Here is a 57,671-nt window from a genome sequence, read left to right as displayed (position 1 = left end):
CACCAAGCTCTCCTGCAATTGCTGCCGCCTGTTTTTGCGTCCACTCGAGCAGCGGCGACCGGCCGCCAATTACGCGGTAATTAGCCTCGACCTTTTTCGCTCTAAAATGGGAAATCAACCTGGCAAACGGCTTCTGCAGAAGGGCCCCGGCCGGCAGCTGGATCAGGTCGCGGTCGGCGAACAGGTTATAGAGAAACGGCTCGATCGCATCGAGGCTATCAGGACCGCCCATGTTCAACAGAACAAGCGCTTTTTTGTCGGATTTGCTCATTGTCGGACTCATTTAAAAGGGGACAGAATTTAATTCTGTCCCCAGTAAAAAGCTAATTAACGGAGAGGTGGAGAGAGACAAGAGGTGCGGAGAGAAATCTCACTCCCCGGCATAACCCAAAAAGCATTCTCTCCGTTCTCTCCAACTCTGCATCTCTCCGTTAAAAAATAATCTCGGCTACTTCTTGCCGGACAGACGATGGACACACTCAACCATGTGAATCGCATTCTCCGGCGGTACCGTCGGCAGGATACCGTGACCGAGGTTAAAAATGAAGCCCGGCCGGCCGGCATTCTCGTCGAGAATCCGCTGCACCTCGCGCTCGATATGATCCTTCGGCGCGTAGAGGACGGTCGGATCGAGGTTGCCCTGAACGGCAATGTCGGGTCCGAGGATGTCGCGCGCCTTGCCGAGGTTGACATGCCAGTCGAGACCAACCACGTCGGAACCGGCTTCCTTGACCAGTTCGAGCATGGTACCACTACCCTTGACGAAGTAGATGATCGGAATTCCGTCGCGGTTCAGACCATCAATCAGCTCTTTAACGTACGGCAGGATGTAACGTTCGAAATCGTGCGGCGCCAAAAGGCCGCCCCAGGTATCGAAAATCTGGATCGCCTGAGCCCCTGCTTCGATCTGCATGTTGAGATAACGCCGGTCCATCTCGGTGACCTTCTTCATCAGGGCATCGTAGAGCGGGAAGTCGGAGTACATCATCTGCTTGAGTGAAGCGAAGTCTTTACTCCCCTTCCCCTCAACCATGTAGCAGGCCAGGGTAAAAGGTGCGCCGCCAAAGCCGATCAGCGGCACCCGGTTTTCAAAGGCAACGCGGAGGCGCTTGATGATTTCGGGAACATAGGAAACCGCTTGCGCCATATCGTCCGGAACGACCAGGGCATCGACATCGGCCGCAGTCCGAACCGGATTTTCGAAGACCGGCCCCGGCACGAAATCGAGTTTCAACCCCATCGGCTCGACTGGGGTCAGGATATCGGAGAAAAGAATCGCCGCGTCGGCATCGAGGATATCAATCGGCTGGATGGTTACTTCGGCGGCCCGCGCCGGATCCTTGCAGAGATCAAGGAAAGTGCCGCCCCCCTTGGCGCGAACATCCTTGTAGCACTGCAGGTAACGGCCGGCCTGACGCATCAGCCAGACGGGGACATAATCGGTCGGCTGACACCAGCACGCCTTGAGAAAAGTGTAATCTTTAGACATTGGAATCTCCTTGAATTCAAATCTGTTTCACGCCCGTTCGCTTCCGCTCACTCAAGACGCCAAGGCGCAAAGAGAAGAAACATTATGACGTAAAATTAGGCAAAGTATAGAAATTTGGTTCCACGCTTTCGCGGAAGTAACAACCTTATAAACAAAAAGGATGAAGACTTTTTAGTTTACGTGTCTCGGATTTATCGCTAAATCTGCCTTTGGTTTTCTTGGCGTCTTTACGCCTTTGCGTGAGGCAGGTTCTCCGGTTTATTTCGGAGCGAGTTCCTTCGCCTCCTCTTCCATCCGCTTACGGGTGCGGTTCGGAATATAGTTACAGAACGGCTCTTCCGCCATGTAATCACCATAGACTGCGTCGGCCCGGGCCCGACAACCGCCGCAGACATTCATGAATTCGCACTCGCCGCACTTGCCGCCGTACTTTTTGAAGTCCCGCAGATCATTGAAGGTCTTGGAATTATACCAGAGCTCCTTGAACGGAATTTGCTTGACGTTGCCAACCGAGGAGTGGAAGTAGGAACAGGGTTTGAGATTGCCGAAGCAGTCGATCAGACAGATCGTCTGAGCGGCGATGCAACCCTTGCCGCCGCCGGTCGAGAAGGTCAGGCTGCGGCGTTTGAAGTCAACTCCCTCGGCTTTGGCCATCTGCGGCACAATGCGGTAGTAATGCGGCGCACAGGTCGGCCGCATCAGGATGTCGTCTTCGTTTTTCTCCTGTTCATAATGCCAGGAAAGTATCTCCTCGTAGTCATCGGCCGAGATTAATTCGCTCATGATCTCTTCGCCACGACCGGTTGGAACAATCATGAACATGTACCAGGCGGTGGCGCCGAGTTCCTTGGCCCGCTTGAAAGTCGCACCGATATCGTGTTGATTCCGCTTGGTGAAGGATGAATTAATCAAAAATTTGATGCCGTTTCGGGTCAGCGTTTCGGCGGCCCGAACCACGCCTTCATAGGCGCCCGGGCAGGCCCGGAAATCGTCGTGGGTTTCAGCGGTCGAGCCATCCAGCGAAAGTGAGACCATCTTGATATCGGCCTTTTTCATCTGCTGGCAGACTTCGTCGGTGACCAGGGTTCCGTTGGTCGCCATGCACATGCGCAGACCCTTGCTGGTACCATATTCGGCGATTTCGAAAATATCATCGCGCAACAGCGGTTCACCACCGGAGAGGACCATAACCGGCTGCGAGACTTCGCAGATATCATCAATCAGCTTCTTGGCTTCCTCGGTTGTAAAATCACCCTTGGCTGCGTCCATGTCGGATGAGCAGCGGCAATGAACACACTGCAGATTGCAGCGCTGGGTCGATTCCCAGGCCAGCCACTTCGGGATAAATTCTGCTTCCTGTTTTGCCATTACAACTCCTTATTTTAAAAATGTTGCATAAGTTTTAAATTGTACAACAGGCGGGCTTGCCAAAACAAGAGTTGAGACGCCTCTGCTCATTATTTCAATTCAAGCCGAGGAAAGACTGCTCGCATTTTTTTCATCCTTAACAAACCGGTAGCCGCGGCCGCGAATGGTCTGGAAGTGCTTCGGTGAAGATGGATCTTTTTCGAAGTATTTGCGCAAACGCACGATGAAATTATCAAGGGTCCGGGTTTCGGTTTTCGGATCCATCCCCCACGCGGCTTCAAGCAGATCGCTTCGGCTGATGATCTCCCCCTCTCTGCGGAAAAAGGCCCGGAGCAGCTTGACTTCGTGCTCGGTCAGGGATATTTCACCTTCGGCCGTCATCGCTCTGCCTTCGTGAAGGTTGACTTCGTTGCATCCAAAAACGTAGTGCTGCTCCGGCGCCGCCTGCGGCCGGTACCAGGCCGAGCGACGTAGCATCCCTTTGACCCGGAGAAGGAATTCATCGAGATTGAAAGGCTTGGTCAGGTAGTCATCAGCTCCGGCCGACAACCCCTCGATACGGTCCTTGTCCTCCGAACGGGCGGTCAACATCAGTATCGGTAGCTTTGGATCGAGCTTTCGAATCTGGCGACAAACCTCGTGGCCATCGATGCCCGGGAGCATGATATCGAGGATAACCAGGGCAAACGGCTGCTGCCAGAGCTGTTCGAGAGCCACCTCCCCTTTTTCCGCGTGGGTCACCTGGTAGCCCTCGGCTTCAAGATTGTAAATCAGGCCGCTGGCGATATGTGGTTCATCTTCAACCAGCAGAAGATGTGCCTGGCTCATCATTTTTCCTCATCTCTGGCGTCCAGGGGAAGCTGGATATGAACCGCCGTGCCCCGGTTCGGGCCGGGGCTCTCAAGCCAGGTTTTGCCTTTATGCAGACGGACGATCGCCTTGGTAATAAAAAGTCCGAGCCCGGTCCCCTTGATCGTTTCGCTCCCTTTCATCCCCCGGTAAAACATCCGGAATACCTTTTTCTGCTCATTCTCGACAATTCCACGACCCTGATCGGAAATAACAAAATGAGCATATCGACCATCTTTTTTCAATTCAACTTTCAGCTCAGGGGAATCGGGAGAATAAAGAATCGCATTTTCGAGCAGGTTCCGAAAAACGATTTCGATCGATTCGCCTTCAATCCGGGCATAGAGACCCGGCTCGATGTCGATTTCCATGGTTCCGGCCCTCGGCAGTGAATATTGCAGAGGACGAAAATACCCCAACACAAACTCTGAAAAATCAACATTTTTCAAAGAAAGTTTGATGCCGCGCTGTTCAAGGCGATTGGCCGACAAAAGATTATTGATCAAGGCGCTCAGACGATCTGTGTCGGACAACATGTTATCGAGAAAGGTTTCAAGCTTCAGCGGCGGTGGCGGATTACGCCGGATTGTTTCTATATGCAGCTGCAATGATGCGAGCGGCGATTTAAGCTCGTGGGTCACCTGGGAGATGAAATCGCGCTTGGCCTTCAGTAGCGCCGACTGCCGCCGCCAGTAGAGATAAATGACATAGACACCGACCAGGATGGCTGCAAGCAGAACCAGCCCCTCGACCAGAATAAACCAGTCGGTTCCTTCCGGCATCACATGGCTGTATTTTTCAGCCAGCTCACGGACCTGCCAGTGTCGCTCCATGAACCAGCGGATCCAGAAAAAAACGACAACCAGCCAGACCAGTTGAATCCCGATAAAAGCTATTACCGGATTAAAAAGACGCTTGATAAATTTCATGACTCATTCTTTAACATTCAAGCCCGTCGATCGACAAGGGAAAAGGTTTTACAGAATTATTACATTTGCAAACCGGCAGTCCTGATAAAATCACGGTAGCAAGGAGCAGTAAGGAGGAAATAGCATGAGTTTAACTATCGGAAAATATACAGTCCCGTATCCGCTGATCCAGGGCGGTATGGGGGTTCGCGTCTCCGGAGCCCGGCTGGCCAGCGCCGTCGCCCGGGCCGGTGGGATCGGCCTTGTTGCCAGCGCCGGCCTGGCTGTCAACAGCCCGCATTACAATGGTCGCAACTATTTCGCGGCCGAGCCGCTCGCCCTCAAGGACGAGCTGGAAAAAGCCCGCGAGCTCGCCCCCGACGGTGTTATCGGCGTTAACTGCATGGTCGCCACAACCAATTATGACGACATGATCAAGGCGGCCTGTAAGTATGGTGCGCAGCTGATCGTCTCGGGTGCCGGTCTGCCGCTCAATCTTCCCGGACTGACTGCCGACTATCCGGACGTAGCCCTGGTGCCGATCGTCTCTTCAGTCAAGGCAGCACAACTGATCGCCCGCAAATGGAAAAAAGGATTTGACCGCCTGCCCGATGCGGTTGTCGTTGAAGATCCGGATACCGCCGGTGGCCATCTCGGTGAAAAACCGGAAAACATCGGAACCGGCCAATACGATCAATATGAAACAGTGCGGCGGGTCAAGGCCTACTTCCGCGATGAATGGGATCTTGATATACCGATAATAGCTGCCGGTGGGGTCTGGAGTCGCGAAGACTTTCAATACGCGCTCGATCAGGGTGCCGATGGCGTTCAGATGGCGACCCGGTTCGTTACCACCGAAGAGTGCGACGCCGCCGACGCATTCAAGCAATTCTACCTCAACTGCAAAAAGGATGATATTGGCCTGATCATGAGCCCCGCCGGGCTCCCGGGAAGAGCTATTATCAAGAATTTTGAAAAGGTTCGTCAACGGGATGTCGATCTCAACGTATCCTGCCCATCGAATTGCCTGCGTAAGTGCACCTACAAGGAGAACCGGGAACGCTTCTGTATTGTTCACGCTCTTGACCGGGCCCAGCGCGGCGATGTCGAAACAGGGATTGTCTTTTGCGGCACCAATGCGTGGAAAGCAAACAAGATTGAGACAGTCCAGGAAATTTTCGACGATCTTTTTCCGGTGGAAACTGATGAGGCAGTCAACCATTAAGTGATAGCAACCATAGTTGTTCAATTATTTAAAAGGCGAGCTGAAAAGCTCGCCTTTTTTCTTCAGGCCAGAGGACACTTCCCTGAACTTCTGGTAGTGTCCCATCTAACCTGGGGACGCCACAAAAAAACCAATCAAGGTCGCCGGTATCGCCCGGCTTGCTCCTTTCTTTTCTTACCTGTCCTGAGCCAGTCGAAGGGCTTGTCCAAGAAAAGAAAGCAAAAGAATGACACCCCAGCTCACCCGCCTGATGATCAGGTTCCCTCACTGCGCAGATTTCAATCCGTCAGTCACTGGCGTTACCTGAACGCCGGATTGAAATCTGCTCGCTCGGCGGTCTTACATATAAGAAAGCTGTAAGTTTTAAGCTGTCAGCTGTCAGAAAAAACCAGGAAAAGTCTCAAAACCTTAAAAGCAAAGCCTTTGACTCACCCGTGGAGCTCTTGAGGTCGCCTCCGGTAGCGCGATCATTGAACCTCAGCCCGACCGCAACCGCCACAGCGACGAACTGCGTTTGCCTCAAGGCAAACTCCCTGGCAGCAAAGTTGAACAGAAGCAATTCAGATCAAAAAAAGCCCCCTGCAAGGGAGCGGTTTCTTTGGTTCGTTTCTTTATCGCTCAATAAAGAAATGAACCCGGCTGCCGGGCCGGGACCCGGCGGTTCTTCTGTATTCAGTGTTCTATGTCCTGGCTACTGTCTTCAGGTCAGGGGCCACTTCCCTGTAATTCGGGTAGTGTCCCCGTCAGCTTTTCGACTCCGATCACCTGTCCTGAGCTATCTTGTACTGAGCTCGCCGAAGTAGACGAAGGGGGAATCCATAGATGATTTTGACTCACCCATGGAGCTCTTGAGGTCGCCCCTTGGCACCGCGTTCACTGAACCGAAGCCCGACCGCAACCGCCACGAAGACATGCCGTGTTTGCTTCAAGGCAAACTCTCCAGTAACACAGTTGAACAGAAGAAATCAGAAAAAAATAAAAAAGCCCCTGCAAGGGAGCCGTTTTCTGCATACTCTTCTATAACTCAATAAAAGAGTATGGCGGAGTGCGCGGCCGCGACCGCGCGGTTCTTCCTGTCTTCAGTATCTATGGACACTCCCCTGAACTGCGGGGAGTGTCCCTATCCAACAATGTCCCCTTGGACGACAGAGGGCACGCCCGCGCAACTTAGTACCTTTAGGCACGTGGAGGACCTAATCAACACGGAGCCAACCCTCCCTTAATTCCTGTCAATCAACGCCCGCATCAGCTTTGCCCCGTAATGTCCGAGCAACGTCACGCAGCCAAGCATCAACAGGATCAGAACGAGATAGAGAACCATCATGCCGCCACCTTCCTGCATAAGTTCCGGTTGCCGGGTGCGGATCGCCACCGTCACAATCGTGAGAACGACAAGAGTTGATGCGAGTACGATCTTCTTCTTGAAGATCGCCGCCATCTGCCCATCGAATTTTCTTTTCCAGTCACGCAGCCCGGTCGCAAAGGTGATCGGGACGGTACAGAGGACAACCACAAGGAGATAGAATGCCGCGGTGTCAAAGGAACCGATGTCGGACACCAGGGCAATAAAAACAAAAAGAGCCAGGGTCGGCAGCAGGGCGTTCGGAAAATGGACCGTCACCGGATGTGGCTCAAAAAGCTCAACCATCTCGCGCAGCAGACTGACCTTCGGTTCTTCGAGCGCGACAAATTTATCCGATTCCGCTCCGCAGATCGGACAGTTCTCTGGAGGCTCCTCGCCCTCATGAATGTAACCGCAAACCGTACAACGCCACTTTGTCACCATAAAGATCTCCTTCATGAAATTATTCCAAGCATTATAACCGATAAGCGGAACAAAAAAACAATGGGTTGAATCATTCGGCGATTATCCTATAATCTTGGTTCACTTTTAGCTATGAAATTGTTTCCGATGAGAGAGGAGTTTTACCAATGAAAGCTGTGTTGATAGACGAATTCGGCGGCGTCGATGTCCTGAAAGTCGGCGAAGCCGAAAAGCCGCGCCCGAAAGAAGGTGAAGTTCTGGTCAAGGTTGTCGCCACCTCGATCAACCGACCCGACCTGGTTCAACGCCAGGGCAATTATCCACCACCACCGGGCGACTCGGAGATTCTCGGCCTTGAAGTCGCCGGTACCATTGAAGCGCTGGGCGAGGGTGTGACCGGCTGGAAGGCCGGCGACCGGGTGATCTCGCTGGTTGGCGGCGGCGGTTACGCCGAGTACGCAGTGGCATATGCCGACCACCTGATGCCGATTCCCGAATCGATGACATTTGAAGAAGCAGCCTGTGTCTGTGAATCGTATATCACGGCCTTCCTCAATGTCTTCATGATCGGCGACCTGCAGGATGGGCAAACAGCGATCCTGCACGGCGGCGGTGGCGGCGTTAATACCGCGGCGATTCAGTTGGCCAAGGCCCTGACCCCGAACGCCAAATTGATCGTCACGGCGCATCCGGACAAGATGGAGCGGGTCAGGAAGCTCGGCGCCGACCTGGTCATTGATTACACCGAAAACCCTGACTTCACCGATATTATCAAGGAGTACACCGGTAAGAAAGGTGTCGATGTCATCCTTGATCATGTCGGAGCCAAGTACCTCAAGCCGAACATGAACTCGCTAGCCTACAAAGGCAAACTGGTGGTGATCGGCGTTATTTCCGGTATCAAGGCCGAACTGAATCTCGCCCTGATGATGGTCAAACGTCAGCAGATCATCGGTTCGGTCCTGCGCTCCCGCCCGGTTTCGGAAAAGGCCGAGATTGTCTCCGAGTTTACCCGGCGGGCGCTGCCGAAATTTGCCGACCGGAGCATCGTACCGATCATTGAAAAGGTCTTCAGCATCGACGAAATCGTTGAAGCACACCGGATGATGGAAGAGGACAAGCATTTCGGAAAAATCGTCCTGAAAATCAGCGAAGGCTGACTGCAAAGAGACATCGAAGCAAGAAGGGCTGGCAATTGCCGGCCCTTTTCTTTACTGCCCCATCGACCGGGACTCCTTGGCACCCAATCTCCTGAAGAAAAATGAGCATACCATAACATTCCTGTCAACCTCCGACCTGTTGAGGCGTCTATAGAGCAGAACCTACACTTTACGAAACAGAATACCAAAAAGGAGGTAATCATGGCAAAATGTACAATCTTTACACTGGCAGCCGTATTTGTTTTCGTCAGCGGCAGCTACGTTATGGCCGCCTATGGCGGCAGCGGTCATACGGGGACATCGTCATCGTATCGATCTCAATCCGGGACAGCCTACAAACAGAAAAACACCTACCAAAACAGTTACCAGCATCGCTATCAGGAACAACAGGACTCTGAACTGCAACAGCAGCAACGGTCGCAGTTCAGGGAGCAAAAGGTCGAGGATTCACCGGCCGGGGAGGTTGCTCACCGTGCCGACCAGGATCGTTTCCAATTAAAAACCCAAGAGCACATGCCGGAAACGGCCGATTGATCGCACTAACACGCAAAGCGTTCCGGAATCATCATTTCCAGCCCAGCAGGGAACGACGGCCAAAAATCCGTCGTTCCCTGCAATCTGCTTGACCTGCTGAACAAGACTGGCCAATGGTGCAGGAACCGGAACCTTTATTTGTCATAACGTCCGCACATTTCACCACACGGAGCAAGGGTCCCCGTAGATGAAGTCAATCCAGACCGACACTATGATCTACCTTGTCGCGCTCGTCCTCAGTTCGTTACTGGTCGCCGCAAATGCGCGAGCAAATACCCTGTTCTCTGCGGAATTGACCGGCAACTACACCGCAGGCGATTTCGGTAGTACGGACACGACCAGGACGTTCAAATCGACCCTGTTTCTTGGATATTATCCGAACGACACGATCGATTTCGGCCTGGCGCTATCACACCTTTATCTCTCCAACAGCTCGGCCGCATGGTCAGGAAATCTCTTTGTCGACCGGCGCGGATCGGGCGTTCCGGCTTCCGGCAGCACATCGAATTCGAACGAATCGGTAAACGGCCCTGGCGATATCGAATTATCAGCCAACCTGGGTCTGTGCAAAGAAACGGCTCAACGACCGGCATTTCGCTTTTTTGGAAAAGTAAAATTGCCTACGGCAGATGAAGACAAGGGACTCGGCACAGGCGAAACCGACTATACAGCCGGGATCGGCTTGAGCAAGTGGCTCGGTTCCTGGCTGATCAAGTCGGAAGGGTCCTACGTATTGCAGGGGAATAACGACCAGCTGAAGCTCGACGACTACACGACCTATGAAATCAGCCTCGGATATCTGTTCAGGCAAGAACTTCTCGGTGAAATTCGCTATTGGGGTGCAACCGAACCAGCTGGAGGAATCGGTTCCCTGGGAGAACTTCATCTGGAATTAACCAGCTGGCTTAACAGTTCTTCCGGCATTTCCCTTAACGCTGTTGCCGGGCTCACCACGGGAAGTCTTGATTATGGTTTCGGAGGGTCTGTTTTCGTCAACTTCTGAAACAGTCAGTAGCAGATGCAAGCGGCTTGTTCATTTTGTTTCTCAATTTCCCGGAGAGCCGCTATAATTGCTCGATGAATCATTCGAATATCATCCTCATCGGCATGCCGGGAGCAGGAAAAAGCACGATCGGTGTCATCCTGGCCAAGCGCATCGGCTTCGATTTCATCGATACGGATCTCCTGATCCAGCGCCTTTCCGGAAAATCCCTGCAGACGATCATTAACGAGGATGGCCTCGATCATTTCCGTCGGGTCGAAGAGGAGGTGCTCCTTGGCCTCGAGACAGACAGAACCGTGATCGCTACCGGCGGTTCGGCAGTCTATAGCCCGGAGGCTATGCAGCATCTCAAGAAAAACGGCCTCGCGGTGTTCATCAACACACCCCTGCAAACCCTGCAGACACGCATTGCCGACATGTCGACCCGTGGCATGGTCATCTCACCCGGAGAAAGCTTTACCGAGCTCTTCATAGAACGTAATCCGCTCTATCACAAGTATGCCGATAGAACCGTTAATAGCCATTCCAAGACGATAGAAATCATTGCCGATGAAATTGCAACGATGCTTGCTGGCAGGTAAACCCCTGTGAATTACGCCAAATATCTCGACAAAAACAATCGGGTGACCCTGAAAACGGCCGTTGAAGACCCCGGAGCAAAGAAACTTTTCGCCACAGTCTTCGCCTACATTGTTTCGTGCCGGGGATCAAAACTTGAACTGATTTTCTTGAATTCCGACAACAATAATACTGACTACCCGTTTCAGCCCCGGCAACGGATAGAGCTTCTGGCGGAGCACAACGAAACGGGAATCAGTTGTCGCGCACTGTTTGTCAAAAGACTTTCTGACCAAAGACTGATTGTTGAGCTCTCGGGAGATCTGAACTTTTTCAATCAGCGCCGGAGCGCCAGAATCAGCTCTGAATTATGGATCGCGGTCGAAGAAAGTCACGTTTCGAAAGCGATTATCCGGGAACGCTGGGAGAGAGCAACGAGCAAGAATAAACGAACGGCAGGTGCGCCTCTAAGTGCGAATTTTTCCAGAAAAGAGATATCTTTGAGTTCAAGTGGTCTCGGAATGGAATATCCGAAACCGGTCCAACCGGGCACCTATTTTCTTATCTACCTTGCGTTTGAGAATAATGAAGAACTGATTCCGATTGCCGGTGAAGTTGTCAGATCGGAGCCGGGCCAGGACAATTCTTTTTATCTTGGCATCCACTTTGATTTCATCGAAGAAGATGATCGTCTCAGGATCCAGCAATTCGCCAAACTTTCCACCAAATAACAGCTGAATGGCGGAACATTAGTCCGCCCTGAAATAATGGTAAATCGTTTCGGCAACCTTATCCGGCAATCCGGGCATTGCCCGTAATTCCTCAAGGGATGCGGCCTTGACCTTTTTCAAACTACCGAAGTATTTCAACAGTTTTTTCCTCCGGCCCGGCCCGACCCCCGGGATTTCGTCGAGTGACGACTTCAGGGTCGCCTTTTTTCTTAACTTGCGATGATGGGTAATGGCAAAGCGGTGCGCCTCGTTCCGCAATCGTTCGAGCAGAAAAAGCTCGGGAGCGCCCGGTCGCAAGATCACCGGGTTTTTTCGGCCCGGCAGGAAAAACCTCTCCTCGGTCTTTTCAACCATCTTCCCTCTAACATTGGCCTTGACCCGACTTTTGGCAATAGCAACCAAATCAACCTGATCGGCCACGCCAAGCTCCTCGATGATCGACAGCGCCGATGATAATTGGCCTTTGCCGCCATCGAGCAACAGCATTTCCGGCAGATTGTCGTCTTCGACCCCACGCCTGAGCCGCCGTTGCAAAACTTCCGCCAGAGATGCAAAGTCGTCACTACCAACAACTGTTCGAATCAGGTAGTGCCGATATTCCCTGGTAGCCGGTTCGCCGTCCAGCAGTACCGCCATACTGCCAACGGCCTGCGCCCCCTGGATATTCGAGATATCAAAACACTCGATACGATGCGGAAACCGCTGCAAATGGAACTGGCGTCGGATCTCTTCGAGCAGCTTGAACCGCGCTTCTTTCTGACTGCCCCGCTGGCGGAAGGCTTCGGAAGCGTTTCTCCCGGCAAGAGAAACAAGCCGGGCCTTGCCGCCGCGCTGCGGAACATGCAGCGACACTTTTTTGCCCCGTCTTTCCGACAACCATTCGGCAATAACCGGGCTGTCATCAACTGCGATCGGCAGGAGAATCTCGTCTGGAAGAATAATTTCACGGGCATAAAACTGCTGCAGGAAGTTGGTCAGCAATGCCTCCTGGTCAAGTTGCCACTCGAGCGCGAAGGTCCTTTTGCCGGTCAGTTTTCCCCGTCGGATAAAGAGAACAGCGATCTCGACTTCTCCACCTTCACGATGCAGAGCGAAGACATCCTGATCAAGATCTCCCTCTTCCGAAACCTTTTGCCGCTCAACACTCTTCTCCAGTGCAACCATCTGATCCCGCAGGCGAGCCGCCTCCTCGAAGCGCAATTCCGCCGAAGCCTTGACCATCTTCTGCTCAAGCAGCGCCTTGACCTCACCTTCCCGGCCATCGAGCAGGGCAATAACGCCGTCGACATGCCGACGATAATCTTCCACGGAAATCAGGCCGTGACATGGGCCGCTGCACTGGCCAATCTGGTAATAAAGACATGGTCGGCGGCGCGCCCGGCAGGTCGACAGCGGATGATGCCGCAGCGGAAAAATCCGGTAGATATCCTTCAGGGTATTACGGATTGCACTGGCCGAAGCGTAGGGTCCGAAATAACGGGCGCCATCCTTTTTGACCTGCCGCACAATCTGCAGAGCCGGAAACTCTTGCTGCGGATCGAGGCGAACCGAAACGTAAGTTTTGTCATCGCGCAAATCGATATTGTACCGGGGACGGTGCTTCTTGATCAGGGTATTCTCGAGTAGCAGCGCTTCTTTCTCCGTATCGGTGACAATCGTTTCAACCGTCTCCGTCTTCTCCATCAGAAAACGGATATGGGCCCGCCCGTCTCCTTTGCCGGAGAAATAGGAACGCAGCCGACTCCGGAGGTTTTTCGCCTTGCCGACATAAAGGACTTTGCCGATCTTGTCCTGCATCAGGTAAACACCGGGCGCCGTCGGGAATTTTTTCGCATCGAATGTTTTCATTTATTCCTGTCCGGAATGATCCTTTAAAATTGATTCTAACAGATGCGGAGTTCGGTCGGAAATCCTTTCCCCTTTCCGCATCCGGAAACCTGCGTTATAATGAACGTGATCAACAAGCAATGACATTAACAGTATCGGGGGAATCGACCATGCGTTTTTTCATTATATTCTGCCTTCTCGCTACACTGCTCGTTCCAACCGCAGCTTGCTCCAGAACCGAACTAATTGAAGCGGTTTCAAAGCATTATGCCTCCCAGCATCCAGGCCTTGATTCCTACCGGGTTGATCTGAAAACCAATAAACTTGACGAAATGCTGGCGCGGATGACCGGGAACATGCCAAAAGATATCCCGCGACCGGAAGCACCTGATTTGATGAAGTTCTGGAACCGAAAATCCGGAATCTATATCCGCTCAAAAACAGTTACCGCATTCCCGTATATGGAACAGATGATCAACCGCTTCTCACAACGATTTGCCATCGAGCTCGGTTCCCTCTTTCTGCCAATCGACAAAACCGAAATCCGGCAGGCGCTTTTGAAAAAAGCATCCGTGAAAAGTGCTGAAGCACAGATCGCCGACTCCACCATCTATCACTTCGATATTGAATTCGATGAACCGACCGACCTCGACGGGGCTTTCTACGGAGCAGACCTCGACCTGCCGCAAAGAGAGATCGAAAAACTGGCGTTAGACATTGATCCGGATCAATTGATACTGATTCATATCGACATCGCTGCCCGTGAACAAAGCCCTCTTTCCGTTGAAATCCGCCATCTTGATGCCGAGGGGAACATGCTGCCGCAAGAGGTCTCAATCACATCGCCCGACGGCAGCATCGATGAGCAGTTGACCACCGAATTCACCAAAGTTGAAAATTACTACCTGCCGAGCAAGCAGGCCCGGAATATCCACCGCCCCGGTCTCGATGAACAACTTGTTGTTGAATTCTACAATTACGTGCTGAACCCCGAGTGACCCGGCAGCTGAACCTGAAGTCCATCACGGGAGAAGGGAATCCCCTTCTCCCGCCATCTCTCATTAACCACAATTTCGCATAAAATTAGAAATCTTGCATTTTTGCAATTCTGCAAAGATAATCTGGTCAAATTTTATCCTGCAGGGTTGCATCTATGGCACGTCATTTTTTCAAATTTGTCAACAATCTCCGCATCCGCTGGAAAATGATGGTCATGGTTTTGCCCCTGGTCCTGATTCCGATCATGATGGTCGGTGCCATTGTCGGTTACATTGGCCATCAGCAGGCCCGGCGCGGTATCACCCAGACCAGCATGGATGATCTTGACCATCTTGCCAATTTCAGTATCGACCTGCTTGATGCCCACTACCAGCAGTACCATCTCTACCGTCAGGATAAAAAAGCCGCTGCCGAGCAGGAACTCAGGAACCTGACCAATCTTGCCTACAGTCTCGTTGAAGCCGAGCACCACCAGCATCTTTCCGGTGATCTCGACCTGGTCAGCGCAAAAAAGGCGGCCCGGCGGGTCTTGAAACGGGTTCAGGTCGGCGAAAGCGGTTATATATATGCGATGAAAAGCGACGGGACCCTGACCGTACATATCGCCCGCGAAGGGGAAAACATCTTCAAGGAACAGGATGATGACGGCGAGTACTTTATCCGGAAAATGAGTGAAAATGCGCGCCGGGCTGAACCCGGAAAGGTTATGACCACCATCTATCCGTGGCGGAATCGGGAACTTGGGGATATTGAACCACGGATGAAGATGGTTGCTTATCGCTACTTTGAGCCGTGGGACTGGATCATCGCCACCGGCGGTTATATCGACGAAACATACGAAAATCAGGAATTTGAAAAACGGGCCTTTGCTGAACTGAAACGGAAAATCAAGGCCAAGAAAGTCGGCCAGACCGGCTATATCTACTGCCTCGACCGCAAAGGCAACCTGACCATTCATCCCGATGCCGAAGGGGAAAACATTCTCGACGTCGTCGATTCCAATGGGCGTCAATTCGTCCGCGCCATGGTTGAGAAGACCTCGGGATGGATCCGCTACGACTGGAAGAATTCATCCGACCCCCGCCCGCGCCGGAAAATAGTCCGCTATCTTCACTTTGAGCCATGGGACTGGATTGTCGCCGTCGGCTCGTATGAAGATGAGTTCTATGCCGAGGCCAACCTGATCAAGGGACGTATTCTCTCGAGCATGGCAATTATATCGCTTTTCACAGCCCTGATCGCGGCCTTTATGGTTTTTCTTGCTGCCAAGGTTCTTACCGATCCAATACGCCACATGACTGCAGTCGTGCGCAACGTCCGCAAGGGGAATTTCAGACAAAGAATGGTAGTCAATTCCCAGGATGAACTCGGCGAACTCGCTTCGACCTTCAACCGGATGACCCGGATGCTGCGCCGCAACCGGAAACTTGAGGCCGATCTTGCCCAGCAGGGAAAAATGGCGTCCCTCGGGGTCCTCTCGTCCGGCGTCGCCCACGAAATCAACAATCCGCTCGGGGTCATACTCGGCTATGCCGGCTACCTCGAAAAAAAGATGAGCCCGGATGATCAAAGCTATCACTTCATCGGCGAGATTAAACGCGAAAGTAAACGCTGCAAAAAAATTGTCCAGGATCTGCTCAACTACGCCAGAACGCCGCAACCTGAATTCAGGGACGAAAACATCAATGAACTGCTTACACAGATTATCGACTTTGCCGCCAACCACACAGATTTGCGCCGGGTCGAAATCATCCGGCAGTTCGATCCCGACCTGCCGACCGTTCAGGTCGACGCCGACCAGATTCGCCAGGTCGCAATCAATCTGATTCTCAATGCCGGCGGGGCCATGCCGTCCGGCGGTAAGTTGACAATCACGACGACAACTGAAGACACCAGCGCCCTGATCACATTTACAGATACCGGCTGCGGCATCAGGGAAGAAGATCTGGATGAGGTCTTCGAGCCATTCTTTACCACCAAGGAACGTGGTACCGGCCTAGGCCTGGCAATCACCAGACAAATCATTGATCAGCACCAGGGGACAATCGGAATTATCAGCGAGCCAGGACGCGGAACAACCATCAGTATCGAGCTGCCATTCGTACGAGAGGTTATCTAGATGTCGAAAGCCAGAATCATGTTGGTCGATAACGAAGAGGGGCTCTGCCGGATGATGGAGGCCGTGCTGCGGGATTGTGATTACCAGGTCAAAAGCTACACCCGACCGGTTCAGGCGGTCGCTGATTTCACCGCCGGTTCTTACGACCTTGTTATTACCGACATCAAGATGCCGGAAATGGACGGGATTGAACTCCTCAAACATATTCGCGGCCGCGATCCGGAGATTCCGGTCATTGTCATCACCGCTTATGCCACCGTTGAACTGTCGATTCAGGCACTGCGGCAGGGCGCTTACGACATGCTGACCAAGCCGTTTGAACCGGACGAGTTGCTCTACCGGGTCAGAAACGCCCTGCAGCACCAGCAACTGATGGATGAAAACCGGGAATTGAAGGAAGAGTTGTCAGGTCGCTTCTGCTTCGAAAATATCGTCGGGACATCGGAAGCATTACAGCATTTGCTGGCCAAGGTTGCCAAGGTCGCGGTGCGCGACACGGCCGCCCTGATCACCGGAGAATCAGGAACCGGCAAGGAGCTGATCGCCCAGGCGATTCATTACAACTCGCCGCGGGCCAATGGCCGGTTCGTTGCTCTGAATTGCGGTGCCCTGCCGGAAAACATCCTCGAGAGTGAACTGTTCGGCTACCGCAAGGGGGCATTTACCGGCGCCACTGAAAACCGGCGGGGCCTGCTCGAAGAAGCAAACGGCGGCACCCTGTTCCTCGACGAAGTCGGCAACCTGCCGTTGAACGTCCAGATGACTCTGCTCCGCTTTCTGCAGGAGCATGAATTTCTCCGGGTCGGCGATCGCGAACCGACCCGGGTTGACGCCAGAATTCTTTCGGCAACCAATGCCGATCTGAAAGAAGCGGTCAAGAATGGCAGCTTCCGTGAAGACCTCTACTACCGCCTGAACGTCATCAACCTTCATCTGCCGCCACTTCGTGACCGGCCGGAAGACATCCCGCTGCTGATCAACCGCTTCGTCAATGAGCAGAATGAAAAGTTCGAAACCGAGGTCAAGGGACTTACACCGGAAGCGACATCAGCCGCAAAAAACTACCCCTGGCCCGGCAATATCCGACAGCTGAAGAATGTCATTGAAGCTGCCATGACCCTGACCACCGAAACCTATATCGGCCTGCCGGTACTCGGACAACTGATTGAGGTCGATGGCGATTATGTAGCGATCAATGAAAGCGATTACGCGACGGCCCTGGCCCGATTTGAAACCGATTACCTGAATCGACTGCTGCGCAAACACGGGAACAACGTTGAGGCAGCCGCCGCCGAAGCCGGCATGAACATGGCAACGATCTATCGAAAAATCAAAAAAAGAGAGATCGACAAAAAAAAGATCACCTGAATTTCTTGCAGATATGCAAAAAAGTTGCTTGCAAATCTGCAAAATTGCAAAGCAAGCAGAAACGTGGCAACAAGCCTTATCCAGCGAGTTTCACCCGGATTGTCCTTTCGTCCTGCCACAGCCGCCACGGCTCTTTGCACTCCTGCGAAAACCAGCTTTTTCGAACCGGCCGGTTCCCCTTCAACAACCCGATTTCTGCGTTATTTCTTAACTTAAATCAGCTGTTTTTGGTACGCCATTTGCTGAACATAAGTACGAAGAAGAGCCGAAGCAACATAAGCCCGGAGGTAGCACTATGGCAACTCAAACGGTCTGTCCCTATTACGCCCGCAATGAAGAGAGCTGTGATGTCGGTTGCGGATATATCTCGTCACACGATGCCAGCATGATCAGCCGATATTGCTCGACCGATTTCAATTCATGTATCAAATACCGCGAATTACAACACAGTCCGGACAACCGGGACGGGTCACCAACCGATCTGCCGATGGCAGCAGCCCCTGGTCGTGAAAACCGGAATATCGCTCTTGGTCTGAGTGGCGGCGGAATCGCAATTCTGCTCTATATATTCTGTAAAATCGGTCTTTTTTCAACAGATATCAGAATACCGGCGCTGGCATTGATCGGAGCAGCAATCATGCAGATGCTCGCCGGTACTGCTGCCCTCAGGGAAAAATCGATCCGGGCGCTCATGTTTATCGGCGGCGGCCTTTTCTGGACCTCGATGCTGGCCCTCGAAATTCTCCCGGCGGCCGGTTTTGGAACGGCAACAGCGGCAATCCCGATGTCCGGATATCTTGTCCTTTGGGGCTTTTTCGGCTTGATCCCGGCCCAGGCCGGCACTCAGATCAGCCGCATCTGCCGCCATTTTTACACCCTTGGAGCAGTATTCCTGTTTATGCTGGCGGCTCTGCCGCTGTTTCCGAAAGTCCTGCATCTTATGGTTTATGGTACCGGTATAATGACCGGCATTTGCGGAGTCTGGGCCGGAGGGCAATATCTGTTGAAAGCCGCGTCAACGGTCTCAGCGCTTGACAGAAAACAGGCAAAAACGTAATCTGCGAACAGGTTCCGGAGTATTCTTATGCATGCAAATCTGAGTCGACAAATAACCCTGCTCGGGTTAGGAGCGATGCTTTTTTACGGAGCGTTGTTTGCCAGTGGCCAGGTTTCCGTTGAAATTCTGCCGCAATTTGCCGTCTCGGCGATATTCTTTCTTTTCTCCGGAAAGATTATGCGCCAGATCGCAAGCCGTCTGCCGGAAAAAGAGCAAAAGCAAAAAGAAGAACCCGAAATTGACTGGACGTTTCGGACAAATGTTCTCAACTGGGTTTCGGCCAGTCTGATCATTTCAATCATGGTCATTGTTCTGGTCAAGCCGGCAGATACCACATATGCCAATCTCACCCATTTTCCTTCAGAAGACTACAACGACCCGATTGTTCACGGCCCGTAAACGATCCATTCCCGCTATGACCGAAAGTTCAACGGAGATCCGCATTGCTGTCGAAACCGATTGGCCCCGTATCGTCGAGATTTACAATCAGGCAATCGATGACGGCTACTGTACGGCCGACATGGAACATATCAGCATCGACAGCCGCCGCGACTGGTTCGAACTGCACACAGAAACCGAATATCCCATTCATGTGATTATCAGCAACGGAGAAGTCGCCGGCTGGAGCAGCCTGAGTCCGTTTCGTCACGGTCGCAGAGCGCTGGCCAAAACAATCGAAATCAGTTATTATCTCGACCGCGAGCAGCGCGGTCTCGGCCTCGGTAAAGAACTGATGACCGCTACCATCAATGCGGCCCGCGCCCTTGACCATCAGCATTTGTTCGCCATTCTGCTCGAGATGAATTCGGTCAGCATCGGGCTTCTGGAAAAATTCGGTTTTACGCGGTGGGGACATATGCCCGATGTCGCTGATTTCGGAAGCAAAAGATCGGGACTTTTGATTTACGGCCGCAAGATCTGAACGTTGTTCTGATTACCAGATTCTTCCCGCCCCCCTCAATTCATTCGCCAATATTCTTCTCCCCGTGCCAGATTCACGTTGACCAGAAAACGGCTTTGAAAAAAATATCAACAGCAAAGATGAAAACCGAAATAACAGGCTAAAAAATATTTTTCCTGTCAACCGGGATCGTTCTGCTCCGTCAGAAGAACAAGAAATCAACAAGGAGCTTCGATGCAGCGAAAAAATAGAAAGCAGGTTCACATCTGCGGGACAAGCCTGGCAATCAGCGGCGACCCGGAACAGGACTGGTTTATTGGCAACTCTCCTGGGCATGATGCCCTTGGCGCCGAGGGACCATGGGATGAATGGGTCCGGCTCGCCAGGGCAATCCTCGCTGAAGAGAAAAGCAGGAGCCTGCTTGCGAAGAGAGATCCGAAACCATAAAAATAGTCCCGAACGGTAACCTTCCTCCCAAACTGGTTACCGTCTTCGCTCCCTGACACCCCCGGTCGGGGAGCTTTTTTATATCCAGCCAGAAAAAACGGCCAATGTTCGGACCAGCAACCGGCTTCCGCTCTGATCTACGGGCGAAAAACCTGAACGACAGCAACAGCTGACTAATTGAAATCGAACCGGTAGTAAATATCGGCGCCGCTCTCCTCACCTATGTTGGACTGCAGCTCCCAATGTTCGGAGAGATTGTAACGCAACCGCAGCTCGTTGGTTTGATTAAACACCGAATAACCGAGGCTGACGTAAAGACCGGGTTCCAGGTATTTCCCGATGGTTACAACCGATTCGTTGATATCCCCCTCGCCGGTATTGACCTGGATGACGTCGATACCGAGGCGCCGCTGCAAGGCGTCCTGAAAAGCGACCGATTCGCCCCGGGAGAGCAGAGCCGTCGCCGCCAACATAAAAGCATCGGTCTGACCACCTTCTTCGTCAAGAGGACGTCCGAGAATGATATAGGACAGGATATCGGTATCCGGCATGGCCGGCTCCGAATAGAGTTTAACCAGAGGCTGGCGGGGAGTTCCGGTAACCTTGACCCCGGCCTTGACCTCGCCGATTGTTTTATACGCCAGAATATTGAGGGTCGGCCGTTGAATCGGTCCACCCGCGAACAGAAGCTGCCCCCTGTGAATCGGCAGGCGCAAGCCGTAGCTCGAATAGGTCCCCTGCTCGACCATTATCTGACCGCTGGCAAAGACCTGGTTCAGTTTTTCAATATTCAGTGTCACTTCACCACCCAGGCGGGCATCGACGCCGGCCGTATCGACCACGACTTCGTCACCCAGTTCGATTCGAATCCGCGCATCGAGCCGTAAAGGCAGCACGCGTTCTGTCGTTTCCGATTTTTTAACCACGACAACATCGGGACTGGGACTGACCGGCATCTGCCCGGGTGCATTGATGCTGCTTAAGCGCATCCGGGGGACCAGGATGCCGCCCCGGATTTCCAGCTTGCCGGCGGCGCCTTCTCCCTGCAGGTCAGGAGTGGCAAACAACTCGAGTTCCGGCAGTCGTACCAGCGGCATGGCCACGCCCTTGACGCTCCACTTCTGCTCCGTCAGTTTCCAGCCAGAAAACCGGAAACGTCCTTCGCCAAACAGGTTCCCATCTCCGGAGGCGAGAGACAATTTTCCAACGTTAATCTCGTCATCGACAAGAGTGGAGTGAAATTCGATCTGGTCGAGCCGGATGCCAAGGGCCGGGATCGATGCTGAAGCCTCGGTGAGGGCGAACCGGCCATTAAGAGACGGTTTTGCAGGTGTTCCGGCGAGGTCGACTGCCATCGTTAACTTTCCGTCTGTCTGCTCGACCATTCCGGGAAGGAAGTAGCTGAGCAGACCGCTTTCCCGCGCGTCCAGTGCAAGATATCCGCCCCAGGAACTATCGCCCTTGAATGGAAAAGGAAAGCGACTTGAAAGAGGCAGAAGCAGATCCGATTCAAGACGCCCCTGCCGTGAAAGGTCAAGGCCCGAGTCGACCGAAAGTTTATTGTTCTGCCATTTTCCATCGAGATAACCGGTCAGGTTTGAGGCAGTCATGGTGCCAACCTGGTCACGCCACCCAACCTGACCCTCTTCAATTTGACTGCTCCAGTCAAGCATGACCTCGCCGCCATTCTTCCAGGTACCGAACGCTTCTCCCTCCCAGGAGCCGGCCATTGCCATCTTCGGCGGCAGCCAGGTCCCTGCATGTATCAGCGGCAAATCGATCCAGTCGAATTGAAACTTGCCCTGTTCCGGCAGATTCCAGTACGGGGTGGCGAAAGAGGAAACGTTCAGATGCAGTTCACCTCCTTCGGAAAAAATCGTCGTCTGGTTCAATCGCAGACCATCCCGGTTCCAGTCTCCGGATACCTGGATTTTCGAGTCGACAAGTTCGAGCTCCTGCCATTTGAGATCAAGGCCGAATATTGCCTCAACACTGGCGTTTACCAGAACTCCTGCGTCAACGGAAGTGCGCATATCGCCGCTACCGACACCGGTCATCTGCATCGGCAGCCAGGGATTGAACCGGGCCAGTTGCAAATCATTCCAGGACAAACGTGCAGTTCCGGTTATCGGATCCATGGTGAAATCAGTCCGGACTTCCACCCTCTCGTTACGGTCGCTTTCGAGCTGCACCGGGGATACGCGAAAGATCCTCCGTCCTGCCTCCAGTTCGACCGGACCTCGCAGAGTCAGGACACCGGCCTCCTGTTCCGATACCTGCAGACTGCTGATGTCACCTTGCCAAATTCCGTCCCGCCACCCTCCTGTGGCGCTCGAATCCAACTCGCCGCTGGCCCAGTCGAGAGCCATCGTTAGACGATGCTGCGCCGGAGAGCCCGTGAAACCGAGATCAATCCGGTCAATGTTTTTTTGCCGATAGTTCAAAGCTCTGCCTGTGATGGCAAACTCGATATTTTGCAACCAACCATCCATACCGCCGCTGAACTCGATTTGGTCGAGGGTGGCTCCGTACGCAGCCACGTCCTGCAAATCTCCCTGTACGAAAGCTGCGGCATAACCTGACTTCCATTGAAGCCGGCCAGCGGCGGTGAGTACGCCATCGGTTTTCGGCCACCAACTGGAAAGACGGGCGATCTGAAGATTGAAATCTACTTGTTCGGCCAGAAGCCCGGCGGCCTCGAGATCCAAACCATCACCACGTATCCGCAGCGTTTCGATATCGACACGCTCAAGGTTTCCACCGGCCGCCAGTTCGCCGGACAGGTTGTTCGCCTGCCACTCACTCGGAAGGATGTCGAGGTTCATTTTCCAGCTGGAATCATCCCCGAGCATCAACCAGTTTCCACTGAAGTTTCCGTTGAGGTTCGAGTCAATATCAGGCAAAAAATGATTAACATCGATCCCGCGGAGTTGCACAGCGGCGACAGAATGAAAAGTGGTCTGCCAGTTAACTTCGGCCGTTCCGGCGAGCGTACCCTGCAGAATTTCGCCGCTCAGTTCGGTCAAGTCGACTCCCTGCCGGTTGCCGGAAAAGGCTCCGGCCAACGCCCCGAATTGCCATTCCGGATTGAGCCGGGTCAAGGCAAAACGACCTGCATATTTTTCGGGTCTTCCCGCAAGATTCAGGTTTCCGTCAAGCCGGAGCGGTATATTCCATTCATCCAGTTCAATATTCCGAAAACCGAGGCGTCCAGACCAGGTGTATGGACCCTTTGGCCAACTCAAGTTGCCATCTATTTTGAGTTCGCCCGGCCGGCCGGGACGGCTTGCAATCAGGTTTTCTACCCTGAGTCGTTCTGATGAAAACAGGAGTTGCGCGTCAACCCTGCCCAGTAATTCCGATTGTCCGACGAGATCGAGCATGCCGATGGCTCGAACCTGATCGTTATCATCCGGAGAAAACCGCCACTGCGTCTCTACTTTTTCCAGTCCATACCGGACTTGCGCAAGCTGCCCGACAAACTGGAATGCTCCCTCGAAGGTTTCCATGTCGAGTGAGAAATCGGCTTGGGCCGAACCGAAACCGGTTCGCAGCTTTTCAAGCTTTAGCTTTAGCCACTTATCCGACCAGTCAGCAGATGCCTGCAGATCATCCAACCTGAAGATTTCCTGCCCCGACCGACGAATTAATATATCCTCAACTATCAAGCTCTCGGCATGAACATCGAGCCATCCGAGCCAACCGGGAAAGGTGTCCTGGTATAGTTGCAGATTTGTCAAAAAAAACGTGCCGTCTTCCGGCTCAATATCATCGGTTGAAATTACAATGTCCATTCCGTGCAGGGCGATTTCCGCCCAATGAAGAGAACCTTTGAAGAGGCCAAGAGGATACATCTGCCACTCCATACTCCGGAGGTGGACCGTTCTGTCCGCCATCACGACTTTGAGATCTTCGATGGCCAGCGTACCGGCAATCGGCCCCCGGACCTCGACGCTTTCGACACCTGGCAGCTGCCCGATTAACCATCTGGCACCTGTACTCGTTCCGAAAAGCCAGACGGTTGCGACAAAGACCAGGACAAGAGGGCTCAGGATCGAGAGTATGATTTTCAGGCGCCTTTTCACCATGCAAACCCCACACTTAAATGAAGGCGGTAAGATGGATCGGTTACGCTCAGTTGGCGCGCAACATCAATCTTGATCGGACCGATCAGAGTATACCAATGCAGCCCGATTCCGGCTGCCCGGGCCAGTTCATAATCGGAGAGAGTATTGAAGGCGTTGCCGGTATCGTAAAAAACAGCCAATCCCCATTTCTCGGCAACGGCACGTTCGAGCTCGATACCTCCAATGAGCAAATGCTTGCCGCCGACGACGTTTCCGGCGTTATCGACCGGGCCGAGGCTCTGATAGGCAAACCCGCGAACGCTCCGGTCCCCGCCGGTGAAGAAACGGAGCGAAGCCGGAATATCCTCGAATTCGTCCTCCTGCCGTGTCGTTGCCCCTTTGCCGCGCAAAAAAACGGAAACCCGTCCCGGCAAGGGAATCAGGACATTGGCTTCGCCGAGAATCTGCAGCAGGCTTGTATCGGACAAGTAATTTTTGCGGGTTCCGCGAATTTCCAGGCCGAGATGATATCCTTTTAACGGTCGGGTCGGCGATTCATAGGTCCTTTGACTCCAGCGGAGTCCGGGAATCAACAGTTGCGATGTTTCATCAGTCAGCCCGACTTCGTAACTCTCCCGTTGCAAACGAGCATAAAGCGAAAGCCTTTTGCCGCGGCCAAAACTCTGGACCAGTTCCGCTTCAGTAAATAGAATACGGCTGATATAGCTATCGGTTTTTTCCCGATCAAAGCCTCCCTTGATCACGGTAGAACTATGGATGTCCCGGTAGTGAGGGAACATATAGGAAAAATCGATTGATTGCCGTACCTCGGCAATAATCAGATCGGTATCAAACCTGTGTCCGATTTGCCATGCGTTGATATCGCGATAAAGCAGGGAAAAACGGGCGCCGGTATCGGTGCCGTAGCCGACCCCTGGCCGCAAGGTCCGGCGGGCTTTCGGTTTGAGCAGTATTTCGATCGGAACCCGTGATTCATCAGCTGTTTCGATGCGCGGAAAGATGGCGACATTCTGGAAAAGGTCCGAGTCAATCAATCGGGAATGGGTCCGCCCCAGAGCGGCATAAGTGAACACATCACCCGACTTGAAAGTAAGGTAACGCTGCAGAAACCGTTCGGGATAAGCTGAATCAGCCGGGAAAACAATCCGCCCGAAACGGTATCTCGGACCAGTATCGAGTGTCAGAGACAATCTCGCCCGGTCGATCTCCGGGTCAACTGTAATAATGTGGGTCGTAAATTTTGCCTTGATATAACCGAGGTCGACCGCTGCGTCCGCAAGCTGGCTTTTGCCCTTTTCGTAAAGATCATGCCGCAGAACATCACCTTCAACCAGGGGGAACGATTCCTTCACATACTGCTGCAATACTTTCTCGTCACGGCCTGGTCCGGTCAGTTCGATAGAAACATCTTCGAGGTTCGTCGGTGGACCCGGCTGAACCAGGGCCCGCAGCAGAAAATGTTGGCCCGGTCCTTCTTCAAGATGGGCATCCACTTCGGCCCGGTAATATCCAAAAGGCTTCAAGGCATCCCGAACTTTTTGCCGCGCCTGCCGAACATAACGTCGCAACCAGAGATGATTGATCTGACCGTCCCTGACCAGCCCCCGCGGGATCGCCAGCGCAGCCTCGACATTTTCACGCAACTCACCTTCAACCCCGGAAACAACAAGAACCAGGCTTGCTTCGGCAGCCGCTACTGACTTCTGTTGACTGATACAGGTTACGACCAACATTAAGAACAGGATCGACAAGCGTATACAAAAAAAAATCATTCGCATTGGGGAGATGTTTTTTTACAATTCATCCTCATTTGCAGGCAAAAAGGCCGAGGAAAAACAGAGCGCATTTATAGCCGATTCGACAACATGACTATTTTCCGGATGTTCATACATTCAAGTATAGACGATATCTCCGTGCTGCAAACCATATCCAGGCTCTTTTTATCTGGAAAAGTTTTCGAAAAGCCCAGTCATTACAAAATATTGAAAAATTGCACAGACCGGATTTATCATGGATCGCAATTAACATTTTGCCGCGTCAGGCTGCCTGTTCTCATTTCGGCACAACAAAAAAAGCCCCGCCAGTGGCGGGGCCTGAATCAGTATCCCGGCACAGGGATACGTCTGAGAGGTAATTTTCGGATTATTCGATGCCGGCTTTCTGGAGGACCATATCCTCTTCTTCAACCGGGTCGGTTGCCGGAACCGGTTCGATAGCCTTGGCCGGCCGCAGCGAACTGGCCATCATCGCGCCGACCAGCAGCATGACGCCGGCAACGGCAAACGACATGGTGAAGTCACCGGTCCGGACTTTCAGCACTTCGGCAACACGGACCAGGACGAAAGCACCAACGCCCCAGGCGCTGAACAGGATTCCGTAATTCATACCGAAATGCTTCATGCCCCACATATCCTTGACAAAGCTCGGGAACAGGGAAAGGTTGGTGCCGTAGTTAAAGACCATGAAGGTGACCAGCAACACAACAACAATCGGGTTGGCATCACCCTTGAGTCCCGGAATAGCGGCAAACATCAGGGCGGCCTGGAATACCAGCATGATCGTCAGGGTATTGGCGCGACCGATTTTGTCGGAGACGACCCCGGCGACCAGGCGGCCGGCAGCATTACCGACCGACATAATAACAACGACGAGGAAAGCCATCTCACCCATACTCGCCTTGGCCAGGCCCTTGGCACTACCGATAACCATCAGGCCGGCACCGGCACCGATAAAGAAGCAGAGCCAGAGAGTATAAAAGGAGCCGGTTTTCAACAGTTGCGAGGGGCTGAGGTCTTCGGAATTCTCGACCTTGACAGCAGGCTTGTCAAGCGGGGTATCAACCAGGTTCGGCACATAGCCCTGCGGCGGATTGGAGACGAACAGAGCAAACAGGCTGACGATCGCCATAAAACCGAAGCCGAAAAACATCATCGACTGCTGCAGCCCGTAAGTCCCGAGCAGATATTTGGCGAGCGGAGCGATGTAAACCGAAGCGAGCCCGAAACCGGAGACAACGATCCCGGCAACCAGGCCGGTCATTTTAGGCGGGAACCACTTGAGGGCCGGCGGAGTTGCAGCCGAGTAGCCGAAGCCGATACCGCCACCGGCGAGGATACCGAACCCGAGGATCCAGACCCAGTAATTGGCGCTCTGCGAAATCATAATAAAACCGGCACCGACCATCATGCCGCCGGCGATACAGGTCACGCGCGGACCGAACTTATCCTGAACCTTGCCGGCAACGATCATCGCCACAGCAAAAACCAGGCAGGCCGTCGCATAGGGGTCGTTAATCGAAGAAGGCTCCCAACTGAAGGCGCCGCCGGTGGCAACCGAATCGGCGATTGCCACCTTGAAGATACTCCAGGTATAGAGAATCCCGAGAGCGAGGTTGATCCCGGTACCAGCCAGGGCAACAACCCAGCCACGCATCAATGAATTCTGTGTACTCATGTCTTTCTCCTTTTTATTCAGATAGGAAGTATTCAAGTCCTGCATCATGGTCATTCGCAACCGATAGCTGAGCGGCCATTTCCCATTGATACCGTTGATCCGTGGGCCGCTCTTGTTCGGTTTCTGATTTCGCATGGTCATCATCCTTGATTGCCGATATCAACAGATTGAATTCTGTTGATGATGCATTCTTGTATTGGCAAGCTGCGTACCAGAAAAAGAACAATGTTTTGTATTTAATTTTTCTCTTTAATTTCAGTACTTTATGAATTAGAAACGGGAATTATCCAGGAAGATCGAAATCGGCAGTTTTTGCAGGAATGCAAATCAGAACAAAAGAGAGAGAGACGAAAGCTCATAAAAGCAGGGATTTTGCGGAGTTTGCAGGAATGCAAATAGTGAAAAGCGGATTTTTGCAGGAATGCAAATAGTGAAACAGATGACTATTGAGATAAGTTCGGATTTTATCACATAAACAAAACGCCCCGTGAGGGGCGTTTTGTCCGGAAGTTTGTGCGGTAACATCAGGCTGCAAACGGTTATTTCATCAGACCTAGGCGCGCGAAACAAACCGTCCTTCCCGGGTATCAATCTTCACTTTCTCGCCGGTCTCGAGATAGGCCGGAACCTGGATGACGAGGCCGGTCTCAAGGATCGCCTCCTTGCTCTGGGCCTGGGCGGTCGCCTTCTTAATCACCGGTTCGGTTTCCGAGACAACCAGTTCGACCGTCATCGGCGGCTCGATCGAAACAACCTGACCCGCAAAAACCCCCATGATCACTTCGGCACCATCGAGCAAAAAACCTTTAACCGGACCGTATATATCGTCACCGAGTTCGAACTGTTCATAGCTCTCCATGTCCATGAAGACGCCATGCTCACCATCGGCGTAAAGATACTGGCCTTTACGCTTTTCAAAATCAGCGGGGTCAACCCGTTCACCGGCTTTGAAAGCTTTATCGAGCACCTGGCCGGTCAACAGATTGCGGTACTTTGTCTTGATCAATGTACTGCCGCCCCGGGCCGACGGCGACTGGCTGGTCACTTCGAGGACGAGACAGGGTGCGTTGTCGAGGTCGATCACCTGGCCCCGTTTAAGATCATTTGATGTCATAAGGAATCCTTTCCAAACAGGCTGAAATATCGGCACAATCTAGCATATCAACAGGCTTTGCCAAAGATTTTTCAGTGACATTACAAGCGACATTGTGTATAACTCTCTTGCTTTTAAGCTTTTTTGACAATTCCGACTTATCACCACAATATCAGTCATTCTTGTGAAAAGTTTAGAGCCAATTAAATTGTTGGCCATTGCAACAACCAATCGTTTTATTTGCACCGGCAATTTTCATTTCCAGCAAAGCTTGCGCAGGGCTGTGGCACAAGTCTGATATGACCCGGCAAGTTACAGAACCGGGGTTAAGCATAACGCCACTGCTGATGATCATCGCCAACACCATAAGGAGACAGAAATGTACAGCTGTTCAGACCTCAAGAAGGGCCTGAAAATATTGATCGACGGCGAACCGCACGTCGTCGCCCAGTTCGACTTCACCAAGCCGGGCAAGGGCCAGGCTCTCTACAAGTGCAAGCTCCGCAACATGCTGACCGGCGCCCTGTTCGATCGGACCTACCGTTCCGGCGAATCGTTTGAGCCGGCTTCCCTGACCGAACAGGAGATGCAGTATCTCTACAAGGATGATTCCGGGTACGTGTTCATGGATCAGAAAACCTATGAGCAGGTCTCTCTTAGCGAAGAGGTTCTTGCTGACGACAAGTATTTCCTGGTCGACAACATGGAAGTCAAGGTCCTGATGTTCGGCGAACGCGGCATCGGCATCACCCTGCCGAATTTCGTCAATATGCGTATTACCGATACCGACCCCTGGGTTAAAGGCGACACCGCGGCCGGCAACAACAAGCCGGCAACCATTGAATCGGGCTATACCCTTCAGGTCCCGGGTTTTGTCGAGGAGGGAACGCTGATCCAGATTGATACGCGAACCGGGGAATATGTCACTCGGGTAAAGGAATAAAGAACTTCTTAACGCAAAGACGCGAAGGCGCTAAGAAAGACAAAACCTTGGAAGCTGGTTGGGTTTTAAACCCGAAACAAGATTTTTTGAATTTGATTCTCTTTGCGGCGTAAGCTTGCGCCATTGCGTTAAAAAGGTTTTTTCGAATGGTTGAAGTCCATCATGGTTGATCTCAACTGGGCTCTCGCCCGCAAGCAGGAACTTCTGGCAGAACGGGCCCGGATCATTCAAGCGATCCGGGCCTTTTTCGTCGAAAGCGGCTTTCTCGAAGTCGAGACACCGCACCGGATCAGCGCCAACGCACCGGAGCCGCACATAGATGCGGTCGCTTGCGGAGAACAGTGGCTGCAGACCTCTCCGGAGCTGGCGATGAAACGCCTGCTCGCTGCCGGTTACGGCGATATTTTTCAAATCTGCCGGGTCTGGCGTGAGCATGAACGGGGCGCCCGACACCTGCCGGAATTTACGATGCTCGAGTGGTACCGGCCGCATGCCGATTATCTCAAGTTGATGGACGACTGCGAACAGCTGCTGCTGCGACTCGTCCCGGCGCAAAAAATCATTTGGCAGCAGCAGGAAATTGATCTGGCGCCGCCGTGGCCGCGCCTGACAGTCGATGAAGCATTCAAACGCTATGCGGCCTGTAGCGCGACAGAGGCTTTGCAAGAGAACCGTTTTGAAGAAATCCTGACTGCCGACGTCGAACCGGCCCTCGCCCCGCAACCACTCTTTCTGATCGACTACCCGGCACCATTGGCGGCACTGGCCCGGACCAAACCGGGCAACCCCCAAGTTGCCGAGCGCTGCGAACTCTACATCGGCGGACTGGAACTGGCAAACGGCTTCTCGGAGTTGACCGACCCTGGCGAGCAACGGTCCCGTTTTGAAAAGGATGAAGCGGAACGGCGCCGGACCGGGAAGACGCCAAACCCGTTGCCGGAAAAATTCCTTGAAGAACTATACAATATGCCACAATCAGCCGGCATCGCTCTCGGAATCGATCGCCTGGTGATGTTAATCACCGACAGCAGTGACATCAATGACGTCGTTGCCTTTCCTGATGAATCACTATGACATCAGATGCCCAGGCAAGCCGATGACAACCTTTCACACTTTAAATATTCAAAAAACTGAATATTTATATTGACACTAAAAAGCACGCTGTAATAGCATTGGTAAAATAATTCTACGGGAGTTTATGATGAAAAGAATTCTAACGATTACATCACTACTTTTTCTGATTTTTTCTTCAGTTTCATTTGCCCAGACTTTTGGTGCCGGGCTGTCGCTTGAAAAGACAACTCTGGTTTAGTCAATACTGGAAACACCGGACAATTACCTCGGCAAGAAAGTTCAGGTCAAAGGCATGATCGTTGATGTCTGCGCCTCGCGTGGCTGCTGGATGTACATTGCCGGCGACAAGCCGTTTCAGAAGCTCCGCTTCAAGGTCACCGATGGCGACATGGTCTTTCCGATGACCGCCCGGGGCAAAATGGCAACGGTTGAAGGGATCCTGCAAAAATTCGTCCTGAGCAAAGAGGACGTTATCGCCCGCAAAAAACATCACGCTGAAGAGACCGGCGAAGCTTTCGATCCGGCCACTGTCACATCCGGTGAGACGTTTTATCAACTGCGCGGACTCGGTGCCGAGATTCCAGACCTGTAAGCCGCGGCTGACTCCATGAACTGGCGCAAATGGAATCACGCCCTGCATCGTGATATCGGCTATCTCTGTATCGGGCTGACCCTGATCTATGCCTTGTCCGGCATCGCAGTTAATCACATCCGTGACTGGAATCCGAACTACAAGGTCGTCAAATCGATTACGCAGCTGCCACCAAGCGGGTTCACAGGAGTTATCTCTGAAGACCAGGTTTTACAACTGCTCGGCAAGCTCGGCGAAAAAAGCACCTATGACAATATCTTCCAGAACGACCCGGAGAGCGTTATGGTTTTTGTCGAGGGCCGGGTCATCCAGTATGATTTCCCGAGCGGCAAGGTCGTGCATGAGCGCATCGAACCACGCAGCTTCTGGTATCCGCTGAATTTCCTGCACCTCAACCATCCGAAAAAAGCCTGGACCTGGATGGCTGACCTATACGCCGGGGGAATGATTCTGCTCGCCCTGACCGGGCTGCTGTTGCTACCGAAAGGGAGAATGCGCAAACGGTGCCTGATCCTGACCGCCGCCGGATGCGGTATCCCGATTCTGTTCCTGATGCTTTACTATTGAGTATCTCGTCGCACTTGATGACTTACCCCGCAAAACACCTTTTCTGACTTCTTGTTCACTATCCATTTTACATGTTATAAAGATAACTGTTTTAAATTATCGCGGAGGGGGATGATCGCATGAGCCATCAGCAATTCCATCTTGTTTTTCGTGGCTTTCTGCTGCCGGGATATGAGCGCAGTGAAGTTTGGGAGAAGGTTCAGGCCCTCTGCAAATATGACGATGAAACCATGCATCGTTTTTTCTCCGGCGATCCGTTTATCCTGAAAAAAAATCTCGACCAGGCCACCGCAGCAAAGTACAAGGCGCTACTCGACAAAACCGGTGCCGATTGCGACATCAAGGAGATGCCAGCCCCGCCACCACCGCCGGAACCGGAAATCTTTCGCTGTCCGAAATGCACAACAGAACAGGAGCAGGGGACAACCTGCATTCAATGTGGCGTCATTTTTGAGAAACTCCTTAAACAGCAACAACGAGCAACAGCCGGAGATTCAACTTCCGGTACGAAGGAACAACCCCCGGCTCAATCAGCACCGATCATTACTCCGGGCGATGCGGCCCCACTGCCGCAGAACGCCTCTTTTCTTGAACGTGTGTCAGCCTATTTTTCCGACCACCGGGAAAAAGCGTTTGTCCTCAAGTCTTTCATCCTGATCGGCATCATCCTTGCCCTGAAGAGCACCCTTGCTGACTTCAGGTTCCTGCTATTTCTCGGCTTTCTCTTCGCTCCGCTCCTACTCTCCTGCTATGTCCGCATTATGGCCGCCGAAAGTGGCAGAACATATTTTCAGGTCCTGAAGGAGTACATCACCTTCATGCCGGTCATGTATGCCGAAGGAGAAAAAAAGACCGAAGGGGTGGCAGGCATCACCTATGCGATCATTTTTATCAATATCTTTGTATTTTACGGCATCGAGATGAATGTCGATGTCGAAACCATCAAGGGCTTCGTCTTTCTGCCGCACGAGCCGAACCTGTTTAATGTTCCGGTGAGTGCCTTCACCCACCAGTTTTTGCATGCCGGACAGGGCCACCTCTGGGGAAACATGCTGTTTCTCTGGGCGGTTGGAACTGTCGTTGAAAAACGGATCGGCCATGGCCGTTTTCTGCTTTTTTATATTTTATCCGGACTGGCGTCAGGGCTCCTTTTTGTGCTCATTGTTCGGGTATTTCATGGTGCATCCGGGCACCTGCTCGGTGCATCCGGCGCGATATCGGGAGTGATGGGAATATTCGCAATCCGCTGCTACTTCAAGAGCATGGTTTTTCCATTGCCGATCCTCGGAATTTTTTCGCTGATTCTGCCGATCAGCCTCAAGGTCCGACTCAATTCCCTGGTCATTATCGGCCTCTTTTTCCTCTCCGACCTTTCCGGCGGCATCGGCCAGATCGCCGGGACCAATACTTCCAACATCGGGCATTGGGCTCATATCGGCGGCATGCTCGGCGGGGTGATTCTTGCCATGATGTTTAAACTCGGGGAAGAGGCAATCGATGAACGCCATATGGATATCGGCACTCAGGCAATGGAAACCGGCAAGGTCAATCTTGAGACCGGCGAGGCATCGCTCCGTTATGCATTACAGCGGGATCCGGGGAACGCCGAGGCGATGTTGATGTTGGGGCAGATTAACTCGAAGTACGGCCCGAGTGATGAAGGTGGAGATTTCTACAGCAAGGCTATCAGGATTTTCGCGCACAAGGAACCGCTGAAGGCAGCATTAGCTTTTCGGGAGTACTATAATATCTACTTCAAGGGAACCGACCATCCGACCCTGTTCCGCCTTGCTTCGATTTTCCACAAGGAGAAGGACCTGGAGATGGCGACCCGCTGCCTCGAGATACTTTCAGCCGATGCGACAACGCCGCCGACCATTCGCGAGAAAGCGGTGTTCCAGTGTGCCCGCCTGCTCGAAATCGGTGGCTTTGCCGATTCGGCCAACCGACACTATCAACTTTTTGCCGAACTATTCCCGCAATCACCTATGATGGAGAAAGTTCAGATCAAAATCAGCTGACACCGTTGGCAAAGAAAAGGAGACTGCCATGAAAAGCATTCTGATCTTCCTGTTGATTCTCTTCTGTTCCGGCAATGCCCTGGCTGTTGAAGTGGCCGGCGTCAACATCGCCAGCGAGACCGAGGTCGCCGGAGAGAAGCTGCAATTGAACGGTTACGGCATCCGCAAGAAGTTTGTTTTCGTCAAGGTCTATGTCGGTTCGCTATATACGCCGCAAAAGACAACCCGGGCCAGCCAGGTTCTCGACATGACCGGCAACAAACTGATCCGGATGGATTTCCTCTATAAAAAGGTCGACAAGAAAAAGATTATCGACGCCTTTGCCGAGGGGTTTGAAAAAAACTCGCCGAAACTGGTCGCAACCCCGCCGGTCAGGAAATTCCTCGGCCTCTTCGGCGATGATTTTGTCGCCGGCGACCAGGTCGACCTGATCCTCGGAGCCGATGGCCGGGTCAGGGCAACCCATAACGGCCGGGATCTCGGCTCGATCGAATCAAAAGAGCTCGCGCAGGGGATCCTGTTGATCTATCTCGGCGACCAGCCGGCCGATGTCGACATGAAGAAAGGGATGCTTGGCGGGTCCTGATCAGAGTTCAAGCTCATAGAACTCGGCTCCGGGCAGGGGATTGTGACAGTACGGTTCCACCGGTCGGAAGCCGAGCGATGCATAGAGCGCCCGCGCTTCGGTCATCGTTGCCAATGTATCGAGGCGCATTTTATCATAGCCGAGCTCACAGGCCCGGACAATGATCGCTTCGGCCAGTTTGAGACCGAGACCGTGCCCCCGACCCGCTTCGGCGACATATAGCCGCTTCATCTCGCAGACGCCCTCTTCGAGTTTACGCAAGGCGACACAGCCGAGACATTCGCCCTCTTCTACCGCCAGCAGCAACGCCCCGGTCGGCGGCGCATATTCACCCGGCAACGCAGCGACCTCGGAACTGAATCCCTGGAACTCAAGGTCGATATCGAGCGATGCGGCATAATCACGAAAAATCTGGCGCGCGGCAGCAAGCTGTTCAGGCGTTTCGACATCAACAATCATCGTCATCCCTGCACCAGCTCACGCAGGTCACTGACCAGCTCGGCGATATCCTCTTCCGAGGTTTGCCAGGAGCACATCAGGCGGGCCTCACCGGTGCCGATAAAGGTATAGAAATACCAGCCTCGGGCAAGCACTGATTCAAGCAGATATTCCGGCATCCGGACAAAGACGGCATTGGCCTTAACCGGGTGTACGATTTCAATTCCCGGGATCGAGCTCAGATCCTCGGCCAGTTCACGGGCCATCCGATTGGCGTGAGCGGCATGCCGAAGCAGCGCCCCATCCTTCAACAATCCATACCATGGCGCCGACAGGTATCGCATCTTCGAAGCGAGCTGCCCCGCCTGCTTGCAGCGATAGTCGAACTCTTCGGCCAGGTCGTTATTAAAGAAGACCACGGCTTCACCAACTGCCATCCCGTTTTTTGCGCCACCAAAGGTCAACACGTCGACACCGGCCTGCCAGGTGATCTCTTTCGGTTCGGCATCAAGCGAAGCGACTGCGTTGGCAAAGCGGGCTCCGTCCATATGAACCCTGAGATCGTATTCTTCGGCAATCGCCTTAATCGCCTGCAATTCTTCCGAAATGTAAACACCACCGAGTTCGGTCGCCTGGGTGATCGACAGAACCTTCGGCTTCGGATAATGGATGTCGGCCCGGCGGGTCACGGTATTGGCTACCGCCTCGAGATCAACCTTGCCATCAGCGCCCGGAACCAGAAGAACCTTGGTGCCGTTGGAAAAAAATTCGGGAGCGCCGCATTCGTCGGTCTCGATATGCGCCAGTTCGTGACAGAGGATACTGTGATAGGAACGACAGAGCGAGGCCAGGGCGAGCGAGTTGGCCGCCGTGCCGTTAAAGACAAAGAAGACCTGGCACTCGAAATCAAAAAATTCACGCAAGGCATTACAGGCTTTTTCCGTCCAGAGATCGTCGCCGTAGGAATTCGAGAAGCCGTGATTCGCTTCCTGCATCGCCTGCCAGGCCTCCGGACATATTCCGGCGTAATTATCGCTGGCGAACTGGTTGCGGCGACCATGCTTGTGCAGTGTCGGTTCCATTCAATCTCCTTCGCTCTGTACGGTCACCGAAGTTCCGTCGGGAGCCCGCAAAACCCATTGTCTGTCGCCTCTGGCCAGAACATTTTCCGGTAGCAGTTCGACCTTGCCATGACCGCCGGGTGAATCGACAATATAATGCGGCATGGCCAATCCGGAGACCTGTTGACGCAACTGCCCGATCAAATCAACCCCTCTTGCCAATGATACCCGGAAATGGCCGGTTCCGCGAACCGAATCGAGCTGATGCAGATAATACGGGCGGACCCGTATTTTCAGGAGCTGAAGACAAAGCTGGCTGAGACTTTCAATATCGTCGTTGACCCCTTGCAACAAGACCGTCTGGTTGGCCAGCGGGATCCCGGCATCGGCCAGGCGCCGGCAGGCTTCGACCGCAGCCGGCGTCAGCTCGGCCGGATGGTTGAAATGGGTCGTCAGGTAAATCGGCTGAAACGTCCGGAGCATCGCCGCAAACGACTCGGTGACCCGCTCCGGCAACACCGCCGGCATGCGGGTTGCAATCCGGATGATTTCAACATGTTGAATTCGACGTAGCCGATCGAGAAGCTCCCGGAGCAGGCCATCATTCATCGTCAGGGGGTCGCCGCCGGAGAGAATGACTTCATTAACTTCCGGGTGGTCGGCGACATAGTCGATACCATCCAGGACCTGGCCGAACGACAATGATTGGTCGCGATTGCCCACCCGGCGCTTGCGGGTGCAGAATCGACAATAGGCAGCGCAGCTGTTCGCCGCCAGCAGCAGAACCCGGCCCGGGTAGCGGTGAACAACAGCCGGCACCGGTGACTTTTCCTGCTCCGCCAACGGATCCTCCGACGCCACATCATCGGCCAGTTCGGCCGGATCGGGAACGAACTGCTTCCAGAACGGATGGGTCCGGTCGGCTAAAAGTTCGAGCAGGTAGGGCGTCAGCTGCACCGGGTATTTTTCGGCGACGGCCCTGACGTCACCAACATCGAGATTCAGCCTACTGGCCAGCGACAGCGGCTCGGTGAGGGAAGTCTTGAGTTGTTGTTGCCAGGGTTCCATGGGGATTCAGTTATCAGTTATCAGTTGTCAGTTGGCAGTTGGCAGTTGGCAGTTGGCAGTTGGCAGTTGGCAGTTTTAAGCTTACTGCTTACTATCTACTGCCTTTCAATTCCTTTTTCGAATACTTATTGCGCAAATGAAAAACGAAATGCGCCAGCGCCAGAATCAGGACATTGCGCAACAACGCCTGCTGTGGAGTCGAGTGTACGTTGGGGCCGAAACATCCGCAGTCAATATTCAAGCCACGATAGATCACCGTTGACAGGGCAACCATGAAAACAATACTGAGCACACCAACAACGAGTGCCGCCGGTCGAACCTTGCGGTTCATCAGCAGGAGCAGCCCGCAAAGCAGCTCAATCCACGGTAAGACTGCAGCCGCAACATAATTCCACTGGTACGGCAGAATCTGGTAGGCCGCGATCTGGCCGGCAAAGGCCGGAGCATCGCTGATCTTCAGACTCCCGGCATAAATAAAGAAGGCGCCGAGAATGACCCGGCAGAGATGGTAAGAGAGCCGGCCGCTCCGTTTCATGGCGTGCCTCCTTCAACCGGCAGTCCGGCATCCCGCCACTCCGGATATCCCGCCTCGTAGACCATGACGTCGTTATAACCGAGCCGCAGCAAGCGCACGGCAAGGTCATAGGAGTCAATGCAGCCATAGCCATTGCAGTAGACAATCAGCGATCGGGTACCGGGATACTTTTCCGAAAAAACCGGCAGGCGTTCTTCAACTTCATCCATCGGCAGAGAAACGGCACCCGGTAAATGCCCCGTACGGTAAAGCTCTGCAATCCGGGCGTCAATCAGCACCGAACGGTTCATCAACTTCTGCACATCCTGAAGGGTCACCGGAACCGGGATCGGCTCATCAACGGCGGCATCAGGGAGCGCTGTGGCCACGACCTTTCCGGAAAAAGAAGCCATCAACATCTGGTGATTAAAAGCGAGTCCGATTGCCATTGCAAAACAGACGATAATAACAGCTTCGACACAAACCCGCTTCAGGTTGCTGTAATCAAATTGCAGGCTCATTATTCATCCGGAGAGACTTGATTCTCAGGTTCAAGCGATTTCATCATTTCCTGCATTGAGCGATGTTCACGCGTCAGTTCTTCGATCCGCTTGTGACAGAATGCGAGTTCGTGACTCAATTCTTCAAGCAGCTGCGACTGGTCCATAAATTTCAGTTCAAGATTGGTCAAGCGTTCTTCGTTTTCAGACATGGCGACCTCCGAGCAGGTATGCTAGCAAAATAGGGGACGAGGATAAAGGTTAAAGGTAAGTTCCGGTACAATAGAAATTGTCGCGACCAATTTACCGGGTGCAGCTGTTTACAGATAAATTTGACCATCCTGCCCGGTTTTAGTACCCTCGATCAAAAGAGATGACAGCTTGTGAGGCCGTTTTTGCCTTACCCCCAGGGTCGTGGTGAATAATATCCTCGGCTCGTTTATATTCTGTACACCCTCCTTCCATTCAATACTTTCATCATTTTTTTTAGGAGAAAACATGGCAACCCGTAAAGAGATTCATGACAGAGTACTCAATGCAAAAAGCAAGGAAGAACTGGCAACAGCCTACAGTGAATGGGCTGAGCGTTACGATAGTGACCTGATCGATGAAATGGGCTACGTCGCCCCGGCGATAGCCGGTCAACTCCTCGATGACCATGTCAAAGACCGGGCCGCCAGAATCCTGGATGCCGGTTGCGGTACCGGGCTGGTCGGCGCAGATCTTTACCAAAAGGGCTATCGCAACCTGGAAGGGCTTGACTATTCCGAACAGATGCTGAAAAAGGCCGAATCGAAGGAGGTCTATACCCGACTCTACCAGGGGGATCTGACCGCTAAGCTTGATTTCCCGGAGAACAGCTTCGACGCGATTATCAGTGTCGGCACCTTTACCTGCGGTCACGTCGGTCCGGAAGCTTTTAGCGAGCTGATTCGCATTACCAGGCCGGGAGGCTATATCTGCTTTACCGTCCGCGACAAGGCCTGGGAAGATGATAATTACCGCACTGCCATGGATGAAATCGAAAAGAGTGGCGCCTGGAAACGTCTGCAAGAACAGGCGACAGATTACATCCAGAAGGAAGGATCGAGTTGCAATGTCTGTGTCTATCAAAAAGCGGAGCACGCCTAGTTAAAGATATAGCCCGGATTTGAGTTTGATTTGAACCGGGCAACTTGCGGTCTTGATTGGCTGGATAGGGACACTGACCTGAGTTCAGAATACAGGAGAACCGCGCGGTCGCGGCCGCGCACTCCGCCATACTCTTTTATTAAGCCATAAAAGAGTATGCAGAAAACGGCTCCCTTGCAGGGGGCTTTTGTACTCGGTCTGAATTGCTTCTGTTCAACAGTGCAATTCGAGAGTTTGCCTTGAGGCAAACGCGGCATGCCTCCGTGGCGGTTGCGGTCGGGCTACGGATCATTGGTGCGGGAAAAAGGGGCGAGCTCAAGAGCTCCGGTGGTGATTCAAAATCATAATTTGATTTCCTATCGGAGTCGGGAACGACAGTGACTGACGGATTGAAATCGGCGCAGTGAGGGAACCTGATCATCAGGCGGACTCGCTGGAGTGTCTTTCTTTTGCTTACTTTTCCTGGACAAGCCCTTCGGCTGGCTCAGGATAGGCAAGAAAAGTAATGAGCAGGCCGGGAGATACCGGCGAACTGGTTTTTTGTTTTCAGGGTGCAGTTAAAAACGTGTGGAGGAGTTTAAGTACGCACCACCTGATTCCCGGTAAAATGCGATGAACCACAAAAAAGGCTCCCCCAGACGGGGGAGCCTTTTGCTTCTCATCAGCTTGAGCAGTCTATCAGGCTTCGGCTTTCCACTGTCCGTGCTTATTGCAGTATTCACGGGCGGTCACTTTGTCGGCATCGATATTGAAAACCGCTTCCGGGGCATCGCCCGGATTCAGAAACTGGGTGTAGGACTTGCCGTCGGCGAGCAGCTCAATCCACTGGATGTAATGATCATCTTCCATCGGATGGGCAACGCTACCGACGGTGACCTTGATCGAACCGTTCTGCTTTTCGATCACCGGTACATGTTTTTCAACCGCAGCATCGACGGTATTTTCATCCTGCAGTACCATCTCCTGGCCGCAACAAACCAGGCTGCCGCCACCTTCGTTGACAACCTCGGTAATAATTCCGCAGACTTCGCATTTGTACACCTCAAGTTTTTTCGCCATGGCAGGTCTCCTTTATTGATTGTGTGTTTGGGTTGAGCCAGTGCCAAGGGTCGGATGATGACCCTTCGTCTAACTTAAACTTATATATTACCACACAAGTCTTCTTTTGCAAGTCGGTATTTTTTCAAGGACGGCTGATGCCGCGAACGCGGTCAGAATCGACATGAAGCTATCCGAGCGCCGATATAAAAGAGACGAAAACGTCTCCCTTTGCGGCAAACCGATCAACCGCAACGGCCACGAAAAGAAGGGTCATAAAAAGATTAAGTTGAACAAAAAGGCGACCGCTGTCAGCCGGCTCTGGTTCTCTTCGGTGATAACGTACGAGCGCACCACCGAGTAGCAGCATCGCAATTGCTACAGCGATCCGGCTCAGGTCGGCCCTGATTAACCCGGAGAGATTGGCAAAACCGACGCCGGCCAGCAGGGCAACGATCCAGACCAGGCTGAGGTAGCGCAAGCGCCCGGGCCGGATCCGGGTGAACAGGTTCGGCAGGCCGCTGCGTCGGGCATCTTCCGGATACGCCAGCGCCAGCAGCCAGAAATGCGGAACCTGCCAGAGAACGACGATGGCGCAAAGCATCAGGATCGGGGAGTCGAATATCCCTCCCCCCGAGAGAACCCATCCCATCAGGAGCGGCAGGGCGCCGCAGAGAGCGCCGGGAAGAACAGCGAAAGGGGTCACTTTTTTGAGTGGGGTATAGACAAGGTTGTACCAGGTCAGGGCGAACAGGCCGAGGAGTAAAACCTGCACCTCTCCGGTAGCAGCCAACAGGGCAAGACCGATTCCGAGAAACAGCGCAGCAATAACGATCCCGCTTGAAACCGTGAGTTGGCCGGTAACCAATGGCCGGGTACGGGTCCGCACCATCCGTGCATCGACCTCTTTTTCCTGGGCCTGATTCAGAGCCGAGGCGCCGGCCGCAAGCGACCAGACGCCAAGACTGAGCAGGATGGCGCCGCGCCAATCAGGACCGGCCGGATGAAACAGGTAGCCGGCGAGGGCCGAGAAAGCAACCAGGATCGAAAGATGTGAGCGGGTCAGGCGTCCGAGCATCTATTCCATTTCCTCAAGCGTATCAATCATCGCTTCAACTTCTTTTTCCGAGAGCCCGGCCGCCGGCATCACCGGCGGATAGCCGACCACGATCTCGACCGCCGGCTCATTGATGGCACGATACAGATATTGCCGGTCACTGGTCAGCGTTGTGGTCGCTCCATCCTTTTCAACCTCGACCTGGCGCCCGACGATCCCTTTGAAAGAAGGACCAACCATACGACTGCCATCGGTCGAATGACAACCGAGACAACCGTTTTCCTGCAGCAGTTTCATGCCGTCCATGGTCAGTTGTTCCGGATCGTTGGCGACCGGCCCGGTTTTTTCTTCCTTATCTTCTGTTTCGGCGGCGTGTTCCTTCACAGTTGAATCGGGTTGTTCAGATTCGACAACTTTTTCATGCTCAGCGCTAACCACCGCTTCCCGAACCTCTTCCGCCCCCTCCTGTTCGTCCTGCATGAGGTAATCGACCATCTGTTCAAGCTCGTCCGCGCTGACACTGTCGGCAAACGGCGGCATCGCCGGCGGGAATCCCTTGACTATTTCGGCATTCGGCTGGTTGATCGCCCTTAGCAGGTAGTCGCGATCAGCGGAAATAGTTTTTTCGCGACCGTCGACTTCGACAACCGTCTGCCGACCGGCAATCCCCTTGAAGGTCGGTCCCACCTGTTTTGCACCATCAAGTGAATGACATCCGAGACAACCATAATTCTCCATCGCGACCAGTCCGGGATGCCTTTCATCCGGCTCTCCGCTGCCGGCCAGCCAGGCGTCAAATTCGGCCGGTGGCACCGCCTCGATCGTTGTTATCATATCGGCGTGGGCGACACCACAGTATTCGGCGCAGAACACGTCATAGGAGCCGGCTTCGTCGGCGACAAACCAGGCATAGTTTTCCATGCCGGGAACACAGTCGCGCTTGACCCGGAAGGCAGGGGCAAAGAAACTGTGCAGAACATCATCAGAGGTTAGTTTGACCTTGACCGGCGTTCCGACCTGCACATAGAGCTTGTCACTGGTCTTGCCATTTTCGTAGGTAAAGAGCCACGACCACATCCGGGCAGTGCCCTGTACGGCCATAGCATTATCGGGAATACGGCGCAGCGAAAGGTAACCTTCCCAACCAAACCAGAACATCATCAGGACAATGATGGTCGGAATGACGGTCCAGGTCACCTCGAGCCAGACATTTTGATCTTTCTGCGACTCGGGAACCGGGCAGCGCTTGCGGTTGTAACGGTAGGCAAACCAGACCATCGCCACAACGATTCCGACCAACATCACCGCGCTGACGCCAAAAATAAAGTAGAAAACAGGATCGACCGCTTCGACGGTCGTTAAAGACTGCGGATTCACGCGAATACCCCCTTAGCGGTAAAGCACATCGAAGAAAGTAAAGCCGATAAATATTGCCAGGATCGTCAACGTCGAGATCAACGCGATCTTGAACAGCGGCTGTTCGTATTTCATGTGCATGAAAAACGCAACAACCAGACCCGACTTCAATGACGCAATTCCCAGGGCCACCCAGATATTGAACGCACCGAGGTTATACTGGGCGACCCAGACTGTCACTCCGGTCAGGATGAGCAGGGCCGACCAGACAATGGCAAATAATTTATAACTGACGATATGTTCGTGTTGTTCAGACATAAGTCACCTCGATATCCCGGTCCGAATCAATGCAGGATCAGATAATATAAAGGAAAGATAAAAATCCAGATCAGATCGACCAGATGCCAGTATAAACCTGCGTTCTCCAAAACAACCCAGTCTTCGGCATTGACCGAACCGGACTTGATCTTGAACATGGTCCAGCCGATAATTATGGCACCGATAACCACATGAACGCCATGCAGCCCGGTGGTAATATAATAAATTGAGAAGAAGATTGATTCGCCCGGCGCAATTTCGTGCATATGCGGCGACCCGGGATAGAAGCCATGATGGATCTTGGCGCTCCACTCGAAAAACTTGTTCACCATGAAGATGGCGGCAGCAATAATCGTCCCGCCGAGCAGCCCCTGGCAAAGCGCCGTCTGTCCCCGCCGCAAAGCGGTAATTGACATCGCCACGAAAAGTGAACTGGTCAAAAGCACCAGGGTATTGCCGCCGCCGAAACGGACATCGAGCTCGCTACCGGCTGAAATAAATTCCTGCGGGTAGCGCTGAAGATAGACCGAGTAGAGGATGAACAGCCCGCCGAACAACAGCACTTCGGTGAAGAGAAAAAGCCACATCCCGAACTTGGCGCCGGTGTAGTCCTTGTGCACATGCTCGCTCATAAGATTCCCGCCTTCTTGAAATCATACGGCCCGTGGGTTACAACCGGATCATCATCAAAGTTTTCCAGAGGCGGCGGTGTCGCGACCTGCCATTCGAGGGTGGCACCGCCCCACGGATTTTCAAGTTCCATCGGTGTGCCCTTGAAGAGGCCCCGGAACAGATTGACAAACATCAGCAGCAGACCGAAACCGAGCACCCAGGAGCCAAAGGTCGAAACCATATTCATCGTGGTGAACTCGGGGATATAATCGTAGTACCGCCGCGGCATTCCCATAATTCCGACCGCCTTCATTGACATATAAAGGATATTGAAGCCGACGAAGATAATGACCCAGGAGATCGTGGCAATCTTCTTGTCATACATCCGGCCGTAGAACTTCGGCAGCCAATAGTGCATGGCGGCAAAAAAGGCCATACCGGTCCCACCGAACATTACATAATGGAAATGTCCAACGACAAAGTATGTATCGTGGACATGGACATCGGTCGCGGCCGAACCGAGGATCAGGCCGGTGAGGCCACCGATCGAGAACAGAAGGATGAACGAAAGGGCAAAAAGCATCGGCGGATCAAGCAGAATCGACCCTTTGTGCATGGTAGCGAGCCAGTTAAACACCTTGATCGCCGACGGGATCGCAACAATAAAAGTCAACAGGGAGAAGACCAGAACCGCCATATCGGACATGCCGCTGGTGTACATATGGTGCGCCCAGACCAGAGAACCGGCGAAAGCGATGGCAAGACTCGAGACGGCGATCGCCTTGTAGCCAAAGGCCGGCTTGCGCGAGAAGACCGGAATAATCTCGGAGATGACCCCCATCCCGGGAAGGATCATGATGTAGACCGCCGGATGCGAATAAATCCAGAAGAGATGCTGGAACATGATCGGGTCGCCGCCGAGATTCGGATCGAACAGCCCGGTCCCGAGTAGGCGCTCAATAAAGAGCAGGGCGACGGTGATACCAATCACCGGCGTCGCCAGGAGTTGAATCCAGGCGGTCGCATAAAGCGACCAGATAAAGAGCGGCAGCCGGCCCCAGGTCAACCCTTCGGCCCGCATCCGGTGGATGGTCGTCAGAAAATTGAGCCCGGTCAGGATCGAAGAGAAACCGAGTACGAACACCGCCAGCGCCGCCAGGGAGACATTGGTCGTGGTCTCGACACTGAAGGGGACATAGAAGGTCCAGCCGGTATCGGGCGGCCCGCCACCGGTGAAGAGTGCTGTAACGGCCATCACCGCACCAATAACATAGAGCCACCAGGAAAAGAGATTCAGCCGCGGGAAGGCGACATCGCGGGCTCCAAGCTGGATCGGCAGGACCAGGTTGCCAAAGGCTGCCGGAATACTCGGAATAATAAAGAGAAAGATCATGATCACCCCGTGCAGGGTGAAGGTCGCATTGTAGGTCTGCGCCGACATGATCGTCTCACCCGGGGCGAAAAGTTCCAGACGGATCAGCAGCCCGAGGATGGCGCCAATGATAAAAAAAGCAACAATACACCAGAGGTAGAGCAGCCCGATCCGCTTGTGATCGGTCGAGAAAATCCAGGAAAGAACCCCCCTGGCTCCGTACTTTCCACCCTCATCAAAAAAACCGCGGTTGCCAGCGGCCGGCGTTACAGCATCAGCCATATCAGTTTCCCTTTTTCTTCTTGCCGCCGAAAAACAGAAAGGCCATGAAGGCGACGGCGGTCAACAACACCACGGAACCGGTGACCCGGAGGATGTTGAAGACGTAGGTTTTGTTTTCCGGATCATAACTGAAACAGAAGCGAACAACTTTTTGAATGGTCGTCCCGAGTCGCCCTTCGGACGCCTCGATAAAAGCCAGAGTGATATCTTTCGGCAAAAAACGGGTGCCATGCAGGTAACGAACGATCATCCCGTTTTTATCAACAACAAAAATGGCGACCGGATGAAGAAACTGGCCGTCATGCATTTTCTTGAAGCGATATCCGGCCGCTCCGGTCAGCTTCATGATGGCGTCATGATCACCGGTCAAAAAACGCCAGGCGCCGTCAGGATACTCCCCCTTCATCGCCTTATAATACATCTCCCTGTTTTTCGTAGCCAGTTCGGGCGTCTCGGTATCATCAAAACTGACCGAAAGAACCTGGTACTCTTTCCCCGGTTTTTTTTTGATATCGGGAAGAACCCGGGCCAGGTCACTCTGTAAAAAGTTACAGACATTCGGACAACGGTAATAGATCGGGGCAATAATCGTCGGACCATTGATCAAACTGGCCAGCGTAACCGGCTTTCCGGTTTCATCGCGAAAGGTCAATTCAAGCGGAATGGTCGCACCGATCTTCTCATCGAGGCCGACGCCGGGGTCATCGTCCGGCATCTCGGCATGCTGATGCTGGCCCTCCTTCGTCATCTTCATACCGGAGTGTTCCATCGCCTCTTTTGCCAGAGCTGGATCCGCCTGGGTGAAAAGCAGAACCAGCGCACAGAGAAGAGTACAAAACGCCGACTGTCTGGTCGATATCATTGGGCTGCTCATTCTTTTTGAGGTTGATTCAGGCAGAACTGATGCCTGACATAAAAATAAATATTATCAGAATGATACTCCCTTTGCCAAGAAATACAATAAATGACCGTTTTGGTTGGCAATCGGGCCGGCCTAAAAGATTGACCGGCCGCCGGCGGTAGGATAAATTCTATCGTTATGGAACAGTACAACAAACCGGATCCACCCGAATCGCGAAAAACCGAAAGCTGGCGCTACCGCGTACACGAGGTGATTTTCGAAGCCGACACGCCGGCCGGCAAACTGTTCGACATTCTGCTAATTGCGAGCATTCTGATCAGCGTTATTGCGGTCATGCTCGACAGTATCGAATCACTGCGTCTGCGCTTCGCCGGGCAGTTCTACGCGATCGAATGGTTTTTCACCATTCTCTTTACGATCGAATACGTCCTCCGGTTAAGCTGCGTCGGAAAGCCGCTGAAGTATGCGCGCAGTTTTTTCGGCATTGTCGACCTGATGGCAATTATCCCGACTTACCTCAGCCTGCTGCTCCCCGGCAGTCAATATTTCCTGGTGATCCGGATTCTCCGTATCCTCAGGATATTCCGTATTCTCAAGCTGGTTCCCTACCTCGGCGAAGCGCAGCTGCTGATGCGGGCGCTGAAGGCCAGCGGCCGGAAAATCACCGTCTTTCTCTACACGGTGCTGACCCTGGTCGTCATCTTCGGTTCATTGATGTACGTGATTGAAGGAGGAGACAACGGCTTCACGAGTATCCCGCGCAGCATCTACTGGGCGATCGTCACCCTGACCACGGTCGGCTACGGTCAGGTCGCTCCGCAGACGGGACTGGGACAGTTCCTGGCATCCGGTATCATGATCCTCGGCTATGGCATTATCGCCGTTCCGACCGGGATCGTGACCGTCGAGATGACCCAGGCCTACAAGAAAGTTTCAACCCAATCCTGTCCGGAGTGCAGCGCCGAAGGACATGACGCTGATGCCGTCCACTGCAAATTCTGCGGCAGCAAATTGTAACGGGGATCCGGAAGTGTCAATGCTTTCCGGAGTGAATGAATTCCTCGATATGGGCTCTCTTTTCGGGCGGCAGGCTTTCGAACTGAACCCCGAATCCAACCGGCAGATGCGGCTTGCGCGACCATTCAGGATGATTAAGCCAGGCGACACGGCCGCGGCAACGAACAGCCTCATCATCATCCGGCAAGGAGAATTCGAGGATAATCGATGAATCGACCGGGCGCAATTTCCCGGTTTCAATGAAGGCGCCGCTACCGGAAAGATTGAGGATCGAACAATCACGAAGGCTCTCACCATCACCTCCGCACAGCCCCTCAAACTGGACAAATCCGCGAAACTCATAGCGATCGGCAAAGACCTTCAGCATCCGGTAGGTCGCAGCCATCAGCTGTTTGGTACTCAGGGGGCGATGCAAAACCTCATCACAACCCGATTCGCGACACCGTTCCCGTTCATCATTATCTTCATAATGGGCAATCAACGCAACCGGAGTGCTGTGCAAATCGGCATCTTCCTTAATTCGACGGCAAATCAGGTCACCACTTTCACCTGCCATATCGAGGGTCAGAATCACAAGAACAGGCCGCAACCGCCGGATCGCCAAGAACGTATCCTCTGCGCCGTTGACGTCGTAGGTCACAAACCCGGCGCGTTGAAAAAGGGAGTTTTTTATCGCGGCATGCAGTTCATGGTCGTCAGCCAGGACAACAACGGTTGAATTCATATCCTGCATGGAGTCCTCCGGCAATATCCAGATCGACAGCACATAATTGAAGTTTAACAGGAAATATCAGAATGACGACCCTGGCTGCTTGAGAAATTCAATCTCATCCGGAGTCGATCTCCGGCCGAGAATTTTGTTTCGATGGGGGAATCGATCAAAGCGGGCGATGATCTCATAATGGCGAACCGCATAATCATGGAACGATTCACAGGCCTGGCGCTGGGCCGGTGTCGCAGCATCGATCAACTGTTGAAAAGCTGCCACCGAGCGGCGCTGAATCTCGATCTTCTCGGAATGCTCCAGCGGCAGATAAAAAAAGGCCCGTTCAATGACCGACAAGTCGAGGTCCTGCGCAATGCCAAGGCCATCCTGACAAATCGACAGCGCCTTTTCATCGCAGGCAAATGCCTGTGGGGTTTTGCGAAAGATATTGCGGGTAAACTGGTCAAGCAGGAGGATCAGGGCGAGTCTGCCGCGCGCAGTCCCTGACCAGGAGTCGTACTCACCGGCGGCGGCCCGCTCAACATCATCAAGAAAGTTATCGCGAATCAGCTGATCGGTCTCGTCCAGGCCGCCAAACCAGAGCCGGCTCCGCTCAGGCGACACCGGCTTGTCCGGCTCGAGGGCACCGAACCAGAACATCAGAATGTCATCGTGCCGCGTCATCTCTCTCTACGATTGAGTCAGCTGGGAATCGACGAAAGCAGAGACCAATTCCTGATCTTCTTCTCCCAGATCGAGAAACTGAACCCCCATACCGGGCGGCAGGTTTTCACACTTGATCCAGTCCGGATGATTCACCCAGGCGACCCGGGCGGTGCAGCTGATCAGATCGGAACCATCACCCAATTCAAACTGGATCTGCAATCGATAATCGATCGGCAGCAGGTCTTTCGTTTCAATAAAAGCCCCGCCGCTGTTGATATTCCGGATCCAGCCCTGATGCAGTTCATCGATATCAGACCCGCAAGAGACCATGATAAAGGTTTCGAACCGGGGCTTAGTTCGGTCGAATACGCCGAGCAGGTGGCTGGCCGAAGTCAGAAACCGCTGGTGTTCAATCGGCCGGGAAACAATCGCATCGACATCGATGCTGCTGATTTCATCATCCCGCTTGCGCGACTCGTTCGGAATAATCAGGATCAGCTGAACCTTCCCGAGGTTTGCATCTTCCTTGATCCGGCTGCAGAGAGCCGGGACATCAACGCCGGGCATCTCAAGGTCGAAAACAGCCAGCGCCGGATTGAGGTCATTGACCTGCTGAAAAACATCACCAGCGGCGTCAGCTTTCACAAATTCAAACCCGGCGCGCTGCAGAAAAGAGTTTTCAAGAATATCCCTGACCACAGCATCATCCGGTAAAAGAACCTTGACTCCCATTTGGAACCCTCCACAATTCAGTTTTAAACTGTATTTTTAAATAGTTACCGTAATAAAATGCAATCGTCAAGCCAAGAAAAAGCCGGATGCAGCAGATTACTGCATCCGGCGAAATCATTCTTGGCTTATACTGCGGGATTTTCAGGATTTTTCAGGCGATCCCCTTTTTCTCAATTTCCTGAAAATCGACATTTCCGGTGCCGAATCGTGTTCCGAATCGAATCCTGCTTTTTTCCGGGAAGCGGTCGGATGACAAAATTTGGCACCGGGTCGGCCCAATCAGGGTCAATCCTGTTCGAGGATCTCTTTCAGCTCAACTTCGAAAATCAGTGTCTTGTTCGGCTCGATAACCGGCGGCGCACCCCGGGTACCATAGGCCAGGTCGGCCGGAACGAAAAGCTTCCATTTGCCGCCTTCCTTCATCATCTGCAGCGCCTCGGTCCAGCCAGGAATGATTCCCTCGACACTGAAATTAGCCGGCTCACCCCGCTTGTAGGAGCTGTCAAACTCGGTGCCGTCAATAAACATGCCGCGGTAATCAACGCTGACGTTATCGGTCTTTTTCGGCGATGCCCCATTCCCTTCGACAAGAACTTCATACTGCAGGCCACTGTCGGTGGTGACAACACCGCTCCGTTTTCCGTTCTCCTCCAGGAACGCCGTCCCCTCGGCGAGATTGGTCGCCGCCATGCCATCCATAACTTCCTGTTGTTTGGCGAGCGCCATTTCCTGAAGCTTCTGCAGAGCCGCAAGCGCTTCTTCCTGACTCAGCAGGGGTTCGTTCCCGGCGAGAACATCGTGGATACCCTGGGCGATCAGATCCGGATTCATCTCCATGCCACGTGTTTTGAAATCCTGCCCGAGACTCATGCCGATACTGTAGCTGGCCCGATCAAGGGCACTCGTCGGGACTTCTTCGGAGCGCATATATTTACCCCACTCGGCAGCGGAGACAGTTCCGGCAAAAAACAGGAGAGCAGCAAACAGCATCATCAGTTTTATCATTGTTGTTTTCATCAATATTCCTTTCAGGTCAATGGTTCATTCCATTTATTTTATTCAAAACAGCTCAAAGAGATACCTTAACAATCCCCGTCTGTCAACCGCAGGATGCACAGTCAGGTTCCGTCAATATTAGCGCGAGACCACAGGGTTGCCACTGTCAGCAGACCGAACAGAACAATCACGATCAGAATAATGATAAAACTCGACCAGCCGTATGCCCGGTAGGCCAGCCCCGGCAGGCTCGATCCGAACATCCCGCCGGCATAGTAGAACGCGACATAGAGGCCATTGACCATCCCTTTGTTCTCCGGCGCCAGGCTGTTGACAAGCCCGCTCGCCGCCGAATGGACGAGAAACAGCGCCCCGCAGAACAGAAACAGCAATACGAAAAGAACCAGCGTATCCGGCAACATCATCCCGGCCAACGCCAGACCGAAAAAAAAGAGACCAAGCAGCATCGCCCGGATCGGGCCGCCGAGAAGATCAGAAATCCGGACCGAATAGATCGCGGTAAAGATTCCCAGAACGTATCCGCTGTACATGAAGCCGATCCGCATTTCCGAAGCGCTGCTGTCAAGCTCGGTCACCCGGAACGGCAGAAAATTCATAATGGCGGCAAAAACAAAGAAAAAACAGAATACGGTGACGTAAATTTTGAGATAACTTTTCCGGCGCAGCACCGTCAGTACAAGATCAAGCTTCGGCTTGATCGTTTGCGATTGCCGGCCAGCCTTGAGCCGACCGAGGAGAAAAAAACCGAGAAGCAGGCTGATCCCGAGGATCAGGAAACTGAAGCGCCAGCCAAACAGGGAGGCAATGGCTCCCGACATCAACCGGCCGAGGAAACCGCCCATGATGGTGCTGGAGATGTAGACGGCCATTGCCTTGCGAATCTGGCCCGGTTCGGTCTCGGTCGAAACATAGGTCATCAGAGCCGTCAGAATCGCCGGCATCAGCATTCCCTGGAAGAGACGAAGACCGAGCAACACGGCAAAAGAGTCGACCGTCATGAAAAAGAATTCCGAGATGGCCAGCAGGAAAACGGCAACGCGCAGCATCTGGCGGGGAGTAAACGATTCGAGAATATAACCGTACAGCAGCGGCGCAACACTGAGGGGAAGGAAAACAACCGTTGTCAGCATCGCCGCCGCATCACGGCTGACGCCAAACTCTTCGGCGAGAACCGGCAACAGTGGCTGCGGGGCATAGATTGCCGAAAAGGCGAGAATCGTGATGTAGATAACAACCGCCACGGGTTACCTTCCGAGCAGCCTTCCAACCCGTTCAGCCAGGGCCGGATGCGAATAGTAAAACCAGGCATAAAGCGGGTGCGGATGCAGGTTGGCCAAATTGTCGCGGGACATTTTCACCAGCGACGACGCCAGGTCTTTCGCTTCACCGTGCAGTTCACAGGCAAATGCATCGGCCTGCCATTCATCCCGTCGCGACAGCCAGCTTGAAAACGGCGTCAGCGGAAAAGACAGGATCGAGATCACAAACCCGATAATAACCAGTTGACTGAAAAATGAGGCCGTATCCAGTCCAAGCAGCGATGGCAGCCAGCCCTGGTCGAGACAGTACCAGGACGCCCAGAAGAACAACAGCGTCAGCAATTCCGTCTTGACCAGGCGTTTCCAGATGTGCCCTTTTTTCCAATGGCCGATTTCATGGGCGAGGACCGCCAACGCCTCATGATTCGTCAGCTTTTCGAGCAGGGTGTCAAACAAAACGATCCGCTTGACCTTGCCGATTCCGGTGAAGTAGGCGTTGCCATGTCGACTGCGCCGCGAAGCATCGACCTGCTGGATCTTGCTGATCGTCAGGCCCGCCTTTTCCGCCATCGACCGCACCCCTTCTTCCAGACCCTCCTTCTGCACCGGCTCAAACTTGAAGAAGAGCGGTTCGATGACATACGGCGACAGATGCATCAGAAACAGGGTGACCAGGGCAACAAACCCCCAGACCCAGAGCCACCACCATTGTGGTGAAGATGCGATCAGGGCAAAGGCACCGCCGAGGAGGATTCCGGAGATAATCAGTGAGAGTGCCGCCCCCTTGGCCAGATCACTCAGCCAGAGCCGCAGCGTCATCGTATTGAAGCCGAACTTCTCTTCGAGGACGAAGGTCCGGTAGAGACTGAACGGGATACCGATCAGGCCCTGAATGAGGCCGAGGATCAGGAAAAAGATCAGCCCGTGCAGGATAAAACCGAAACCGAATGAGGCGATGATTTGATCGTACCAGGGAAATATCGGGCTGAAGAGGTAGAGGCCGGCAATGATGCTGCCGAGCAGCGACTCAACCGCCTCGACCCGGTCCTTGGCCAGGGTGTAGTCGGATGTTCTGGTCAGGGTCTCGGCATCAATTGCCCCCGCAAATCCGGCCGGGATTTCGTGACCATGTTTTTTGAGATGGCTGATATTGAGTTGGCGCAGAAAAAAACGGACCAGTAAAACCAGTACGAAGAGGATGATAAAAACTGTTTTCATTTAAGAAACCTGACTATAAAGAAATTGACCGCAAAAGCGCAAAGTTCGCAACGTAAAATCCGAGTGTTCAGATCAAAAAACTCTTTAACGCAGAGGCGCAGGCTGACGCCGCCGAGAAAACAAACATCGAGAAAAGATTCAAGGTAAAAGCCTTAAAACCAAAAAGCCTGTAAAGGTTTTGGCTTTCTCTGCGTCTCTGCGCCTCTGCGTTAAAATCGCTTTTAGGCTTTTTTGCTTTAAAAGCGAGCCAGAAACCGCAGAATTGCCTGATTGAACACCTCCGGCATCTCCATGTTGACCATGTGACCGCCGCCGGCGATGAGCACTCCCTCGGCATCCGGCAATCCGTCGACCAATGTCCGGTAATGCTCGAGCGGAATCGCCTTGTCCTGGTCGGCGCCGAGCACCAGGGCCGGCAGCCGGAACCGGTCGAGCCGGTCGGCATAGTCCGGCCGCTCGCGCATCGCCGCCAGGCCGCCGATCAGACCTTGCGGGGTCACGGCTTCCATCCACTGGCGGACCTCGGCAACCAGCTCCGGCTGTTGATCGGCAGTCTCATCAGCGAACAGTACACCGACAAAGGTTTCGGCAACTAGTGCCTTGCGGCCAGTCTCAACTGCATCGATCAGCTCATCCCGTTTCTGTTTCCCCGCTTCGTCGTCAGCGGCCGCCCGGGTGACCAGGAACATCGCTCCGGAAATCCGGTCAGGATATCTTTCGAGAAGGTTCATCAGCACGTAGCCACCCATCGACATCCCGCCAACCACCGCTCGCTCGATTTCGAGATAATCGAGGAGCCCGATAAGATCGTCGGCATAGACATCCATCGCGACATTACGGCCGCCCCCTTCCGAATCACCGAAACCGCGCAGGTCCGGCAGGATCAGCCGATAGCCGGCTGCAATTAACGGCTCAACCTGCGGCGCCCACATCTGGCGCGACAAGGGAAATCCGTGGATCAGAACCACCGCCGGCCCTTTGCCGAGATCGTCGTAATGGATCGTGCTTTCGTTGATTTTCAGTTGCATCGCTTTTTTCAATCATGGATTCCCGATCAAGTCGGGAATGACAAGCAAAGAACTTTTCAAAGATTACTTCTTCGGGGACACTTCCCCGAGGGAAGTGTCCCCCGCGATACCTGCGTTATTCGCTGCGATATCGTTCAGCAACGCCTGCCCAACCAGGTCATTGAAACCGAGCAGCGGCGTCAAACCGGATGCCGTCACCACCAAGACCCGGTAGCGGATGAAAAATGCGCAGCACAGCCCGAAGACCAGGAGAATCGAGCCGGCCCAGACCAGCGGTTCTCCCGGATCCTTCGAAATCTGGAAGCCGACATACCAGAAGCCGAACTCGTCCTGGTTATAGGCGGTCTGATAAAAGGCAACCCCCTTGTAAACGAGAGGATGGTTGACCATGATCCGCTGCTGCTTCACCACCTCGCCGTTTTCGAGAATCGAGGCATCGGCAATAATCTGCCGGACAACAGGATCACGAAACGCCGTCGGTTTGATCACCAGGAATTCATCGAGGAAATTGGTGACCTCCTCCTTGCTCGCTCCCGGCAACCCTCGATAAGATCCGATCTTTTGACCCTCCCGGAAAATATCGAGACTCAACGCCTTGTCGAAAGGTTCGAAGTTGACGATTCGGGCCGTTACCCCCTGCAGCGGCAGTTCGATCATCTCCCCTTCCTGGGTCACGTACTCCTCGATCAGTTCCCTCGTCTGCGGATCGTAGGCACCGATCTTCAGTTCAATCGGGTAGTAGTCGAGCTCGAAATGATCGACCCGGAATTCAAACCCGAGGGGCCGGTCCAGTCCGACATCCCAATTGAAATAGGTTATCGTGCTTTTACCTTCAGGCACCATCTGGGTCCCGACAAAGCCGAATTCAGCCAGAATGCCACCGAGCATGATAATCAGCAGCGAGACATGAACGATCGTCGAGCCCCAGCGGCCGAGGCGGCCACGGCTGGCGAGCAAACCGTTTGTACGTCGCTCAACCCGGAACGTCTTCTGCAATTCCCGTTCAAGGGCTTCAAAATCCGCACCGTTGGAGGTTTTCTCTGCCTCTTCATGCAGCCGCTCGCGAAAACGCTTCTTGTCGTCGAGGTTCCGTTTGCATGTTTTCCAGGTACAGGCGGCGATGTTAAGAGCCAGCAAGAGGAGCAGAATACGGTACCCGGTCGACTGATAGAAGTAATCGAAGCGATTATCTTCAACCTTGCCGAGGGTGCCGAAAATAGACACAAAAGAAAGACCGAGCAGCAGGGTCAAGGTCAGCTTCAGCGATGTAAAAAAACGTAAAATCATATAATTACCCATCATAAGGGACACTCCCCATTGGGAAGTGTCCCCCTGTTAATTTTCAGGATACTAACATATCACGGAGTTCATCCCAACGGGAAGTGTCCCTGGTGATGGGTGATGGGTAAAGAAAAGGGCGCTTTCTGGTGAAAGCGCCCTTGATAGGTCAGTTATTTTATCTGTTCTTGTAGTCTCTGTTGTTTTGTAGCGGATGTGATCACCACCCTGCTACTCGGTTATCGGTTCTCCCTTCATTGCCAGGTCGATGTTCACGCCCATCCGGAAAGGTTCCCCCGGATGGGCGTGTGTTCTTACTCCTTCTTCGACCGTTACGGCAGCTTGGTATGACAGACCGTACAGTCTGCTACGGCGCCGGTGTCCCAGGTCGGGGTCGCGATGCCATTATGACAGCTGACAGAGGAACAACTGCTGTCGGCCTCGTAGGTCGGCGCTGCAACCTTCATCTGGTCGAAGCTGGTGCTTGCCTTGTAGCCGTCGGTCCGCGTCCAGTTGTCGTTCAGTTCGGTGACGGTGGTGATGTCATCACGAACCTGGGCACGCGACTTGTAACCCGTGAGGGTGTCGAAGGCAACGTCGGCCTGGGCGTTGACGTGGGTACTACCCGTCGTGTCGATCGCCATGTTGCCCTGCAGCGCCGCAGTGCCGCCGTCGTGGCAGGTGGCACAGACGCTGTTCTGGTCGTTAAACTCAACGGTGACCGTGTCGTTATGACAGGTCTGGCAACCGATGGTATCGGAGGTTGCAGCGTTACCGTGAGCTGCGGCGCCCGTACCACCGGAGGCCATCAGGCCAGCGGTACCGCTGTACAGGGTCTCGTAGTGGATACCGACCAGGTGGCTACCGTGGGTACCGCTTGACGGAGCGTTGTTGTGACACGAAGCACACTCGGTGCCGTCGGTCGGCAACGCGCCACCGTACCAGTTCGGCGTAAGTGCGTAGTTACGGCTACCTGCTGCCTGAGCATCAGAATGACAGTAGATGTTCGAGCAGGTGACGCTGCTACCACTGGTGTAGGTGGGAGTGTCCGGAGTCTCTGTATTCTTACTCTTCGGACTGGTTGCCGGAGGCGTTTCACCAGTCGGATCCAGGTCAACATTCAGACCGGCAGTCGGGTGACCGGTGCCCTCACCAGCCGGGTGACACTCACCGCAGCCGAACATCGGTGCGCCGTTGACCCAGGTCGTGGTGTACCAGCCGTTGGTACCGTAGTCACCGGCAGTAATTGACTTGGTGCCGAGGAAGGTCGCGACGTCAGTGTGGCTGGCGTGGACGCCATTCTTGCCGCCATCGATATCGGCATTGTGGCAATCGGTACAGGTGTCGCCACCGGAAGTATAAACAGCGCCATCGACGTGCAAGGCCTTGCCGGCCAAGGTGAAGCTGACATTGTCAGTATCGACGTTATCATGGCAGGCATTACAGTTAGTGTTGTTCGGATGCCCGTTCGCCGGGGTCGGCGGATAACCGTGACAGTTATCACAGTCGTTTACATTACCAGCCATCATGGGTGTTGCCCAGTCAAGAGCAATGCCTTCATCTCCACCCCAGCCATTACCAATGGCACTGGAATCGTGACAGTAGGTCGTGGCGCAGCTGGTCGGCGTAGTGCCGTTTGCGGATGCGATGCCGCCCCAGGTGAGCACGGTAGCGCAGTCCATATGACCAGCGGTATTGACATTTTGTACATAAGTACCAGCGGTATCCTTCGGATCCACGTGACACTGATTACAAGTGATCGCTGCCGAGATACCGCTGGCGGCGTTCAGGTGAGCAACGTGAGCACCGACCTCAGTGTCGGTATTCGCTGTGTCGCCGTTGGTGTCACGGCCGTCAGTCGGATCGGCAGCCATACCATGACAGAGAGAACAGTCACTGGATGTGGTTGAGGCGCCCCATGTCGGCGATGCCGAGCCATGACAGTTGGTGGTTGCACAAGAATTACTGGTGAAGTTGGAGTTGACAGCATCGTCACCACCATCGGCAGCAGTTACCGTAACCTGACGGAGCTGGTCAACGTGATTAGCAGCAGTACCAATGGTGGTGCTATTGGTGACCGTAGCGCTATGACACCTTTCGCAACTGTAACCAAACTGCGAGGTACCAGATACATCAGTACCGATATGTGCAAGGTGTGTCGCCGACAAAGTCGTGGTTGTACCGGCACCACCGTGACAGGAAGTACAAGTCATCGCTGCACCACCCCAGGTTGGATTGGTGTATGCGACAGGCGTGGCCAAACCATCAGAGTGACAGTAGACCGCGCTACAATCTGTGCCGCCACCGTAGGTCGCAGCCAGATCAACATCCCGGGTCCCGTTGATGTGCTGACGCTTGTCGGCAATCGAACGGTCGTCGGCATTCACGGTCACGTTGTGACAAGTGTTACAGGTCT

The 57,671-nt window shown here is 53.5% G+C and carries 55 protein-coding genes (1 of these 55 running past the window's edge); 21 read left to right on the top strand and 34 right to left on the bottom strand.

All coding sequences use genetic code 11. The features are described 5' to 3' along the window. The 5 genes from hemH to C0623_10410 form a co-directional block, all read right to left on the bottom strand. Nucleotides 1-271, bottom strand: partial view of a ferrochelatase gene (gene hemH, locus C0623_10430; protein ID PLX99107.1) — the beginning only. It extends 701 nt beyond the left edge of the window; the window shows 271 of its 972 coding nt (coding positions 1-271); its start codon is at nt 269-271; its stop codon lies beyond the left edge, outside the window. Between the two features lie 177 nt (nt 272-448). Continuing rightward, nucleotides 449-1,489, bottom strand: coding sequence for a uroporphyrinogen decarboxylase (locus C0623_10425; protein ID PLX99106.1), 1,041 nt, complete (start codon nt 1,487-1,489; stop codon nt 449-451). Between the two features lie 258 nt (nt 1,490-1,747). Continuing rightward, complete coding sequence (locus tag C0623_10420; protein PLX99105.1) at nt 1,748-2,857, bottom strand: radical SAM/SPASM domain-containing protein; 1,110 nt, start codon at nt 2,855-2,857, stop codon at nt 1,748-1,750. A 99-nt stretch (nt 2,858-2,956) separates the two neighbouring features. Then, nucleotides 2,957-3,685 carry a DNA-binding response regulator gene (locus C0623_10415; protein ID PLX99104.1) on the bottom strand — a complete coding sequence of 243 codons (729 nt, stop codon included), beginning with the start codon at nt 3,683-3,685 and terminating at the stop codon, nt 2,957-2,959. Beyond that, a complete protein-coding gene (locus C0623_10410) occupies nt 3,685-4,635 on the bottom strand; it encodes a sensor histidine kinase (protein ID PLX99103.1) in 951 nt (316 codons plus the stop codon). Before C0623_10410 ends, C0623_10415 begins: the two co-directional genes overlap by 1 nt. Nucleotides 4,636-4,759: 124 nt before the next feature. Between C0623_10410 and C0623_10405 the strand changes: the two genes are divergently transcribed. Further along, complete coding sequence (locus tag C0623_10405; protein ID PLX99102.1) at nt 4,760-5,839, top strand: nitronate monooxygenase; 1,080 nt, start codon at nt 4,760-4,762, stop codon at nt 5,837-5,839. A 1,219-nt stretch (nt 5,840-7,058) separates the two neighbouring features. On the opposite strand, the gene C0623_10400 is transcribed toward C0623_10405, so the two are convergent. Further along, a complete protein-coding gene (locus C0623_10400; protein ID PLX99101.1) occupies nt 7,059-7,625 on the bottom strand; it encodes a hypothetical protein in 567 nt (188 codons plus the stop codon). A gap of 146 nt (nt 7,626-7,771) precedes the next feature. Here C0623_10400 and C0623_10395 point away from each other — a divergent pair, with 146 nt between their 5' ends. From C0623_10395 to C0623_10375, 5 genes are all read left to right on the top strand, one after another. Beyond that, complete coding sequence (locus C0623_10395) at nt 7,772-8,764, top strand: NADPH:quinone oxidoreductase (GenBank protein ID PLX99100.1); 993 nt, start codon at nt 7,772-7,774, stop codon at nt 8,762-8,764. A gap of 201 nt (nt 8,765-8,965) precedes the next feature. Beyond that, nucleotides 8,966-9,298 carry a hypothetical protein gene (locus tag C0623_10390; GenBank protein ID PLX99099.1) on the top strand — a complete coding sequence of 111 codons (333 nt, stop codon included), beginning with the start codon at nt 8,966-8,968 and terminating at the stop codon, nt 9,296-9,298. 187 nt (nt 9,299-9,485) lie between these two features. After that, the gene (locus C0623_10385; GenBank protein PLX99098.1) at nt 9,486-10,301 is read left to right on the top strand and encodes a hypothetical protein; all 816 of its coding nucleotides are present in this window, start codon (nt 9,486-9,488) and stop codon (nt 10,299-10,301) included. Nucleotides 10,302-10,375: 74 nt separating this feature from the next. After that, the gene (locus C0623_10380; protein PLX99097.1) at nt 10,376-10,882 is read left to right on the top strand and encodes a shikimate kinase; all 507 of its coding nucleotides are present in this window, start codon (nt 10,376-10,378) and stop codon (nt 10,880-10,882) included. Nucleotides 10,883-10,888: 6 nt separating this feature from the next. After that, nucleotides 10,889-11,590, top strand: a complete 702-nt coding sequence (locus C0623_10375) for a hypothetical protein (GenBank protein PLX99096.1) — start codon at nt 10,889-10,891, stop codon at nt 11,588-11,590. Nucleotides 11,591-11,608: 18 nt separating this feature from the next. Here C0623_10375 and C0623_10370 read toward each other — a convergent pair whose 3' ends face one another. Then, on the bottom strand, nt 11,609-13,438 hold the full coding sequence (locus C0623_10370) for an excinuclease ABC subunit C (GenBank protein PLX99095.1): 1,830 nt from the start codon (nt 13,436-13,438) through the stop codon (nt 11,609-11,611). Nucleotides 13,439-13,587: 149 nt separating this feature from the next. Between C0623_10370 and C0623_10365 the strand changes: the two genes are divergently transcribed. The 7 genes from C0623_10365 (at nt 13,588) to C0623_10335 (ending at nt 20,308) form a co-directional block, all read left to right on the top strand. Continuing rightward, a complete protein-coding gene (locus tag C0623_10365; protein ID PLX99094.1) occupies nt 13,588-14,415 on the top strand; it encodes a hypothetical protein in 828 nt (275 codons plus the stop codon). A 155-nt stretch (nt 14,416-14,570) separates the two neighbouring features. Further along, the gene (locus tag C0623_10360; GenBank protein PLX99093.1) at nt 14,571-16,535 is read left to right on the top strand and encodes a histidine kinase; all 1,965 of its coding nucleotides are present in this window, start codon (nt 14,571-14,573) and stop codon (nt 16,533-16,535) included. Further along, the gene (locus C0623_10355; GenBank protein ID PLX99092.1) at nt 16,536-17,903 is read left to right on the top strand and encodes a sigma-54-dependent Fis family transcriptional regulator; all 1,368 of its coding nucleotides are present in this window, start codon (nt 16,536-16,538) and stop codon (nt 17,901-17,903) included. 295 nt (nt 17,904-18,198) lie between these two features. Continuing rightward, a complete protein-coding gene (locus tag C0623_10350; GenBank protein PLX99091.1) occupies nt 18,199-18,960 on the top strand; it encodes a hypothetical protein in 762 nt (253 codons plus the stop codon). A 27-nt stretch (nt 18,961-18,987) separates the two neighbouring features. Continuing rightward, nucleotides 18,988-19,359 carry a hypothetical protein gene (locus C0623_10345; GenBank protein PLX99090.1) on the top strand — a complete coding sequence of 124 codons (372 nt, stop codon included), beginning with the start codon at nt 18,988-18,990 and terminating at the stop codon, nt 19,357-19,359. After that, entirely contained in the window at nt 19,298-19,882 is a 585-nt protein-coding gene (locus C0623_10340) for an N-acetyltransferase (protein PLX99089.1), read from the top strand. The genes C0623_10345 and C0623_10340 overlap by 62 nt, the downstream gene beginning before the upstream one ends. A 213-nt stretch (nt 19,883-20,095) precedes the next feature. Further along, a complete protein-coding gene (locus C0623_10335; GenBank protein ID PLX99088.1) occupies nt 20,096-20,308 on the top strand; it encodes a hypothetical protein in 213 nt (70 codons plus the stop codon). Nucleotides 20,309-20,481: 173 nt separating this feature from the next. Here the strand turns inward: C0623_10335 and C0623_10330 are convergent, their stop codons facing one another. The 4 genes from C0623_10330 to C0623_10315 form a co-directional block, all read right to left on the bottom strand. Next, a complete protein-coding gene (locus tag C0623_10330; GenBank protein ID PLX99087.1) occupies nt 20,482-24,396 on the bottom strand; it encodes a hypothetical protein in 3,915 nt (1,304 codons plus the stop codon). Beyond that, nucleotides 24,390-26,174, bottom strand: a complete 1,785-nt coding sequence (locus C0623_10325; GenBank protein PLX99086.1) for an outer membrane protein assembly factor — start codon at nt 26,172-26,174, stop codon at nt 24,390-24,392. Before C0623_10325 ends, C0623_10330 begins: the two co-directional genes overlap by 7 nt. Nucleotides 26,175-26,538: 364 nt before the next feature. Next, nucleotides 26,539-27,894: an MFS transporter gene (locus tag C0623_10320; protein PLX99131.1), complete on the bottom strand. Its 1,356-nt coding sequence runs from the start codon at nt 27,892-27,894 to the stop codon at nt 26,539-26,541. Between the two features lie 508 nt (nt 27,895-28,402). Continuing rightward, entirely contained in the window at nt 28,403-28,963 is a 561-nt protein-coding gene (locus tag C0623_10315) for an elongation factor P (GenBank protein PLX99085.1), read from the bottom strand. Nucleotides 28,964-29,321: 358 nt separating this feature from the next. Between C0623_10315 and efp the strand changes: the two genes are divergently transcribed. From efp to C0623_10285, 6 genes are all read left to right on the top strand, one after another. Beyond that, a complete protein-coding gene (efp, locus tag C0623_10310) occupies nt 29,322-29,885 on the top strand; it encodes an elongation factor P (protein PLX99084.1) in 564 nt (187 codons plus the stop codon). A 162-nt stretch (nt 29,886-30,047) separates the two neighbouring features. Then, nucleotides 30,048-30,959, top strand: coding sequence for an EF-P lysine aminoacylase GenX (locus C0623_10305; GenBank protein PLX99083.1), 912 nt, complete (start codon nt 30,048-30,050; stop codon nt 30,957-30,959). Between the two features lie 292 nt (nt 30,960-31,251). Further along, complete coding sequence (locus tag C0623_10300) at nt 31,252-31,551, top strand: hypothetical protein (GenBank protein PLX99082.1); 300 nt, start codon at nt 31,252-31,254, stop codon at nt 31,549-31,551. Nucleotides 31,552-31,566: 15 nt separating this feature from the next. Beyond that, entirely contained in the window at nt 31,567-32,118 is a 552-nt protein-coding gene (locus tag C0623_10295; GenBank protein PLX99081.1) for a hypothetical protein, read from the top strand. Nucleotides 32,119-32,237: 119 nt separating this feature from the next. Further along, a complete protein-coding gene (locus C0623_10290; GenBank protein PLX99080.1) occupies nt 32,238-34,139 on the top strand; it encodes a hypothetical protein in 1,902 nt (633 codons plus the stop codon). A gap of 28 nt (nt 34,140-34,167) precedes the next feature. Continuing rightward, on the top strand, nt 34,168-34,725 hold the full coding sequence (locus tag C0623_10285) for a hypothetical protein (protein ID PLX99079.1): 558 nt from the start codon (nt 34,168-34,170) through the stop codon (nt 34,723-34,725). On the opposite strand, the gene C0623_10280 is transcribed toward C0623_10285, so the two are convergent. The 7 genes from C0623_10280 to C0623_10250 all read right to left on the bottom strand — a co-directional run bounded on the left by C0623_10280 (nt 34,726) and on the right by C0623_10250 (nt 38,806). After that, nucleotides 34,726-35,190: a GNAT family N-acetyltransferase gene (locus C0623_10280; GenBank protein PLX99078.1), complete on the bottom strand. Its 465-nt coding sequence runs from the start codon at nt 35,188-35,190 to the stop codon at nt 34,726-34,728. Continuing rightward, complete coding sequence (locus C0623_10275) at nt 35,187-36,245, bottom strand: threonine aldolase (protein PLX99077.1); 1,059 nt, start codon at nt 36,243-36,245, stop codon at nt 35,187-35,189. The genes C0623_10280 and C0623_10275 overlap by 4 nt, the downstream gene beginning before the upstream one ends. Next, nucleotides 36,246-37,292 carry a lysine 2,3-aminomutase gene (locus C0623_10270; protein ID PLX99076.1) on the bottom strand — a complete coding sequence of 349 codons (1,047 nt, stop codon included), beginning with the start codon at nt 37,290-37,292 and terminating at the stop codon, nt 36,246-36,248. It lies immediately after the preceding gene. A gap of 91 nt (nt 37,293-37,383) precedes the next feature. Continuing rightward, nucleotides 37,384-37,827: a DoxX family protein gene (locus C0623_10265; GenBank protein ID PLX99075.1), complete on the bottom strand. Its 444-nt coding sequence runs from the start codon at nt 37,825-37,827 to the stop codon at nt 37,384-37,386. Then, a complete protein-coding gene (locus tag C0623_10260) occupies nt 37,824-38,327 on the bottom strand; it encodes a rhodanese-like domain-containing protein (GenBank protein ID PLX99074.1) in 504 nt (167 codons plus the stop codon). The genes C0623_10265 and C0623_10260 overlap by 4 nt, the downstream gene beginning before the upstream one ends. Continuing rightward, nucleotides 38,327-38,518: a hypothetical protein gene (locus C0623_10255; GenBank protein ID PLX99073.1), complete on the bottom strand. Its 192-nt coding sequence runs from the start codon at nt 38,516-38,518 to the stop codon at nt 38,327-38,329. Before C0623_10255 ends, C0623_10260 begins: the two co-directional genes overlap by 1 nt. 108 nt (nt 38,519-38,626) lie before the next feature. After that, nucleotides 38,627-38,806 (bottom strand): hypothetical protein, encoded by a 180-nt coding sequence (locus C0623_10250; protein PLX99072.1) that lies wholly within the window; start codon nt 38,804-38,806, stop codon nt 38,627-38,629. On the opposite strand from C0623_10250, the gene C0623_10245 reads away from it, so the two are divergent. Beyond that, the gene (locus C0623_10245; GenBank protein PLX99071.1) at nt 38,805-39,437 is read left to right on the top strand and encodes a hypothetical protein; all 633 of its coding nucleotides are present in this window, start codon (nt 38,805-38,807) and stop codon (nt 39,435-39,437) included. The two genes, C0623_10250 and C0623_10245, sit on opposite strands and share 2 nt — an antisense overlap. A gap of 678 nt (nt 39,438-40,115) precedes the next feature. Here the strand turns inward: C0623_10245 and C0623_10240 are convergent. The 7 genes from C0623_10240 to C0623_10210 all read right to left on the bottom strand — a co-directional run bounded on the left by C0623_10240 (nt 40,116) and on the right by C0623_10210 (nt 46,334). Next, a complete protein-coding gene (locus tag C0623_10240; GenBank protein ID PLX99070.1) occupies nt 40,116-40,496 on the bottom strand; it encodes a desulfoferrodoxin in 381 nt (126 codons plus the stop codon). Between the two features lie 169 nt (nt 40,497-40,665). Further along, on the bottom strand, nt 40,666-41,553 hold the full coding sequence (locus C0623_10235) for a protoheme IX farnesyltransferase (GenBank protein PLX99069.1): 888 nt from the start codon (nt 41,551-41,553) through the stop codon (nt 40,666-40,668). Beyond that, nucleotides 41,554-42,909 carry a cytochrome c oxidase subunit II gene (gene coxB / locus C0623_10230; GenBank protein ID PLX99068.1) on the bottom strand — a complete coding sequence of 452 codons (1,356 nt, stop codon included), beginning with the start codon at nt 42,907-42,909 and terminating at the stop codon, nt 41,554-41,556. It abuts the gene before it with no gap. Between the two features lie 12 nt (nt 42,910-42,921). Further along, nucleotides 42,922-43,206: a cytochrome-c oxidase gene (locus C0623_10225; GenBank protein ID PLX99067.1), complete on the bottom strand. Its 285-nt coding sequence runs from the start codon at nt 43,204-43,206 to the stop codon at nt 42,922-42,924. A gap of 26 nt (nt 43,207-43,232) precedes the next feature. After that, nucleotides 43,233-43,838, bottom strand: coding sequence for a cytochrome C oxidase subunit III (locus C0623_10220; protein PLX99066.1), 606 nt, complete (start codon nt 43,836-43,838; stop codon nt 43,233-43,235). After that, nucleotides 43,835-45,472 carry a cytochrome c oxidase subunit I gene (gene ctaD, locus C0623_10215; GenBank protein PLX99065.1) on the bottom strand — a complete coding sequence of 546 codons (1,638 nt, stop codon included), beginning with the start codon at nt 45,470-45,472 and terminating at the stop codon, nt 43,835-43,837. The genes C0623_10220 and ctaD overlap by 4 nt, the downstream gene beginning before the upstream one ends. 1 nt (nt 45,473) lies before the next feature. Then, nucleotides 45,474-46,334 carry an SCO family protein gene (locus tag C0623_10210; protein PLX99064.1) on the bottom strand — a complete coding sequence of 287 codons (861 nt, stop codon included), beginning with the start codon at nt 46,332-46,334 and terminating at the stop codon, nt 45,474-45,476. A 177-nt stretch (nt 46,335-46,511) separates the two neighbouring features. On the opposite strand from C0623_10210, the gene C0623_10205 reads away from it, so the two are divergent. Then, nucleotides 46,512-47,351: an ion transporter gene (locus tag C0623_10205; GenBank protein ID PLX99063.1), complete on the top strand. Its 840-nt coding sequence runs from the start codon at nt 46,512-46,514 to the stop codon at nt 47,349-47,351. Between the two features lie 16 nt (nt 47,352-47,367). Here the strand turns inward: C0623_10205 and C0623_10200 are convergent, their stop codons facing one another. The 9 genes from C0623_10200 to C0623_10160 all read right to left on the bottom strand — a co-directional run bounded on the left by C0623_10200 (nt 47,368) and on the right by C0623_10160 (nt 57,648). Continuing rightward, nucleotides 47,368-48,084: a hypothetical protein gene (locus C0623_10200; protein PLX99062.1), complete on the bottom strand. Its 717-nt coding sequence runs from the start codon at nt 48,082-48,084 to the stop codon at nt 47,368-47,370. A 57-nt stretch (nt 48,085-48,141) separates the two neighbouring features. After that, nucleotides 48,142-48,741, bottom strand: a complete 600-nt coding sequence (locus tag C0623_10195; protein PLX99061.1) for a DUF924 domain-containing protein — start codon at nt 48,739-48,741, stop codon at nt 48,142-48,144. A gap of 6 nt (nt 48,742-48,747) precedes the next feature. Beyond that, nucleotides 48,748-49,455: a hypothetical protein gene (locus C0623_10190; GenBank protein PLX99060.1), complete on the bottom strand. Its 708-nt coding sequence runs from the start codon at nt 49,453-49,455 to the stop codon at nt 48,748-48,750. 285 nt (nt 49,456-49,740) lie between these two features. Then, nucleotides 49,741-50,457: a hypothetical protein gene (locus tag C0623_10185; GenBank protein PLX99130.1), complete on the bottom strand. Its 717-nt coding sequence runs from the start codon at nt 50,455-50,457 to the stop codon at nt 49,741-49,743. Nucleotides 50,458-50,573: 116 nt separating this feature from the next. Next, nucleotides 50,574-51,713, bottom strand: coding sequence for an MFS transporter (locus C0623_10180; GenBank protein ID PLX99059.1), 1,140 nt, complete (start codon nt 51,711-51,713; stop codon nt 50,574-50,576). A 3-nt stretch (nt 51,714-51,716) separates the two neighbouring features. Continuing rightward, a complete protein-coding gene (locus tag C0623_10175) occupies nt 51,717-52,949 on the bottom strand; it encodes a peptidase M48 (GenBank protein PLX99058.1) in 1,233 nt (410 codons plus the stop codon). A gap of 236 nt (nt 52,950-53,185) precedes the next feature. After that, nucleotides 53,186-53,977, bottom strand: coding sequence for an alpha/beta hydrolase (locus tag C0623_10170; protein PLX99129.1), 792 nt, complete (start codon nt 53,975-53,977; stop codon nt 53,186-53,188). A 63-nt stretch (nt 53,978-54,040) separates the two neighbouring features. Further along, nucleotides 54,041-55,279, bottom strand: coding sequence for a hypothetical protein (locus C0623_10165; GenBank protein PLX99057.1), 1,239 nt, complete (start codon nt 55,277-55,279; stop codon nt 54,041-54,043). Between the two features lie 308 nt (nt 55,280-55,587). Then, a complete protein-coding gene (locus C0623_10160) occupies nt 55,588-57,648 on the bottom strand; it encodes a hypothetical protein (protein ID PLX99056.1) in 2,061 nt (686 codons plus the stop codon). Nucleotides 57,649-57,671: the final 23 nt, after the last annotated feature.

This window comes from Desulfuromonas sp. (assembly GCA_002869615.1).
GTDB lineage: Bacteria > Desulfobacterota > Desulfuromonadia > Desulfuromonadales > UBA2294 > BM707.
Note: the sequence above shows the minus strand (reverse complement) of the source record. Positions and strands in the feature narration are given on the sequence as shown.

Bases quoted from the DNA above. Each gene is read 5' to 3' on its own strand.
- C0623_10165 (PLX99057.1), bottom strand. From the start codon at position 55,279: ATGATGGGTAATTATATGATTTTACGTTTTTTTACATCGCTGAAGCTG.
- C0623_10335 (PLX99088.1), top strand. From the start codon at position 20,096: ATGCAGCGAAAAAATAGAAAGCAGGTTCACATCTGCGGGACAAGCCTG.
- C0623_10190 (PLX99060.1), bottom strand. From the start codon at position 49,455: ATGGGAGTCAAGGTTCTTTTACCGGATGATGCTGTGGTCAGGGATATT.
- C0623_10325 (PLX99086.1), bottom strand. From the start codon at position 26,174: ATGCGAATGATTTTTTTTTGTATACGCTTGTCGATCCTGTTCTTAATG.
- C0623_10255 (PLX99073.1), bottom strand. From the start codon at position 38,518: ATGTCTGAAAACGAAGAACGCTTGACCAATCTTGAACTGAAATTTATG.
- C0623_10415 (PLX99104.1), bottom strand. From the start codon at position 3,685: ATGAGCCAGGCACATCTTCTGCTGGTTGAAGATGAACCACATATCGCC.
- C0623_10240 (PLX99070.1), bottom strand. From the start codon at position 40,496: ATGGCGAAAAAACTTGAGGTGTACAAATGCGAAGTCTGCGGAATTATT.
- C0623_10305 (PLX99083.1), top strand. From the start codon at position 30,048: ATGGTTGATCTCAACTGGGCTCTCGCCCGCAAGCAGGAACTTCTGGCA.
- C0623_10390 (PLX99099.1), top strand. From the start codon at position 8,966: ATGGCAAAATGTACAATCTTTACACTGGCAGCCGTATTTGTTTTCGTC.
- C0623_10380 (PLX99097.1), top strand. From the start codon at position 10,376: ATGAATCATTCGAATATCATCCTCATCGGCATGCCGGGAGCAGGAAAA.
- C0623_10275 (PLX99077.1), bottom strand. From the start codon at position 36,245: ATGGAACCGACACTGCACAAGCATGGTCGCCGCAACCAGTTCGCCAGC.
- C0623_10285 (PLX99079.1), top strand. From the start codon at position 34,168: ATGAAAAGCATTCTGATCTTCCTGTTGATTCTCTTCTGTTCCGGCAAT.
- C0623_10250 (PLX99072.1), bottom strand. From the start codon at position 38,806: ATGTTTTCTCCTAAAAAAAATGATGAAAGTATTGAATGGAAGGAGGGT.
- C0623_10205 (PLX99063.1), top strand. From the start codon at position 46,512: ATGGAACAGTACAACAAACCGGATCCACCCGAATCGCGAAAAACCGAA.
- C0623_10425 (PLX99106.1), bottom strand. From the start codon at position 1,489: ATGTCTAAAGATTACACTTTTCTCAAGGCGTGCTGGTGTCAGCCGACC.
- C0623_10320 (PLX99131.1), bottom strand. From the start codon at position 27,894: ATGCAGGACTTGAATACTTCCTATCTGAATAAAAAGGAGAAAGACATG.
- C0623_10260 (PLX99074.1), bottom strand. From the start codon at position 38,327: ATGAGCCTGCAATTTGATTACAGCAACCTGAAGCGGGTTTGTGTCGAA.
- C0623_10270 (PLX99076.1), bottom strand. From the start codon at position 37,292: ATGGAACCCTGGCAACAACAACTCAAGACTTCCCTCACCGAGCCGCTG.
- C0623_10170 (PLX99129.1), bottom strand. From the start codon at position 53,977: ATGCAACTGAAAATCAACGAAAGCACGATCCATTACGACGATCTCGGC.
- C0623_10245 (PLX99071.1), top strand. From the start codon at position 38,805: ATGGCAACCCGTAAAGAGATTCATGACAGAGTACTCAATGCAAAAAGC.
- C0623_10280 (PLX99078.1), bottom strand. From the start codon at position 35,190: ATGACGATGATTGTTGATGTCGAAACGCCTGAACAGCTTGCTGCCGCG.
- C0623_10300 (PLX99082.1), top strand. From the start codon at position 31,252: ATGATCGTTGATGTCTGCGCCTCGCGTGGCTGCTGGATGTACATTGCC.
- C0623_10315 (PLX99085.1), bottom strand. From the start codon at position 28,963: ATGACATCAAATGATCTTAAACGGGGCCAGGTGATCGACCTCGACAAC.
- C0623_10175 (PLX99058.1), bottom strand. From the start codon at position 52,949: ATGAAAACAGTTTTTATCATCCTCTTCGTACTGGTTTTACTGGTCCGT.
- C0623_10345 (PLX99090.1), top strand. From the start codon at position 18,988: ATGCATGCAAATCTGAGTCGACAAATAACCCTGCTCGGGTTAGGAGCG.
- C0623_10340 (PLX99089.1), top strand. From the start codon at position 19,298: ATGCCAATCTCACCCATTTTCCTTCAGAAGACTACAACGACCCGATTG.
- C0623_10210 (PLX99064.1), bottom strand. From the start codon at position 46,334: ATGATATCGACCAGACAGTCGGCGTTTTGTACTCTTCTCTGTGCGCTG.
- C0623_10350 (PLX99091.1), top strand. From the start codon at position 18,199: ATGGCAACTCAAACGGTCTGTCCCTATTACGCCCGCAATGAAGAGAGC.
- C0623_10385 (PLX99098.1), top strand. From the start codon at position 9,486: ATGAAGTCAATCCAGACCGACACTATGATCTACCTTGTCGCGCTCGTC.
- C0623_10235 (PLX99069.1), bottom strand. From the start codon at position 41,553: ATGCTCGGACGCCTGACCCGCTCACATCTTTCGATCCTGGTTGCTTTC.
- C0623_10400 (PLX99101.1), bottom strand. From the start codon at position 7,625: ATGGTGACAAAGTGGCGTTGTACGGTTTGCGGTTACATTCATGAGGGC.
- ctaD (PLX99065.1), bottom strand. From the start codon at position 45,472: ATGGCTGATGCTGTAACGCCGGCCGCTGGCAACCGCGGTTTTTTTGAT.
- C0623_10355 (PLX99092.1), top strand. From the start codon at position 16,536: ATGTCGAAAGCCAGAATCATGTTGGTCGATAACGAAGAGGGGCTCTGC.
- C0623_10395 (PLX99100.1), top strand. From the start codon at position 7,772: ATGAAAGCTGTGTTGATAGACGAATTCGGCGGCGTCGATGTCCTGAAA.
- C0623_10330 (PLX99087.1), bottom strand. From the start codon at position 24,396: ATGGTGAAAAGGCGCCTGAAAATCATACTCTCGATCCTGAGCCCTCTT.
- C0623_10195 (PLX99061.1), bottom strand. From the start codon at position 48,741: ATGACGCGGCACGATGACATTCTGATGTTCTGGTTCGGTGCCCTCGAG.
- efp (PLX99084.1), top strand. From the start codon at position 29,322: ATGTACAGCTGTTCAGACCTCAAGAAGGGCCTGAAAATATTGATCGAC.
- C0623_10405 (PLX99102.1), top strand. From the start codon at position 4,760: ATGAGTTTAACTATCGGAAAATATACAGTCCCGTATCCGCTGATCCAG.
- C0623_10410 (PLX99103.1), bottom strand. From the start codon at position 4,635: ATGAAATTTATCAAGCGTCTTTTTAATCCGGTAATAGCTTTTATCGGG.
- C0623_10225 (PLX99067.1), bottom strand. From the start codon at position 43,206: ATGTCTGAACAACACGAACATATCGTCAGTTATAAATTATTTGCCATT.
- C0623_10220 (PLX99066.1), bottom strand. From the start codon at position 43,838: ATGAGCGAGCATGTGCACAAGGACTACACCGGCGCCAAGTTCGGGATG.
- C0623_10290 (PLX99080.1), top strand. From the start codon at position 32,238: ATGAGCCATCAGCAATTCCATCTTGTTTTTCGTGGCTTTCTGCTGCCG.
- C0623_10295 (PLX99081.1), top strand. From the start codon at position 31,567: ATGAACTGGCGCAAATGGAATCACGCCCTGCATCGTGATATCGGCTAT.
- C0623_10365 (PLX99094.1), top strand. From the start codon at position 13,588: ATGCGTTTTTTCATTATATTCTGCCTTCTCGCTACACTGCTCGTTCCA.
- C0623_10360 (PLX99093.1), top strand. From the start codon at position 14,571: ATGGCACGTCATTTTTTCAAATTTGTCAACAATCTCCGCATCCGCTGG.
- C0623_10370 (PLX99095.1), bottom strand. From the start codon at position 13,438: ATGAAAACATTCGATGCGAAAAAATTCCCGACGGCGCCCGGTGTTTAC.
- C0623_10200 (PLX99062.1), bottom strand. From the start codon at position 48,084: ATGCAGGATATGAATTCAACCGTTGTTGTCCTGGCTGACGACCATGAA.
- C0623_10420 (PLX99105.1), bottom strand. From the start codon at position 2,857: ATGGCAAAACAGGAAGCAGAATTTATCCCGAAGTGGCTGGCCTGGGAA.
- C0623_10265 (PLX99075.1), bottom strand. From the start codon at position 37,827: ATGAAACGGAGCGGCCGGCTCTCTTACCATCTCTGCCGGGTCATTCTC.